The organism is Candidatus Poriferisocius sp. (assembly GCF_965204145.1).
GTDB lineage: Bacteria > Actinomycetota > Acidimicrobiia > Acidimicrobiales > Bin134 > Poriferisocius.
In genome coordinates, this window is sequence record NZ_OZ241977.1 from 288358 (window position 1) to 344789 (window position 56432).

Below are 56432 nucleotides of genomic sequence, written 5' to 3' on the forward strand. Positions count from 1 at the left end.
TGCGGCTTTCGAAGATCACCACTGCCTTCATCGCTGAATCCTCATGGCTTGACTTCTAGCAGCTACGCCTCCCAAGTGCCACGATGGTGAGATGGGCAAGTACGGGTACTACGTGATCGACGCCGACGGGCACGGGGGTGAGCCGCCCCAGTGGCGCCATGGGATCAGCGCTGAGTGGCGGCCCCAGATGGTGGAGTACGTGGCCAAGATGAAGGAGATCTACGGCGACCTGCCGGGGACCGGATCGCCGGTACACACCGAGGACGACCAGAACTACGGCGAATACGCTGCTGGCGAGCTGGATTTCGAGACGCCGCTTCAGCGGGAGGGCATGGCGGTGCCCGGTCCCCGGATGACCGACATGGACCTCGAGGGCATCGACGTGACCGTGATGTTCCCGCCGGGATCGGGCGAGGAGTGGGCGCTGGGCGATCCAGGCTTTGCCGACGAGCTGTGCCGGCTACTGAATGACGCCCGAGCCACTTATGCGTCCTACGACCCCGCCCGCTTGAAGCTGGTGGCCAAGCTGCCCCTGATCGACCCGGAGCGGGCCGCCGCCGAGCTGGATCGGTGCTTTACCCAGTATCCCGACGTGTTTGTGGGCATGGTTACCGCTCAGCACGTGTTGGATCGCAACCTGAACCACCCGGCCCTCGACGCAGTGTGGGAGGTGGCCGACAGCCATAGCGCCGCGGTGTGTGTACACGGCGGGGGCCAGGCCCCCGACCAAGTTCCGATCGTTTTGGACCGCTACAACACCCGGCTGGAAAAGCACGCCGTGACCCACCCATTCGGGGCCATGCTGGCCACGATGAACTTCACGGTGGGCGGGATACTGCACCGTTTCCCCAACATGCGGGTGGGCATCATGGAGGCCGGCTGCGGCTGGCTGCCGTTCTGGCTGGAGCGCCTGGATGAGGAGTACGAGCTGATGCCCGACCAGGCCCCCGTTCTGGACCGCAAGCCGTCGGAGTATTTCTTATCGGGACGGTGCTTCGTGGGCGTGGAGTCGACCGAGTCGGCCCTGCCCTACGTGATGGACCAGGTGGGCGACGACATCCTGTGCTACTCGTCGGACTACTGCCACTGGGACTGCGACTTCCCCCACTCGGTGAAGCTGCTGGTGGAGCGCGACGACCTCAGCGACGAGCGCAAGCGCAAGATCCTGACCGACAACCCGGCCAAGCTGTTCGGGATCCCCGTTCCTTCGTAGGTGGTACACACGCGTCCGGGCGGCGGGTCCTGTCGCTCTACGGCGGCCTGGCTGTCGGAGCAGCCAGGTCCGCCTCCGGCGCCACCCCCCGCCCTCGGTTTACTGTCCCATCGCTGAAGAAAATTTGTGGGGTCTGTTAAGGAATCTCGGCATGGAGCATTCGGTGGGTGAAATATATTGAAAATAGTTGTAAGCAAACTGTCACTACCGTCGGTATCTTGGTGGCATGTGCAGTCCTTCGGCACCTTCAACTGGCAGAGAACTGGACAACGACCAGACACCGGGTGGTGCCACTGGCAGCGGGGGGACCTTTACGGACGCAGCGCGAATATGTGACATCGATGAGCGAGCCGAGCCGTGGTTCGTCTCCTGCCGATGGCTGGGCGGCGCCGCCAATGCGTACTGCGGTTCAAAGCGGATGAACGATGTGGCGAGCCGCACACCGAAACCCTGGCGACGCAGGGACTGCAGCAAGCACTTTGCTGTGCGGGGGGCTCCGATCACCTACTGCAGCAATATCGCGCGGTCGAATTGGATGATCGCCATTTGCCTGTGCAGCATTCATTTGAAAGGCACGTCGCCCATAAGGATTCATAAGGGCTTGAGGTTCAGCCAGAAGTCTGCGTGGTGCATGGCCTTCCACATTCCGCGAGTGTGGTTGCTGACGTGTGATGGCCCCTTCGTCGGCATGGTCGATGCCGGAGACTGCTACTCGGGCGGCAAGGAGTCGAACCACCACAGGGCCCAGAAGCTGAACACCCGGCGCGGCACGGTTCGCAAAGTTGCGGGGACAGAAGCCAAGGGCACTACAGCCAGCGAAGTCCTCGTTGAGGTCATGGGTCACGCCGATGAGCGGTCGCTGACCAGCATTGTCTCCAGTGAAGCCCAGTCCGGCGCTACGGTGTTCACCAATGAGTGGCAGGCGTACAACCGGCTAAGGAAAATGGGCTATAAACACCGATCTGTGGCCCGTATCGCAGGCCAGCAGATGGACGGGATGGCCCGCCCAAGCGGTTTCGGGGCAGCTTGGGCGAGCATAGAGCGCTGGGACCAGCGTACATCCCCCAACATGTCGTCGGAGCATGTGAACCATTGCGTTAACAGGCTTAAAGGCAGGAACAACATTAGGGCGATGAAACTAGGGGGCCGTACTGCTAGGCAGATGGAGGACGAGCGACTCACTCATAGGGAACTGGTCGCGAACGAATTACGAGAGAAGAGTATGAGGGAGGCGGCAATATGATTGAGCAAGAAGTCAGGCTGAAGATAGACCAAATGCTGAGAAACAGCGGGTGGATAATCGACCCTGAACACGCGGAGAGGAACGTATACGTAGAAAATGCGTTAAAGCCAAAACTTACGCGACTCGCCGCAGAACGACTGGGCAACAAGAAACCGGATTATACCTTCTTTCATAGGGGCAGACCGATCGCGGTTCTTGAGGCCAAGAAGGAAGGGGCTACTTTAGATAAAGCCTTGGCTCAAGGGGTAGAATATGCCGAGAAGCTAGAAGCAAATATAGTTTTCGCTTTCAACGGGCGAAAGCTGCAATCTCTTCATATACCTACGCGTAACTCACTTTACTACAACGACATGGAAGTGTCATCTTTTCCACAGCCGGACAAGTTAGCACAATACCATGACGAGAATTCAAATAAGATTCGTAGTGCATCAGAGCAAGTAATCACCTCCAGAGATCAATTGATAAGTCTGATCTCGACTTGGAACGATCTTCTGAGAAGTTCGGGGATGAGAAGTGGTGTAGAGCGATTCACTGAATTTGCTAATATTCTGTTTCTGAAACTGCTGAGCGAAGCAGAGTCTGATGATGGATTATGGGGCAATCTTCTGAAGCAGGATGAGCACAGAATTGTCTCTTATGTCAACGGCTTTGTGATCAAGCAGCTGGAAGATCGGTACGGAAGTGAGGTTATTTCTGAAACAAAAATCGCCGATGGAAGGGTTTTGCGGCGAATCGTATTGGAACTGAACTCCCTAAGCCTATCAAGTGTTGATGAAGACGTGAAAGGCTTAGCATTCGAGCATTTCATCCAAAAGACAACCACTCAGAACGACCTTGGAGAGTACTTCACGCCCCGGCATATTGTCAGATTCATGGTAAAACTTGTTGATCCTGAATTCGGACATACAGTGTTTGATCCGTTCTGCGGCACTGGCGGATTTCTGGTTGAATCTTACAGACACCTCAGCCAGAAATCTGGCAGATCACCCACGAACACTGAGATATTGCAGACCAAGACCATCTTTGGCCAGGAAATCACCAGCAACGCGCGGATAGCCAAGATGAATATGATTTTGTTTGGGGACGGCCACTCTGGAGTGACACAAACCAACAGCATAACGAATTCTCCAGAAAGGGAATACAATGTAGTCCTATCCAACATCCCATTCTCGCAGAAACTTCCAGATGATGAGATACGCATGGTGGACAGCAGTGCTTTAGACGCTGACGAGGCTTGTCTTTTGCGATGCTTCAATTCTCTATCAGACGGAGGCAGTATGGCAGTGGTTATACCCGAAGGGCTTGTGGTTAAACAGGAATCATAGGGATCTCTGGATAAGACTATTTAGGGAATCAAGAGTTCGAGTCATTGCCAGTTTGCCGAGAGGCTGCTTCGCGCCGTACACCGAGGCAGCAACTAGAATGGTGTATTTGACAGACAAGAATATCTCCCATACTGACTGGTTCTATTATGCAGGTATAGTCAACGACGGGTACACAGATATTAGATTCGATACTTCTCCAGAGAAAATCGACGATCTGCAGAATCTTCTCTTCTTTTATTCAAACAATAGTGAACCTGTACAAATCCAAGACGAACTCAAGCGTCTAATTTCCGTTGTTGAAACTCGTGATTTGGACAACGTGTTTGCTGCGCTCACCAATTCGCTTTGGCACGCCCCCGAGGATACCGAATGTACTCTCCTGCGACACGTAGCGGTGTTAGAGAATGGAAAGTCGATAACAGAAAACGATGCTTCGCCAGGAAGTATCCCGGTGATCGCAGGTGGAAAGTCGAGTCCCTATACTCACAGCGAGTATACACACAAGGGCAACGTTTTTACCGTTAGTAAGAGCGGTGCATACTCTGGCTATGTCTGGTGGCATAGTGGCCCGATATGGGCATCTGACAGCATCGTAATACGTAGTAAAGATGAGTCTGAGTACTTAACTTCTTATCTGTACGCCTGTGTCAAGAGCCGTCAGAATGAGATCTATACTAGGCAACAGGGGACGGGCCAGCCACATATCTACCGGAATCACATAGAAGCAATTCCCATTCCTGCTATACCTATTGAAAATCAAAGGGAACTTGTTAGGGATTATTTGGATGCACTAGCAGAATATGAAGCGCAGAAGGAATTACTGGATACAGAGCATGAGAGACTTCTTAATGCGGTCAGAGTGACATAATATTGGATAGACTTATACACCTAATTAGACAGGGTATGGGTTTGTGACCAGGCGTTATGCTATTACTAGCGCGGGACCTATATACAGAACTAGACAAACCGTGAGTTAGGCCGCGATTTGGTAGTGGCCGGGCGTCCGAAGTCTCCGTAGTGTGGTCCACTCGTAGTAGGGCGCTCGGCCATTTCCGCGTGCTGGCTCGGATCGGATATTTGGAGTCTTCGGGCCGATCTCCGTATTACTGATAGGGACCACACAAATTTCCTATCCGGAGACTTGAAATGAACAGAAACCCACTGAAAATAAACTGTCACAGGTGCGTGGTAACGTGGCGTCCCATGAGCGAGTCACGAAAGCGCCACACAGAGCCGGGACGGGCCGACCGCGACGGCATCTCGTATATCGAGTTCTTCAAGCGGTTCCCCGATGACCTAGCCGCCGAGGCGTGGTTCGAGGAGCAGCGCTGGCCCAACGGCACGGCCTGTCCCAAGTGCGGGAGCATCGACGTGGCGAGGGTGAAGTCCCGCAGGCCCATGCCCTGGCGGTGCCGGGATTGCCGGGGCTACTTCTCGGTGCGCTACGGGACTGTCATGCAGTCATCCCGGCTCGGCCTCCAGGTGTGGCTCCTGGCCATCTACCTGCTCTCCACCGGGCTGAAGGGCACCAGCAGCCTCAAGCTGCGCCGGGACCTCGGCGTGACCCAGAAGACCGCCTGGTACCTGGCCCACCGGATCCGCGAGGCCATGAGGATCGAGGACTTCGACTTCTGCGGACCCATCGAGATCGATGAGGCGTACTTCGGCGGCAAGGAGAAGAACAAGCACCGCCACAAGCGCATGAAGGCCGCTGGCGGCACCGTCGGGAAGATGATCGTGCTGGGCATCAAGGACCGCTGCTCCAACCGCGTGTCGGTGAGGGTCATCCCCAACACGAAGGCGGTCACGTTCATGGCGATGGTTTCCGACCACGCCGCCCCCGGCACCGAGGTCTTCTCCGACGAGCACCGCAGCTACCTCCGCCTCCCCAAGCTGGGCTACAAGCACTCGTCGGTTCGGCACAAGGTCGGCCAGTACGTGGACGGCCTGGCCCACACCAACGGGATCGAGTCGCACTGGGCCAACATGAAGCGCGGCTACCACGGCACCTACCACCAGATGTCGTGGGAGCACCTCCAGCGGTACGCCGACGAGTTCTCCCACCGCCACAACGTCAGATCGATGGACACCGGGGACCAGATGGCCGACATGGTCGCTAGGATGGACCACAAGACCCTCCCCTACAAGGAGCTGATCGCCAATGGAACACGGGCCAGAAGAGCAGCCGACCGAGGATGAGCTGGGGGAGCTTGCCAAGGCCCTGTTCAAGCTCCCGCCCGATGCGGTGGATACGTCTGACCTCGAAGAACAGGGCGAGCCACCCCACTAAACTGTCTCTGTGAAAGCGAAATTTACGGGTCTGGAAGATCTGGAGTGCCAGCGGCGCGAGGAGGAAATCGCGACGTTCAGCGCTGTGGCATCCGATGAGCGGATACCCCTCCAGGATCGAGTCAACTCCCAATACCTGGCCGAGGTGCTGCGGGGGGAGAGGGATCCCGCCGACTTTGAAGTTCTACTTGGAGTAGGGGAACCCGCGTATAGCGCGTAGGTGATTCTCCAGGATCATCCTCTGGGTGTTGTCCCCCTCCTCGGCCATAGCCCGCTCAAGCAGCTTCCCCACGGCCTTGTACAGATAGTCCAGCCTCGTCTGCTCGTCAACCCTCATTACCATGTCTTCGCGTTCTTGCTCCATACCCGGTTGCTAACACGCTGAATTAGCCATAGGCAATTCTCACGGGAGGCCCCAGCACCGGCTCGCCCCACACTCAACCAGGGGGCTATAGTCGCCAACGTCGTGGAGTGCAGCGCCTTTGCGCGGCACAGCCGAAACAGAAGCGGAGGGTCCGCCTTGCGCGGTCCCCTTCGGTTCGGCTGTGCCTGCACTCCACGACAGAGGCAGATTCACCGACCGAAGGGGGCCACCCGAATGGGGCCGTTCCGTGTTCCCGCAGCCGTGGCGCTGCTGGTGACCGCAGCGCTCTCCCCCGGCTACGGCACAGCCGACGACGGATACCCCGACAGAGACGGGCTGATCCAGATGGTCGAGGATCGGGACGAGCTGATCCGCCAGCAGGAGGATCTGCTCAATTCCTACCGATGCCTGTTCGACGTGGACACCCATATAGTTCCGGGCGGGTGTGCCCCTGAGCCGACCCCTGCGGTGTTCCCCAACGACCACGTCCTCGACGGATGGGAGGCCGCATTCGTGACCTGCCACTGGGCACCCATCGGCACTGGGCGGGCTACGACGTGGCACCTGGTGATGCTGGCGACGGTCGCAGCGGATGAGCCGAGGCCGTGGGAGCGGTGGCACGGCCTCGATGTGGAGTGGAGTGCGCGCGGGGATGGGCACGAGGTGTCGGAGGGTCCCATCCCGCTATCGCTGGGCAGAAGCGACTTCCCCAACGGCGGACGTACCCTGGAGCTGTACTACGAGCTTCCCGTGTACGGCCACTACGAGAGCGAGAGCATCGCAGACGAGTACAGCGCCCACGAATCGGGCGGAGAGGTGCCCCTTGTGTGGTACCTGCTGGACGGCGGGGAGCGGATCCCGATTGACGAGCCGGATCTGGATGCCGAGTGGGAGTGCGGCCTGGTCTACGACAGCCTCCTGACGTATGAGCAATGGGGAGCGCGCTCCACTTTCATCAACGTGTGCGTGAACAACGACGGGCGGGATTCAGATGAGTGCCTGGCCGAGGCGCGCTCGGATAGCGGATCCCTGGACTGGAGCCGCTGGGACTACTCCAACATATGCGGGTATCAGAGGTGCTGAGAGGGGCTACGGAAGCCCTTTCTTTTGGGATGTCCGGGGCGACAGCCGTATCCTGATGTATGACCAATACGAATTACGGCCAAACGGTGTACGAACGGGATGACGGCAGGACTGGGGTCCGGCGGTTCGGGGCGGACAGAGACTCCAAGGTGTTTGACCGGCGCAACGATGCCATTGACTACGCCGTGAAGCGGCAGAACGAAGAGGGCGGGTCGCTCAACATCCTGGATGACGACAGCGGGCAGTTCGAGGCCCACTAGGCGACCTGGGGTTGTCTAGTTCTGTATATAGGTCCCACTAGCGCCACCGATTCTCTTGAAGGGAGAAAGACACAGTGAATTGGCTCGACTTCACCTTCTGGTGGATTGAATGGCCGTTGAAGGTGACTGTCACTGCGATCTTGGTGACTGCCATATTGCTGTTCTGGAACAACGTCTTGGCACTGGTGTTCCGAGGCACTGCCCTGACTAGGACTACATCGTTGCGGGAGGACGGCACGTACGAATACGTGCCGACTGACGGCATGGGGTATCGCCACGGGTGGCGGGGACAGTTCGGCCAAGGCGGAAAATTCCATCACCTGTTCAAGTGGTACGGATGGTTCTGGTTCAAGAGGGGGTGAATGAGGCCGCTGGTAACGTAGGGGGTATGAGCAACACGACCTTGGCCATGTACGCAACCATGATCTCCATCGCCCTTCCGGTCGTTATCGTGTTCGTCGTCGGCTTGATGCAACAGCATAGACGGCGATGGGACATAAGACGCCGCTTGCTATCTTGGCCCCGTGCCACACGGGATGTTGGGGATTACCGAGGGTCGCGGGTAGCTTGAAGACATGGGACCGGAGCGCGAAAATGCCGTGTTCGACATCTTGAAGATGATGGCTGGGATGCTGACCAACCTGGGCGAGCGCGGATGGAATCGCTGGAGGAGCGCGGCTCGGAACCGGCAGACGGATGATCCATGAAGAGCATCAAGCCGAAAGACATCATAGTAGGAGATGTGATCGGACACCGCGACAAAGAGATGGTGCTGAAGGTCAAGGAAATCGTTTCGGCGAGCGGGCGGACGACGTTCTACGGCACCGACATGGCGGACGGCACTAAGAGCGCCTATTCGTCCGACGACAGGTTGGTTCCCAGGCTTTCAAGATTCGTGCTGATCGAAAGGCGTTCCGACTGAAGTCAGAGATGGTCGCCACTTCGCCCGGTTGCGAGACCAACTCTGCGACCGGTTCGTGGCCGGAGTAGTCCGGAGTAGTACTGCATACCGGCCCACGGTCGCTCAAGCTCGACGACAGCAGCGCCGCTGCCCGTACCTGCTCCCTCTGGGTGCAAGTGGAGTGCCGGGGTCCGTACCTTTTCTCTTGCTACGTTCGGTAGTTCTTCTGAGCTCTCTCGATTAGTTGACTCAGGAGTTCTCTGTGTTCCGAGAGGTCTTCTGGCCGGATGCTCGGCCTATATCCGGTCCTATTCGTATAGGGCAGCGTGTCTAGGCCGGATTCTGCGATCAGGTTGGTCACTTCTTCAGATTGAGAAATGGTGGGGAAATCAAGGTTTACCTGTTTCCTGCGAGGATGCATCTTCACATAGTTCGTGGCAATTCCGCTCTTGTGCAGGCCGATGTAGTGCTTCCGGTATCCGAGTTCAACGCCAGGATCTAGCTCCTGGACCAGCTTGTGGATCTGATCGACGAGAGAGAGCATCTCTGATGAAGACCGTTCGATCCAGTATGACCGGTCAGTTGGCTCCCCAGCGTCCTCTTCATCGGTTCCCAGTGTTGAGTGGTCGAGGACTTTTGTGAATACAAGCGTCATCTCCTCTTCGGAAATCTGGAGCGCGCTCAATTGGATGGCAATGATGGGTATGAACCCGTTGAAAAGGCTGATGACGTTGAAGAACCTGCTAGTGATGTCCTCAGCTACAAGGACGGCGATGTGCTCGTACTGGGGATAGCGACGTCGTTCGGAATCCCAATACTCGATGGTTCGGATGATGTGAGTTTCATCTGTCGCGCCGAGCTGAAGCTCCACCTCGTAGCGGGTTGTGCCATCGGGGTCGGCTAGCAGCATGTCAAGTCGTCCAGAGCGCGGCTGTTGCCGTTCGACATCCCTGACAATGAGTTCTCCCAAATTCAGCAGCGAAGGGTTCTCTGCAATTTGCCTTTGGAGCCACTTCTCGTTCAGCGTCGGGTGGCCCTTCAGAGTGATCTGGGTGTGCGGCCTATAGCGCAAGCGATCCTTCGTTTCCGATTCCATGAGCGAGGAGGATATCTAGTCGCCGTGACAAAGCGCCTTAGTCGGTCCTCGGGCCGAACCAGTCGGGGAGGTCTAGTGGGGGGTGGGGGAGTTCGGTGATGCCGCGTTCTTCGAGGATGGCGGCGTGCTCGGCTTTGTCGGCGGGGGCGGGGCGGGAGTCGCCGAAGTAGATCTCCAGGATCTCGGCGCCCTCGTCGCTCACTTTGATGGGGCCGAATGTGGCCAGGTGGGGGAGCTTGATGAGGGTTCCGGCCCGGCACACTTCCTCGTCGAAGGTGACCTCGCCGTCGATGACGAATATGAAGTGGTCGCTGTTGTGGCCGTGGCGCTCCAGCACCAGGCCGGGGTCGTAGCGGGTGTGGTACACCGCTCGCTCCTGGGTGAGCTCCATCAGCTTCAGCCAGACCGAGACCCGGCGGCCGTCGGCGTGCTGCTGGCTCTTCACCTCGGCGAAGTCCATGTCTTCGGCGTGGATGTAGGACACCTGGGGTTGTTGTTCGCCCATTATCGGAACATCTTCAGCGACCGGCTGTCGGAAGTGTCCTCAGGCCGCTCGTCGGCTGCCGACTCGATCGGGTTCAGCTCATCGGGCGGGGTGAGGGCCAGGCTGATCGGGGAGTCCAGCTCGAAGGGGTCATGGAGTCCCAGCTCATCGCCGATGTCCCGCAGGGCGGGCAGCACCTCGGTGCCCATCAGCTCGATGCACCGCAGGGAGTCGTCGTGGTTGACATCTCCGTCGTTGCCCCACAGCATGAGGATCGACGGGCGGCAGGTCTCCAGCACCACCCGCAGTTCGGCGATCACCTCATCGGGGGTGCCGGCCACGATCTCCCGAGCGGCCAACTGTTGCTCAAACGGGGCGGCCCGAGAGCCTCGCACCTCGGCGTTGGCCATCTTGGCGTAGTCCAGCCGACGAGCCGACGACCCGTAGCCCGACGGGCTCACCCAGTAGGGGTGGCCGATGCCGGTGAACTCGCCCTGCATCCACATGAACTCCCGGGCGTTCTCGCGGGCCTTGTCGCCGTCCTTTTGCACATGGACCCTCAGCAAATAGCCCCGATTCTCCGGTCCAGGCTCATAGCCCACCGCTCGGGCCGCTTGGTCGTAGATCTCCCACAGCTCTCCGGTGAGGTGCAGGGGCGTGTTGAGCGAGATGTAGGGGTAGCGGTGCTGGGCGGCCCAGCGGATGGTCTCGGCGCTGAACACGCCGGGCACCCAGATGCGGGGATGGGGCTTTTGCAGCACCCGGGCCCAGGGGTTGACCACCCGGTACTGGAAGTGCTCGCCCTCCCAGGAGAACGGCCCGTCGTCGGTCATGGTCTTGACCAGCAGGTCGTGGGCCTCGTTGAACCGCTCCCGGTTGTAGGCCGGGTTGGCGTTGAGGCATACCGACTCCTGCCCTGCCCCCCGCACGATGCCCGAGATGAGGCGGCCCTTGGAGATCATGTCGATCATGGCGATCTCCTCGGCGAACATCAGCGGGCTGTCGTAGGTGGGCAGCGGATTGCCCAACTGCACGATCTTGGCGTTCTCGGTGATGGCGGCCAGGATGCTCGACATCACAGTGATGCGGGCCTGCATGCAGAACGGGGCGTTGTGGTGCTCGTTGACCATTATCCCGTCGAAGCCCACCTGATCGGCCAGCTTGTACTCCTCGATGCGCTCGTTGAACAGGCGGCTGCCCTCTACCGGGTCGTAGTACTTGTTGGAGAACATCACCGAGGTGAAGCCCTCCTTCAGCCCCTCGTCGGCCGGGTAGGCGCTCATGGGCTGCTCGGTGAAATACGACAGGAACATCAGCTATTTCCTCCAGTGATTTGTGCAGTACCGACTGAAGATCCGGTGTCTCCAGTGATGATGGCGGCGAGCGATCCGGTGTCTCCAGTGATGATGGCGGCGAGCGATTCGGGGGCTTCCAGATCGACGGCGTGGCCGCAGTCGGGAACGATCTCCAGACGGGCGTCGGGCAGAGCCTCGACGTAGGCGTGGGCGCACTCCAGGGGGACCACGGCATCGTTGTCGCCCCACACCACCAGGGCGGGGACGGTGACGCCTCCCAGCAGGGGCCGCAGGCGGCGGTTGTACATGTAGGGCTTCCACCCCACCCGGGTGGTCATCTCCCGGTTCATGTCCCACACCAAAAGGGTGTCGTCGCCGAGCGGATGCTCGTCGGGGTTGTCGCCGTTGCTGTGGAAGATGGACTCGAAGGCCTCGGTACTGGAGAAGGCGGCCTCCACATAGTTGGAGTGCGACACCAAGAACTGGTCGTAGATGCGGCCATTTTCGGGCAGCAGCCCCGCTGCTCCCACCAGGACGAGCCGTTTGAGCAGCTCCGGCGCCATGGTGGCCAGCTCAGCCGCCACCCATCCCCCGAAACCGCAGCCCACCAACTCGACTGGCCCGAGGTCCTTGGCCCGCAGCCACTGGCCCACCAACAAGGCCAGGTCCCGGGGATGGCGGGCCCAATCGGGCCGATCTGATCCCTCCGGCCCGCCATAGCCCGGCAAATCCAGCGCATGAACGGTGTAGTGGGCAGCCAGGGCCTCGTGAACGGGCATCCACCCGGGGTTGCCGAACGAGTGGTGCAGCATCACCAGCGGATCCCCCGACCCCCCGGTGTACTCCCGCATCCCCAGCCCGGCGACAGTGGTCGTCACGGTTTGCATCGCCATGACGCTATACCGCTCGCGCCATCAGCCGCCGGGGTTGGCGGGGAGGTGGTCGAATTCTCCGGTGGGGCGGGTGCGGGTGTACTCCTCGACGATGGGGCGAAGTTGGGTGGGACTGGCGCCGTGGAGGATGACGCCGTCGCAGCCGAGGTCGAACTGGCCCCGGATCTTCTCGACGCACTGGGCGGGGGTGCCGGTGGCGGCGGGGGCGAGCCACTCATCAGGGATGAGGGTGGCGATGTGCTCGAGCTGCTCGGTGGTGGCCACCTGATCGATGGCGCCTTGGAAGTTGGCCACCAGCTCGTCGGCGAGGAACCGCTCCAGTGCGGCCTGGTCCCAGTTGTTGGTGCGGGCCATCAGCTCGGGGTAGCCCTGGAGGTAGGTGGCCATGCGGCCCACCGTCTTCTTGAGCCGGATGTTCTCGGGCAAGTGGTCGCCGATGGTGGCAAAGCAACTCCACACCTTGACCGAGGCCGGATCTCGACCTGATTCTTCGGCTGACCGCTTGACGGCGCCCACCACTCGGGCAGTGGTCTCGTCGGTGAAGAACGTGTGCAGCATCACCGCGTCGAAGCAGCGTCCGCCCAAGGCCAGGGAGTTGGGGCCGAAGGCGGTCAGGGCCATGGGGATGTGCTCGCTGCTGGCCCCCATGAGGGTCAGCACCGGGTAGTTGCCGATCGGGCCTTCGTGGTTGAAGATGGCCTCGCCTTGCCAGAGACGGCGCATGACGCCCACGAAGTCCTCCATCTGGGCAGTGGTGATGGGAGGCAGGCCGAAGGCTTGGGAGAGGCGGTCGACCCCCCGGCCGAGCCCCAGGCAGAAGCGCCCGCCGGTCAGCTTGTGCATGGTCATGGCGTAGGCCGCGGTCACCACCGGATGGCGGGTGTGGTGGTTAGTGGCCGCGGTGGCGATCCCCATGCTCTCAGCGGCCACCCCTACCGCACCGGAAAGGGTGGCCGCCTCTTTGATGTTGAACCGCTCGCTGATGAATACATTGCCAATGCCCAACTTCTCAGCTTGGCGGACTTCGTCGATCAACTCCCGGGGAGACTCGGGTGCCCCGGCCAGGGTGTAGAAGCCAAGCTCGTTCATCTGGGCCATTTGGGGCTCTCCTCTTGGTTTTGCGGGCGGGTTGCAGGTTAGGCCAAGCCGTTGGTTGAAGCCTTAGCCGGAATGTGTCACCGGGGGTTCCTAGGATGGCGGGCCTATGGAGATTGCCCTCGTCATCGTTGTTGTGGTTCTTGTGGCTGCCCTCGCCCTCGTCGTGGTGCGGGGGCGCCAGTCAGGCAGTGTGGCCGGGGCTGACGACCAGAGAACTCGGGCGGCTCAGCTGGAGGTCCAGCTTGAAGAGAGGGACCGGCAGCTAAGTGAGGTATTGGGCGAGCGCGACGCGGCTCGGGCCGAGAGGGATGAGGTGCGCGGTGAGCGGGAGGCTGCTCTCCGGGAACTGGCCCAGGTGAAAGCTGACCATGAGGCTCGAATCGAAGTGCTGACCGAGGCTCAAAAGCAGTTGGAGACTCAGTTCAAGGGCATCGCCGATGATGTGACCAAGGCCAACAGTGAAGCGTTTCTCAAACAGGCCAAAGCGCAATTCGAAGATCAGAAGAAGTTGGGTGAAGCCGACTTGAAGCAACGCCAGCAGGCCATCGACGAGTTGGTGAAGCCGGTCAAAGAGAACCTGGCGAAGTTCGAGCAGCAGGTCGTCGCCATGGAGAAAGACCGCAAAGGGGCCTACGACGTGCTGCGGAACCAGGTTGGCCAATTGCGGGACACGGCTCAGGGTCTCAGCGAGGCCCTGCGGTCCCCGCAGATGCGAGGGCAGTGGGGGGAGCAACAGCTCCGCAACATCCTGGAATTGTCTGGGTTGAGCGAGCGCATCGATTTCGTCGAGCAGGACACCATCGAGTTAGGCGAAGGCCGGGGAAGACCCGATGCGGTGGTCCACATTCCGGGCGGTCTGGAGGTGGTCATTGATGCCAAGACTCCGTTGAGCTCCTACCTCGACGCGCACCACTCCGATGATGAACAGCGCCAGAGCGAGTTGTTGAACAGCCACGCCAACACGCTTCTGGGCCACGCCAAGACTTTGGGCGACCGGGACTATGCCGCGGCCGTCGATGGGTCGCCCGACTTCGTGGTGATGTTCGTGCCCGCTGAGCCCATTCTGGACGCAGCCATGGACGTGAAGCCCACGCTGTGGGAAGACGCCTGGCAAAAACATCGGGTGCTCATTGCCACTCCTGGCTTGTTGCTGGCTTTCCTCCGGACTGTGGCGGTGGCATGGCAGCAGCAGGATCTTCAGGAAAACGCCCAGAAGATCGCCGACGGGGCGGCCGACCTGTACGACAGCTTGAGGATTTACGCCGGCCATGTTGATGGTGTGGGCAAGGGGCTGAGCCGAGCAGTTGACGCCTACAACAGGAGCATTGGCTCGCTGGAAGGCCGGGTGCTTCCTCGAGCCCGCAAATTTGAAGACTGGGGCGTGGTCGTTGGCGGCAAGCAAATCGAGTCAGCCACCTCAGTAGAGGCGATCGCTCGGCCCGTCGCAGCTCAAGAGTTGGTTGAGGCCACAGCCGAGCCGGCCGCACCGGAACTGACGGAGGCGGAGGGCGACTGAGTGGTTGCTAGCCGCCAGTGAGCAGGCGTGGGGGAATGAGCCACTCCAGTTCGCCGGAGTTGTCGATGTTGAGATTTACACGGGCGATAGCGCCGGTGGGCATGCGCAGTTCGGCCCCCGTCATGTACTCCAGGGTGCTGGACATTGTCGGCTCATGCCCGACCAGCATGAGCACCGGAACCTGCCGGCGACAAGCCAGGGCGACCATGTGATCGACCGAGCCGTAGTAGAGCTCGTCGGCGGTCTCGATCGGACAGGTCCAGTTGCCGGCCGTCACCGCCAGTTCAAGGGTTTGACGGGCCCGAGTCGCCGGTGAGCACAAGACCAAATTAGGAACATGGCCGGCCTCGGCGAGAAAGGTGCCGACGGCGGCTGCTGCCCGGCGGCCCCGTTCGGACAGCGGCCGGTCGAGGTCTTCGGCCCACTCGGCATCCCAATCGGATTTGGCGTGCCTCAAGAAGATGACCGCTGACATGCCGCAATACGCTACGCGTGTGGAGCAGTCGGTGTACGACGCAGTGGGCGGACAGCCGTTCTTCGACCAGCTGGTGGACCGCTTCTACGACGGGGTGGCCGATGACCCGGTGCTCCGGCCCTTGTATCCCGAGGATCTGGGCCCCTCCCGGCATCGACTGGCCGGGTTCTTGGCCCAGTATTGGGGCGGGCCCCCGGACTACAGCGCCGAGCGAGGCCATCCTCGGCTGCGAATGCGCCACGCGCCGTTTGAGATCGGCGGTGCCGAGCGGGATGCCTGGATGGGCCATATGCGGGTGTCGCTGGCTGCGGCAGAACTGCCCGAGGAAATCCGCACCGCCATGCTGGACTACTTCGAGTCGGCCGCCACCCACCTCATCAACAAGCAGCCGCCCGAGCCGCCTTCTGACTCTCGGAGGCTCCCTCTCAGCTAGCTGACGGCGCCATCGCGACCTGGTCGGCGATGACCGGTGATGGCCGGCTCACCGTTTCCAAGTCGATGCTGTACAGCTCGGCCACGTTGGACAGGGTGAGTTTGCGGCGGTCGGCCTCGCCCACCCCCGCCTCGTCGAACTCCTGGGTGGTGAACTCCCGAGATCGGGGCCAGGTGGCCGCTCCGTGGGGGTAGTCGCTGGACCACATGAAGTGGTCGCTGCCGGTGAACCGCAGGTTGTTCAATCCGATGGGGTCTTCGATGTAGGTGAGGTACACGTTGCGGCGGAAGTACTCCGACGGCTTCATGGTCAGCGTGTCGTCGATCCGGCTCCAAGCGCCGCTGTAGGTCAGGTCGAGCCGCTGCTCCAGCCGGGCGGCGTAGTCGATGCCCCCTTCGGCGGCCACGATCCGCAGGTCGGGATGGCGTTCGAACACCCCAGCAGCGATCAGCTCGGCTGTGGTGTGGGCCAGCTCATCGCGCGCCGCGATCCCGAAGTAGTAGGTGCCCTCCACAGTCACGCCGTATTGGTTGATGGCCTTGGTTTGGTGGCCGCCGAAGATGTGGATGGAGACGGGCATCGACCGCTCGGCGGCAGTGGCCCACAGCGTCTCGTAGCGGTCGGAGAAGAAGCTGTACTCCCGGGTGGCCGGGGGGGAGCTCCAGATGATGGCACCCCGCAGCCCCATGTCACCGCAGCGATTCAGCTCGGCCACCCCCACCTCGACATCCCAGGTGGGGACCATGGCGATACCGATGATCCGGTCGGGGTCGACAGCGCAGAACTCGGCCAGCCAGTCGTTGTACACCTGGATGCAGGCCAGTTGGAGCTCGACATCATCGTATTGCAGAAGCGACAAGCCGGCGGTGGGGTAGACGACGTCGGCCACGGTGTCGTCTACCCACATGTCGGCCAGACGGGTTACCGGATCGTGCCCGCCGGTTGCCCCGACCCAGGCATCGGGATCCTCGGCCAAGAGGGCGTCCACTTCGCCCTGCGTTATCCCGGCATTGCGCGACAGAGTCAGATTCACTCCCCGGCCCATCTCCGGTGCCTCGAAGTACCAGTAGTGGTTGCCAGGATCTTGCACTGCCCGGGGGGCTCGCTCCCTCAGCCGTCGAGGCAACCGCTCCAGCCATAGGTCGCCCGGTTCGACCACATGGGAATCCGATGAAATCAGCACGTCGGCAACAGTACCGGCTCGGGGGTTGCGGTTGCCTCAGGAGGGAGAAAGGTGGGAGGTGGCTCCTCGGCCCAGCACCCGCAGGAACACGCCGGAGCGGGGCTTGGGGGAGAAGAAGCTCGACTTGGGGGGCATGAGGCCGCTTTCATCGGCCACCGCCATCAGCTCCCGCACCGTCATGGGGTGCAGCGCGAATCCCACCCGGTTCTCGGTATCGCACCGTCGGGCGAGCTCGTCGAAGCCGAGTGAGGCGGGAAGGTACTCCACTGCGCCGGGCAGGCCGAGCTCGTCGGCACCGAGCACAGGGTTGAGGATGGATCGCCGCAGCCGCTCTACATCCAAGCCGTTCACCGCGCCGTTGCCCGCAGCCGGGGGCAGCTCCACCTGGTGCCACGAACCCCCCAGGTACAGCCCGGCCATTCCTCTTTCCTGGGGACGGGCCTGCATTGAAGAGAAGGCCGGTGTCACCTTCGTCACGTCATCCAGTGCGGCCAGGCAGTCTTCAGGACTGCGGGCGTGCTGGTCGACGGCGAGTCGATGGAAGGCCTGCACATGGAGCTGATCGTCGGGGAACACCACGGCCAATGTTCGAGCCAGAACCGGGTTGTTGGGCTCGGCTGCGCTGGCTCGCACTGCGGCGGCTGAGCGGTGGTGGCCGTCGGTGACGTACAACACCTGGTTGTCGAAGGCCGCGGCCAGCGACTCTGTGTAGTCGTCGGGAACCGTCCACACCTGATGACGAACTGCGGTGGATCCGAACTCCAGGTCAGCGGGCGCGGCGGCGGTGATATCGAACAGCTGGTTGTAGAGCTCCGCGGTCGATCGAACGGCCATGGCCACCGGACTTGAAGTGGCGCCCACGCCTTGAAGATGGGTGGTGAGGAGGTCAGCCCGCTCGTCGTGCACGTTCTCGTGTATGCGAATTCGACCGTCGTCAAAGCCCTGAACCGGCACGGTGCACACCACACCGGTCTGCATGCCCTGCTTGTGGGTCAGGCGGTAGAGATAGAACGCCGGTCGCCCGGTGGGTACGAATGCCTTGGCGTTGAGCAACCGGGTGAGGGCGGCGGCGCCTTGCGTCACCAGCTCTTCATGTGAGAGGTCGGTGTTGTCGAAGAGATCCTCACGGCTTCTGGTGACGTTCATGTAGCTATAGGGATTCGATGCCACCAGGGCTTGGCGCTGTAGCGGTGACAGATTGTCGTAAGCCCGGCTGATTACCCGTTCAGCCCAATCGGGATGCACCACCCAGCCAGAAAAGGGCGCGACCAGCGACTCGCTCACCGCCTGATCGGCACCGGTGGGGCGTGCGCTGGTCACTGGGCCTCTGCCGAGTGAGTGTCGAGCACCGAGGCGCAGATCACATGCTCAATGGATCCGAGGGCGTCAAGCAGCTCGCCGTCAATGGCTCCGGCCACTTCGATGATGGCAACCGCCGCCTCAGAGCCGGAGAAAATCCGGTTCTGCATGTTGGCCACGTTCACGTGGCGACGGCTCAGCTCTTGCAACACGCAGGCCAGCACGCCGACCCGGTCGTGGTGGCGGATGCTCAGCGTGGCGGTGCGCTTGGGCACCCGCTCCAGGTTGACGCAGTCCAGCACCACGCCGCTGCGGTAGGCCTCGATCACTTCGGCGGTGCCCTCGGCCACCGACATCTGGGCCTGTGCGGTGGAGGCTCCGATGTGGTGGGTGGCGGTCACCTTGGGATGGCGGGCCAACTTGGAGCTGAACTGGCCGACTCCCCCCGACGGCTCGTCGGCGAATACGTCGAGGCCGGCCTGTAGATCGGTGGAGTCCAACGCGGCCAGCAGGGCGGCTTCGTCCACCACCTCTCCCCGGCTGGTATTGATGAGCACCGCGTCGGGCTTCATCGCCGCCAAGAAGTCGGCATCCACCATGCCGATGGTGTCTTCGCCGCCCGGCACGTGCAGCGACACGATGTCGCTGGCGGCCAGCAGCGCGGCTCGGTCGGGCACTTCCTCCACTCCGATGTCGGTCAACCGTCGATGCGCGTCACGGGTGCGGTCGTCCCGGTGCTCGGTAATCACCCGCAGGCCGCAAGCGCTGGCCCGCTGGGCAACTTCGAGGCCGATGGCACCCATGCCGATGATGCCCAGGGTGGAGCCGAACAGTCCTCGGGCATTGCTGTACGTCTGCTTGTTCCAGTCCCCGGCCCGGAGATCGGCGGTGGCGGGGGCGATGTGGCGGTCGATGGCGAACATCAGCCCGATGGTCAGCTCAGCCACGGCGATGGCGTTGCGGCCGGGCACGTTGCACACAAAGATGCCCAACTCGGCGGCCCGGTCGGCGTCGATGGTGTTGGTTCCCGCCCCGGCTCGCACGACGAGTCCCAGCTGGTCGGCCGCGTCCAAAGCAGCCGCGGTGACCCTGGTGCTGCGCACCACCAGCACGTCAAACCCGGAAATGTGCCCAGGCAGGCTCTCGGCGTTCAGCGAGGGGTCGACCACGCAATCGTCGCCCCCGGCCCGCAGCCGCTCGATGGCGCTTTCGGCCAAGCTGTCAGCAAAGAGGATTCGCATCACTCGGACTCCGTGATTGCTCTGCAGGCGGTCGGACGCGGCCCAAGCCGGCACCCAACCCTGTACCGCATAGCGGAACTGTTCCGTTCTACGATACACGGGTTCACTGGGCGGTGCCCCGCGAAATTGTGGAAACCACCAGCACATTCCTTCACGTGGCGTTCATTGTCAAAGATGCCAGCAATGGTGGTCGGGCCGGTATTTTCGGCGGCGTGGCAGACGGGCGCAGTCGGGGAGCGGTGCCCCGGCCAGGACGGATTGGACGAACAGCCAAGATGGCCGGGTTGGGCGCCCGTAGCGGCAGCCGGTGGGCGATGGCCAGGGCCCGCCAGGTATTCGCCGACGCACAACGAGCCGAAGCCCTCGACGCCGAGCGGGAGCTGCGAACGGCGGCTGATGTGGTGGAAGTGCTGGGGAATATGAAGGGCGCGCTGATGAAGATCGGCCAAATGGCCAGCTACTTGGATGTGGGCCTGCCCGAGCCCACCCGGGCTTCATTGGCCCAGCTCCAAGCCAACGCGCCGCCCATGAGCCCGGCCCTGGCCGAATCGGTGGTCGCAACCGAACTGGGTGCCCCGCCGAACGAGCTGTTCGAGGAGTGGGATCCGATGCCCATCGCCGCAGCGTCCATCGGCCAGGTTCACCGGGCCATCACCCCCGACGGCCGGGCGTGCGCGGTCAAAGTCCAGTATCCCGGCGTGGCGGAGGCCATCGCGGCTGATCTGGGGTCGGCCCGGACGGTGTTCAGAGCGCTCGCGGTGCTGTTTCCCGGCCTCGATCCCGCCCCCATCGTGGAAGAGCTGCGCCAGCGGCTCACCGAGGAGCTCGATTACGAGCACGAGGCAACCAACCAGCGGCTGTTCTCCGACCACTACCGGGGACATCCCTACATTGCCATTCCCGAGGTGTACGACGACTTGAGCTCCGCCCGGGTGCTCACCACCGGATTGGCCACCGGCGCGACCTTCGAGGAGGCGCTGGGCTGGCCCCAGGAGCAGCGCAACCGGGTGGCCGAGACCATCTACCGCTTCTCGTTCGGGTCGATATACCGCCTGTGGGCGTTCAACGGCGACCCCCACCCCGGCAACTACCTCTTCGGCCCCGACGGCTCGGTCACCTTCTTGGACTTCGGGCTGGTGAAGCGGTTCACCCCCGAAGAGACGGCTCAGTTCGAGCGGATGCTCACCGCCATGGTGATCGACCGCGACATCCCCCGGTTCCGTGCCGAGCAGGTGGCTGCCGGACTCCTACCGGCCGAGGCCCCCTTCAGCGACGACGAGATCGAGGCGTTCTTCACCCACTTCTACGAGTTCGTGCTCACCGACGAGACCCGGACCTTCACCCCGGAGTATGCCGCCGCAGGAGTCAGGGCCATCTTCAATGCCACCGGCGAGCACGCCGAGCTGAAGAAAGTGCTCAACGTGCCGCCCTCGCTGGTGGTGCTCCAGCGCATCAACCTCGGGCTGATCTCGCTGTTCGCCCAACTCGGGGCCACCGCCAACTGGCGGCGCATCGCCGAGGAGCTGTGGCCGTTCACCGACCGGCCCCCGTCTACCCCCATGGGCGAAGATGCCCAGGCTTGGCGTCGGTCGCTTGAGCAGTAGCAGGTAGGTAACCCGGCAGGTCTCTGGCCTACGCTTCCCGCCCATGAGCATTTTGGGCAATGAAGTGAGACGGGTGGAAGACCCCCGGATGCTGACCGACGGGGGCACCTATGTGGCCGACATCCCTCTTGAGGGGGCGGCCCATGTGGTGTTCGTCCGCTCGCCCGTCGCCCACGCCCGTCTGCTTTCGGTGGAAACCGGCGAGGCGCAAACCATGCCCGGTGTAGTCGACGTGGTCACCGGCGACGACCTAGAGTTGGCCGCCCAGCCGCCGATGATGGGCGACGCCGCCATGTCCCGCACCCTGCTGGCCACCGGCAAGGTGCGATTCGTGGGCGAGCCCATCGCCGCGGTGGTGGCCGAGACCGTCGCCCAGGCCACTGATGCGGCCGAGGCGGTGTGGGCCGACTACGACCCGCTGCCCGCGGTGGTCGATGCCGAGAGCGCCGCCGATGCGCCGAAGCTGTTCGATGACGCCGAGTCCAACGTGGCCATCGCCCTGCCCCCCACGGCGGAGTTGGACTTCGGCGAGTGCGAGGTGGTGATCACCCACCGCATCGTCAACTCCAAGATCTACGCCAGCCCCATCGAGGGCCGGGTGGCGGCTGCCGCGTGGGGCGACGACGGGCGCCTCACCTGCTGGTCGAGCACCCAGGGATCCCACACCGCGCAAGGGGGCATTGCCGGCGCGCTGGGCTTGGAACCATCGCAGGTGCGGGTGATCATCCCCGATGTGGGGGGAGGTTTTGGCACCAAGGCCAGCCCCGGTCCCGAGGAATGCCTGCTGGGGTGGCTGGCCCGCCGGGTGGGCCGCCCGGTGCGGTGGTCTGAGACCCGCACCGAGAGCCTCCAGTCGCTGGGCCACAGTCGGGCCCAATTCCAGACCGTCACCCTGGGAGGCACTGCCGACGGCCGCCTCACCCACTATCGGCTGGACATGCTGGCTGACGCCGGGGCGTATCCCGGTGTCGGCGCCCTGCTGCCTACCTTCACCGGACTGATGGCGCCGGGCAACTACGACATCGAGAACGTGGGCTGGTCGGCCACCGCAGTAGTGACCAACACCGCCCCGGTCCAGGCATTCCGTGGAGCCGGCCGACCGGAGGCCACCGCGGCCATCGAACGGGCGGTGGACATCTTCGCCGCCGAGATCGGCATGGATCCGGCAGAAGTGCGGCGCCGGAACTACCTGGCTCCCGACGCCTTCCCGCTTACCACTCCCACCGGAGCGGCCTACGACTCCGGCGACTATCGGGCTTCGCTGGAGGCCGCTCTGGAGGCGGCCGACTATCAAGGGCTGCGGGCTGACCAAGCTGCCCGGCGGGAACAGGGCGACTTACGGCTGCTGGGCATCGGGCTGTCCACCTACGTGGAGGTGACCTCGCCGATGGGTCCCGTCTGCACGGAGACCGGGAGCCTGGAGTTGCGGCCCGACGGCACGGTGCTGGCCCGCACTGGAGCAACACCCTTTGGCCAGGGTCATGTGACCACCCTGGCGATGGTGGTGGCCGACACCCTGGGCATCGACATGGACCGGATCGAGATCATCCACGGCGACACCGACGAGATTCCCTCCAGCGACATCACCGGCGGCTCTCGCACCGCCCAGATCGCTGGCTCGGCCCTGTTCGACGCCTCTGAGAAGCTGATCGAGGTGGCCCGCCCGCTCGCCGCCGAGTTGCTGGAGGCGGCGGCGGCCGACGTGGTGCTGGACTCTGAGACCGGTCAATTCCACGTGATCGGTACTCCGGCCCGGTCGGCGAACTGGGCCGATGTGGCCGCGGCAGCCACCGAGAGGCTGTTCGTGGAGAACGACTTCGAACAGCACGGTCCCACTTTCCCCTTCGGTACCCACGTGGCCGTGGTCGAGGTGGACACCGGCACCGGAGAGGTGAGATTGGAGCGGCTGGTGGCGGTGGACGACGCCGGAAACCTTCTCAATCCGCTGTTGGCCCACGGCCAAATCCACGGCGGGCTGGCCGCCGGCGCGGCCCAAGCTTTGATCGAAGAGGTCCGCTACGACCCCGACGGCAACCTGCTCACCTCCAACTTCGCCGACTACCCGGTGATCACCACCACCGAACTGCCTAGCTTCGAGGTCCACGAGTCGGTCACCCCCACCCCGCTCAATCCGCTGGGGGCCAAAGGAATCGGCGAGTCGGGCACCGTGGGCTCCACCCCCGCGGTGCAGAACGCGGTAGTCGATGCCCTATCCCACCTCGGCATCCGCCACCTCGATATGCCCGCCTCCCCCGAAAAGGTCTGGTCGGCCATAGCTTCTTCACTCAGCTAGCGCTTCACCTACGCTGTCGGGCCATGAAGTTCGGGATCGGTTTCGCCAACATTCTCCACTGGACCACCGCACAGGGAGCGGTGGAGTTCGGCCAGGCGGCCGAGGCCGCCGGGTTCGACTCGGTTTGGACGGTGGAGCATGTGGTGTACCCCGACGAGTACGCCTCGCAATACCCCTACGACCCGTCGGGCAAGATGGCGATGACCCCCGACTCCCCATTGCCCGACCCGCTCATCTGGCTGACGTGGGTGGCTTCAGCCACGACCAATCTGCGTCTGGGCACGGGCATCTTGATCCTGCCCCAGCGCAATCCGGTGGTGCTGGCCAAGTCCCTGGGCACCCTGGACTCCATGTCGGGTGGTCGGGCCATCCTCGGAGTGGGAGTGGGCTGGCTCAAAGAAGAATTCGAAGCGCTGGGCATCCCCTGGGAGCGCCGGGGCCAGCGCACCGACGACTACATCGGGGCTATGCGGGCGCTGTGGGACAGCGACAGCACTTCGTTCGACAGCGATCATGCCTCGTTCTCCGGGGTGAGCGTGAACCCCAAGCCCGCCAACGGCCGGGTGCCCATCGTGATCGGCGGCCACTCGCGGGCCGCGGCCCGCCGAGCGGGGCGGTTGGGCGACGGTTTCTGGCCCGGGCCCCGAGAAGGGGTGTCCATGGCCGAGCTCATCGACGAGATGCGCCAAACCGCGGCCTCGGCCGGCCGAGATCCGGAGAGCATCGAGATCACCGTGGGCTTGCCCAATACGCCAATGGACGACCCTGCCGGGCTCATACAGGAGGTGGCCGATCTGGGAGGCGACCGCCTCATCGTTCCCTCGTTCCTGTTCTTTGCCGACACTGCTGAGACGATGGCCGCTTTCGGCCAGCAACTGAAGGATGCAGACCAATGAGCCAAATCGAGCAATGGCACGGCGCCGCCGTCGAGCGGACCGGGCTGGACGACTTCGGCCGCGACGACTATCTCGAGGGTCTGACCGTGCTGGAGGAGTCGCTGGAGGCCGAGGCGGCCATGACCGACATCGGCCGTTTCGCCATCGGCGAGATCATCACCGGGGCCCTGATGGGACGCCTCAAGGCCGAAGCCGGGCTGAAGGCTCGACCGGAGGCGGCCGACGTCAATGTCGAACGGCCCTTGGTGATCATTGGCTTGCCCCGCACCGGCACTACCGCCTTGCACCAGCTGATGGCGGCCAGCCCCCACTTCCAGGGGTTGGAGCTGTGGCTGGCCGAGATGCCCCAGCCCCGGCCACCCCGCGACCAATGGGAGCAGATCGACGACTACGTCAGCTGCAAGGCCAAGATGGACGCCATGGCCGAGATGAACCCGGACCAGTCCACCATTCACTTCCAATCAGCCGAGCTCGTCGACGAGTGCTGGAACTTGTTCCGCCATTCGTTTGCCAGCGTGACGTTCGAGTGTCTGTTCCGCATCCCCACCTATTCCGCCTGGTGGGCGAACTGCGACATGGGCCCGGCCTACGCTCACCACCGCCGCAGCATCGGGCTGATCGGCGTCGATGAGCCCGAAACCTGCTGGCTGCTGAAGGATCCCAGCCACTTGTTCGCCCCCGAGGCTCTGTTTGCCACCTACCCCGACGCCAACGTTGTGATGACCCACCGCGACCCGTTGAAGGCAGTGGCTTCGGTGTGCAGCCTCACCGCGGTGAGCCGCCAGGGGTTCGAAGAGCATCCCGACAACATCGTTCACGGCGCGGAGCAGACCGAGCTGTGGGCGCGGGGCATAGAGCGGTTGCTGGCCGCCCGAGCCGGGCGAGAGGACCGGTTCTACGACCTGCACTTCGCCGATTTCCAGACCGACCCGCTGGGCAGCGTGGCCACCATCTGCGATCGGTTCGGCTACCAGTTCGACGCTGCCGCCGAGCAGGCCGTGGCCCAGTGGGCCGCCGACCACCCGAAGGGCGAGCACGGTGTCCACGACTACAGCCCCGAGCAGTACGGGCTGCGGGCCGAGGTCGTCCACGAGCGCTACGCCGACTACATCGAGGCTTGCGGAGTGACAGTGGAATGAGCGAAATCGATCTGGCCAAGACGTGGGACGAGTTCTGCGACATGCTGCGCGATGCCGGGCACCAGGCGCTGGCCGCCGCTCCCGACGACGATTTCGACCGGGCCGAGGGGTTGCGCTACGTCACTCGGCTGGCCACCAATTTTCTGAAGGCCAACCTGGAGGAGGCCGATCCCGCCCGGGCCATCCTCAACCAGTCGGGGGTCAAGATCGGCTTGGACAACCCCGACTACGCCTACGGGGGTGCTCGCTTGTCGCCCCGCTACGACTACCGGCTGCGAGGCCGCCTCAACGACGCCCACTCCATTCGCATGGGGGCATTCAGCGGCGGCCTTGGCACCCCCGAGGGACTCATCCGCGACAGCTATTTGACCACTGAAGACCTTTCCCTGGATGCCGACGGCTGCTTCGAGGTGGCCATCAGCGCCGAGCCCCAGCCCGGGCCGTGGCTGGCCATGAAGGAAGGCACCAACTCTTTGACCATCCGCCAGACCCTGTTGGACCGGCCCAACCAGATGCCAGCGGAGCTGACCTTGGAGCGGACCGACGCCGGTGGCCCTCCCCAGCCGGTGGACCCCGAGCGGTTGGCCGGGGCGCTGGGCCGGGCCGGTTTCACCGTGCTCGCCGTGGTGGACCAATTCCTGAAGTGGACAGCCAGCTTCGCCGCCCACCCTCACGAGGTCCGCCCCATTGACCCCGAGCTGCTGGCGATGGCCCAGGGCGACCCCGACACGTCGTACAACTACGGCTACTTCGACTTGGGCCCCGACGTGGCTTGGATTATCGAGTTCGAGCCTCCCGAATGCGAGTACTGGAACATCCAGATCGGCAACCACTGGCTGGAATCACTGGACTTCGAGTACTACCCGACCAGCTTGAACCACCACACCGCCGCGGTCGAAGACGACGGCACGGTGCGAGTGGTGGTTGCCCGGCGCGATCCCGGCCACCCCAACTGGCTGGACACCGCGGGCCACGCCCGGGGTGGACTGGCCCTGCGCTGGGTAGGCGCCGACGTCGAGCCTGAGGTCCGCTGCCGAGTCGAAGAAATCTAGATCTCGTGGCTGGGTCGCCCGGGGCCTTCGACGGGGTTGCCGCTCATGTCGGCGTTCAACTCAGCCTTGGCCATCAGGTCGGCCACCACCGGGTGCAAGGTGGTGGGGTCTTGGGACTCGAGGGGCACGTTGGGACCTAATGCCCAGCCTTCGGCAATCCCCAGCCGACCATTGCCGACCACCCAAACCCGGCCGGTCACGTTGTCGGCCTCAGGGCTGCACAGCCAGGTGACGATGGGGGCGATCCATGTGGGCGACATGGTCTCTTGGACCTCTTCTGAAATGTCGGCGCCGCCCATCAACGGGGCGGTCAGCCTGGTCAGGGCGCTTGGGGCGATGCAGTTCACGGTGATGCCGTAGCGAACCAGCTCCATCGCCGAGATCACCGTGAAGGCGGCGATGCCCGCTTTGGCCGCGCCGTAGTTGGTCTGGCCCACATTGCCGAAGATGCCCGACGGAGATGCCGTGTTGATGATCCGGGCTTGGAAGCTTTGCCCGGCTTTGGTCTGCTCCCGCCACCAGGCGGCGGCGTGGTGGACCGGGGCGAAGGTGCCCTTGAGGTGTACTTGCACCACTGCGTCCCAGTCGGACTCGCTCATGGAGAACACCATGCGATCGCGCAGGATGCCGGCGTTGTTGATGAGTATGTCCAGCGTGCCGAAGGTGTCGATGGCCTGGTGGATCATGTCCCGGGCGGCGTCGAAGTCGCTCACATCGGCGCCGTTGACCACTGCCTCGCCGCCCATGGCCCGGATCTCCTCGACCACCTCGCCCGCGGGCCCGGCGTCACCGCCGCGGCCATCGGGGTCGGCGCCCAAGTCGTTGACCACCACCTTGGCGCCGTGGTTGGCCAGCATTAGGGCATATTCCCGCCCGATGCCCCGTCCTGCGCCGGTGATGACCGCAACCCGTCCTTCGCAAAGCCTGCTCATGATGTCGAACCCCTCGTGCTGTCGAGCCCTCCGTCCGTTCGAAAGAGCTTCGCTGACGAACTATAGAAGGGCATCAGCCAGGGTTCGCCATTGGGCCAAGGGCAGTTCGCCGCGGGGGGTGAGCACCTGCACGGCGACGTGATCGGCACCGGCGTCGTGGTGGGCCTGAATACGGGCTTGGATGGTGTCCAAGTCGCCCCAGGCCACGATGGCGTCCACCAGCCGGTCGGACTGCTCGGCCACGTCCTCCTCGGTGAATCCCAGCCGGTAGAGGTTGTTCACGTAGTTGGGAAGCCCCAGGTACAGGCCCATGTTCTCCCTGGCCAGCGCCCGAGCCGCATCGGCATCGGTCTCCAGGCACACCTTCTGCTCAGGGGCCAGCAGGGCGTCGGGACCCATGATCTCTCGGGCTAGGGCGGTGTGCTCGGGGGGCACGAAGTAGGGGTGGGCGCCGGCGGTGCGCTCGGCGGCCAGGGCCAGCATCTTGGGCCCGAGCGCGGCCAGCACGGTGGGGGGAGTCTCTTCGGGACCAGCCGCCATGTACATGGCGGCTTCCATTTCATCGAGGTACTCCACCATGAAGGAGTAAGGCTTGGAGTAGTCCAGCTTGCGAATGCCCTCGATGAACGGGCCGTGGCTCACGCCAATGCCCAGGAGGAACCGGTTGTCGAACGCCTCGGCCACCGTCTTTTGGGCGGCTGCGGTGGTCATGGGGTGGCGGGCATGGATCTGCACGATGCCGGTGGCGATCTTCAGTGTGCTGGTGGCCCCCAGCATCACCGATGCCGACACGAAGGGATCGCGGCCCACGGCCTCGGGGATCCACACCGTGGGCCAGCCCATCTCCTCGAGTTCGGCGACGACCTCTCGTACCCGGCTCGAGGGCTGCTGGTCCAAAACGCCTTGCCACAAACCGATTCTTCCGATGTCCATTTTGAACTCCGCCTCCCTGAGCGTCACACAAGTGTCTTGGGTGGGATGGTAACGCTGGCCTGCCAGGCGGTCGCATCGGCAGGACTACGCTTCTGGCCGTGTCAACTTACGAGACCTTGATATATGAGGAGTCCGACGGGGTGGCGGTGCTTACACTGAACCGCCCAGAGCGGCTCAACGCCATGGACAATACGGCGTGCGATGAGCTTCGGGCGGCGTGGGCCCATCTTCGCTACAACGACGATGTGCGGTGCGTGATCCTCACTGCCGCCGGCGAGCGAGCGTTCAGCACTGGAGTGGACATCACCGGATCGTGGAAGCAGCCCGCCTCGCCGTTCATGGTGGACGACCCCATTTCCACCGTCGGCCCCAAGTCCAACGACTACTGGCGCCCGGTAATCGCCGCGGTCAATGGCATGGCTGCGGGGGGAGCGTTTTATTTGCTGGGTGAGGTGGAGTTCATCATCGCCTCCGACAACGCCACCTTCTTCGACCCCCACGTGAGCCACGGCATGCCCGCGGTGAACGAGCCCATGTTCATGCTTCAGCGGATGCCGCTGGGCGAGGTCATGCGCATGTCGCTGCTCGGGCGTCACGAGCGCATGTCGGCGCAGCGGGCCTTTCAGATCGGGCTGGTGCAAGAGGTGGTGCCGCTGGACGAGCTGATGGACACGGCCCGCTGGTGCGCCGAGGCCATTGTGTCGGCCCCCGAGCGGCTGGCCGTCGAAGCCACCATGAAGGGCCTGTGGACCGCCCAATACACCACGCTGGCCAACGCCATGAACAGCGGGGTGGCCTTCTTGAGCCTGGCCGGGGCCGAAGAGGAGATCACCGAGAAGGCCCGGGGCATCAAGGAGCAAACCCGCATCGAGCCTCGTATCCGATGAGCCCGTCTGTCGGCATGGCCTCCGGCGCGCTGGCCGGGCTTCGGGTGGTGGACCACACCGAGATGCGCGGCGCGCTTTGCGGACGGATCCTGGGTGATCTGGGGGCCGATGTGATCCGGGTGCCGCCGGTTCCCGATCCCGACGACTTGGCCCACGCCCACCGCAACGCCAACAAGGCAGCCGGGGACCTCGCCGAATTGGAAGCGTTGATGTCAGCCGCCGACCTGCTCATCGACAACACCGGACTCGATCTTGAAGAGGTGGCCGATCGCAATCCCTCTCTCGTGGTCGTGGCGCTCACCGACATGGGACTTACCGGACCCCGGTCAGACTGGAAGCTGGAGCCGCTGCCGGCATTCGCCTCGTCTGGTGGTCACTTCTTGTCGGGGTTTCGGGAGAAGTCGCCGTGCTGGCATCCCGGCTATCTGGCTCATGACTGCGCCTCGGTGTTCGGGGCGCTTGGCGGGCTGGCCGCGGTGATGGATCGCCGCCGCCACGGCCAGGGCCAAGTGGTGGAGATCAGCGTGCAGGAGGCGGCCCTTTCCGGGCTCAACCCCTGGTCGGTGCTCATTCCCGACTATGTTCGCCACTTTCCCGAACTGCCCGATGAGGGCCGCCGCAACGCCGATGGGAACTACTGGATCTTTCCGGCCCGTGACGGGTGGGTGCGCACGGTGATCGGCACCCCCTACCAGTGGACCGGTTTCGTGGAAGTGCTGGGCAACCCCAACGCATTGACCGGCCCGGAGTGGGCCGACGGGGTGTTCCGGGGAAGGAATCGGGATGTGATCCACGTTGTGGCCGACGAGATCACGTCGCAACGAGACCGAACCGATCTGTTCGAGCACGGTCTGGCTGCGGGCACCACCATTGGCGTGATCCAGTCGCCCAGCGAGTTCGTTGCCCATCCCCAAGTGGCTGGACGGGGGTTCTTCCGCTACGACGTGGACGGCTCTGAAGGGTTGGCGATGCCTGATGCCCCCTGGAAGCTGTCGGGCACCCCGGCCGGGGTGCGCAAATCGGCACCACGGGAAAAGGACAAGCGAGTCCAGTTCAATGCCCGTCCCGCCGACAATCCGTGGGCACCAGGCCCCTCCAACGGCCCAGCTGACAACGGCCAATTGCTGGCCGGGGTGCGGGTGGTGGAGTTCGGCATGGCCGCAGTGGTGCCCGAGGGCACCTGGATGCTCTCGGAGTTGGGGGCCGATGTCATCAAGGTCGAATCGGTGGTCCACCCCGACTCGTTGCGCTTCGCGGGGCGGGGCGACCTCAACAAGGCCTTCCCGTTCAACGCCGAAAGCCGGGGACGGCGCTCGGTGGGCCTGGACATGACCACCGAACGAGGCCGTGAACTGGCCTTGGAGCTGTTCATGGCCGCCGATGTGGTGGCCGAGAATCTGCGAGGCGGGTCGCTGGACAAGCTCGGGCTGGGGTGGGACGACATGTCCTCCAAGCGGCCCGATCTGGTGTACGTGTGCTCGCAGGGCTATGGCCGAGGTGGCCCGATGGGCAAGATGCCGGCCTACGGGCCGCTCAATGCCAGCTTTGCCGGAGCCCACTGGCTGTGGAACCACGCCGATGTGCCGTTTCCGTGCGGCACCACGCTGAACCACCCCGACCACATCGCGGGCAAGCTGTTGGCGGTGGCAGTGCTAGCCGCCCTCGACCACAAGCAGCGCACCGGCCAGGGCCAGCTCATCGATATGGCGCAGACCGAAGCCGCCGCCTATCTCATTGGCGAGGTGTACATGGGCGCGGTCGCCGACGGTGCCGACCCCGAGCCTAAGGGCAACCGCTCCGATACGGTCGCTCCCCACGATGTGTACCGAGCGGGCGGTGACGACGACTGGGTGGCGTTGGCCTGCCATGACGACGAGTCGTGGCAGCGGTGCTGTGAGGTGATCGGCGTGGAGAACCGCTGGCCCACAAACGCCGACCGCCTGGCCGAAATGGCCGCGGTGGACGCCGCCGTGGCGGCCTGGATGGCCGAAGGCCTGGCCGACGAACGAGCTGAGCGGTTGCAGGTCGCCGGGGTGTCGGCCATGTCGGTAATGGGGCCCTACGACCACCTGGGCGACCAGCATCTAGCCATTCGCGGCGCCCTCGATGTGCTGGAGCACCCCGTGGTGGGCAAAGAGACCCATGTGGGCAACCCCATCCGCTTCAGCCTGACCGCCACCCGTACGGCAGGCCCGTCGCCGTTGCTCGGCGCCGACACCGTCGAGGTGCTGGGCGAGGTCCTGGGCATCTCCCCCGACGAAGTCGAAGCCCTGGCCGAAGCCGGCGTCTGCCGCTGAGTTCGATCCATCAAGCAAAGGAGCAGGAATGAGAGTGCTGGTTATGGGCGGGAGCCAGTTCAACGGGTACGCCCTGGTCATGGAGCTGGTGAAATGCGGCCATGAGGTGACCGTGCTCAATCGGGGGCGCACCGCGGTGGACTTTCCCCGGTCGGTGCGCCGACTGGTGGCCGACCGCACTGATCACGATCAAGTGCGGGCGGTACTCGGCGGCGAGGCCTTCGACGCCGTTCAGGACATGAGTGCCTATCACCCCGCCGATGTGGAGTTGATGATCAAGGTGTTCGAAGGGCGAGTCGGCCACTACATCTTCGCTTCCTCCACTGTCATCTACGCCCCGACCGACATCCTGCCCATCACCGAGAACCACCCTGATGACCGCGGCCCCAACCAGAACGAGTACGGGTTGCACAAGCTGCTGTGCGAGGACATCCTGATCGACGCCTGGCGCAGCCGGGGGTTCCCGGCCACCATCGTGCCGTTCTCGATGGTGTTCGGCCCCCGCAACATCCTCGCCGACCGTGAGCAGCGGATGATCCTGCGGCTGCTGCGGGGCCGCCCGGTGCTGATCCCCGGCGACGGCACCACGGTGGGCCAGGTGGGACATGTGGACGACCAGGCCCGAGCGCTGCGGATGATGATGCTCCAGCCCCAGACCTTCGGGAAGCGCTACAACCTCACCGGTGGGACGTACCAGTCAGATGTGGGCTATGTGGACACGTTCGCCGAGGTGTTGGGCGCCGATGCCGACAAGGTGTTCATCCCCGCTTCAGTGATGGACGACCTGTGGGACGGTGCCCTGGTGTTCGAGGAGGGAAAGGCCTCGCCGGTGAACATCGACATTCGCAGCTCCGACACCGCGAGAGCCGATGCTGACAACACCCGGCGGAGGTTCAAACTGGCTCAACTGGTGCAGCGGCTGGCCCCCAACCTGCACCGCTGGAACCGCAGCGTGGTGTTCTCCGTCGACCGGCTGCGGGCCGACATCGGCTGGGAGCCCGAGTACACCCTGGCCGGCATGGTCGACCATGTGCATCGCTGGATGGTGGTCGAGGGTCTCGACCGGAGCCTCGACTTGGACTTCACGTTCGAAGATCAGATCGCGGCCCATGTGCAAAGGGGGGCGTGACGGTTCGGCCAGGACGGCCGCTATTGCTGCACCCTCTCAACGGTCAAGGCGTAGCCGTTGCCCCGCTGGCCAGTCCTCTCGTCGACATGGATGGCATAGTCGCCTGCCTCGGGAGCGGTAAACCGAAGTTGGGCATTGACCGAAAAGCCCAAACCGGTGCGCGGGTTGGTGTCGTCGCTCATGACCGTTTCGCCGGTCTCGCGGTTCCTCACCGTGATCGTGGTGTCAGCGAGAACCGAATCGGTGTTGATTTCAATGACTTCGCCTTCCTCAAGACTGATCTTGAACCAATCGCTGTCGAACGGATAGTCGAATAGCCCATAGAAGACCTCGGAATCCCCCTCAGCCAGCAGGGTTGTGCCATCGAATTCATCCGTGTAGGGATGCAGTCGAATGGTGCTGGTCAGGTCGAACGAGAATTCACCGTCCGATCTGCTGAGAATGCGGACAAAGTGTTTGCCGCTTCGGAGGACTTCGAAGGTCGTCTCCTCGGCTCCCGTGGTGTTTCCGTTCTGGGAGGCAAGCGTTTTCACGGGATCAGAGACGATGATCGCTCCATCGCTCCGGCCGCTGATCTGGATCGTCACTTTCGTGCCCGCGGCGGCATTGAAGGTGAAGGCCGGGCTGTCCACCCCCTGTGTCCCTCTGACCTTGTGCTCGAAGTCTCCGAACTTCCTCGGCGCCCGGCGATCGGTGCCCTCTTCGGGAGGCGTATAGCTGTTGATCAACCTCTCGACGATCAGCGCATCGTCGGCCGCCGATGTCGACAATGAGAAGCCGGCCTCGCTGAACCTCCAGGTGGAGATGCCGACTACCACACCTTGAGAGTTGAGCAAAGCGCCGCCGCTTTGACCTCTGGCGATGGCGGCGTCGGACTGGAGCACGGTGAGGTTGTAGGTGGTCCATTGGCGCAGGCGAGACAAGATGCCCTGGGTGATGGTGGGTTGTGGGAACAGCTCAGGCTCAGACGGGTAGCCCACCAAGAAGAGGTCGCTTCCTAGAGGCAGGTCATCGTCGGCCGCGACCCTCAACGGCTGGAATGGGACATCTACCGGCCCGAGCACGGCGAGGTCGGCCATGAAGTCTGATCCCAATACCGGCACGTCTCGAAGCTCGGTGCCGTCGGGGAACACCACCCAGGCCTTGTCATCGGGCCACACCACATGGTGGTTGGTCACGATGTAGCCGCCTTCGATCAAGAATCCGCTGCCTAACTTCGATGAAGTCTCGATGAGTGCAATCGAGGGAGAAACCAGCGCATAGACCTCAGCGGGCGACAATTCAACCCCATCCGCTGGCGGCGTCGGTCGAGCAGGCTGATCGGGGATGGGTCCACCGGAGCAGCCTCCGGGCACGATAGAAGTGTCGATGTTGAATTGGCAGCGGTAGGTGTTGAGCAGTGCCTCCTGGTTGGCGATCAGCTGGTCGCGCCGGGCGAGTTCCGCAAAATTCGGCGTACCGGTGAATGGCTGGGGTTCGGCCGGGGGTTGCGCGGGTGAGCCGTCGACACAGCCTCCGGGGACGACATCGGTATCGACGTCGAATTGGCAGCGGTAGGTGTTGAGCAGTGCCTCCTGGTTGGCAATCAGCTGGTCGCGCTGGGTGATCTCGGCCCGGCTGACGAATTGCGCACTGGCGGTTTCGGCAATCGACAGCACCGCGATGAACACCGAGATGGCGACCGCGAGGCGAAGAGCCATGCGCTGCCGGCTGGTCGCAGATTGCACTACTTGAATGGGATCGGTTGTCGTCATAGCACCTTTTTCGCATTCAGTTCCCGCTGTCTACCCCTTGTTCGCCAGATTGAGAGTTTGACGAATGCGCCAAGAGATTATCCCCACGGCGAGCACGCAAAGGCCAACGACCACGGAGGCCCCAGGAAGGGTGACGGCCAGGGTGACACAGCCGGCGAAGCCGAGGCCGCTCACCGCTCGGGGCCAGCGGCGCTGGGCGGCCGGCAGGGTCCACGCGGCGGCGTTGGTCACGGCGTAGTAGAACAGCACGCAGAACGAGCTGAAGCCAAGCACGCTGCGCAGGTCGGTCAGCGCCACCAGCACGATCACCACCGCGGCCACCGCGATCTCGGCGTAGTGGGGCACCTTGAAGGTCGGGTGGACCTTGTCCAGCAGCCGGGGCAGGTCTCCCTCGGAGGCCATGGCGAACGTGGTGCGGCCCACCCCGGCGATCAGTGCCATCAGCGCCCCGGCGGAGGCAATGGCCGCGCCCACCCGCACCACAGGAGTAAGTCCGCTCCACGATCCGGCGTCGGTGGCCGCGGCCAGTGGAGCGGCCGCATCAGCCAAGACGTCGGGGCCGACGGCCCACAGGGCCGTGGCGGACACCGCGGCGTACACCACCAGGGTGATGCCCAGCGCGGTGGGGATGGCCCGGGGGATGGTGCGAGCCGGATCTTTGATCTCCTCGCCGAGGGTGGCGATGCGGGCGTAGCCGGCGAAAGCGAAGAACAGCAGTCCGGCGGCTTCCAGGATCCCGGCCGCGCCGCCAGCGCCCCAGTCGGCCAAGTTGTCGGTTTCGGTGGTGCCACCGCCCACCGCGGCGGCCACCACCATCCCAAGGGCGATCAGCACCAAGGTGACAGTGATCCGAGTGGCCGTTGCGGTGCGGGTGATGCCCCGGAAGTTGATGGCGGTCACCACCACAATGGCACCAATGCCTGCCGCGCGGGGGGCTTCGGGAAAGGCATAGGCCCCGAATGCCAGCGCGGAAACCGACAGAGTGGCCGATTTGCCGATCACGAACCCCCACCCGGCGCTGAAGCCGGTCAAGTGCCCCAGGCGCTTGCGGCCGTAGACATAGGTGCCTCCCGAGGCGGGGTAGAGGGCGGCCAGCTGGGCTGAGGAGGTGGCATTGCAGAACGCCACCACGCCGGCCACCGCCAGCCCGATCATCAGCCCTGACCCGGCCGCGGCGGCGGCTGGCCCGATGGCGGCGAAGACGCTGGCTCCGATCATCGACCCCAGCCCCATGACGATCGCATCCCCAGTACCCAGCCGCCGGGCTAGCCGAGTGGGTGGATTGCTCACCATCCGGCAGGATAGGGGACATGGCTGAAGATCAAGTGACCTATCACGCAGACGGACCGGTGGCATCGATCACCCTCAACCGGCCAGACGTGTTCAACGCCCTGACCGACGACATGTTCGATCAGATCGTGGCCTTCGTCCGCCAGGCCGAGGCCGATGACGACGTGAAATGCATCGTGCTGGCCGGCGAGGGGCGGGGGTTCACCGCTGGTTTCGACCTGTCCAGCCCCGACGACTTCTACGGCGGGGCCGAGACCAAGGGCGGACGGTTCGCCATCGCCGGTTTGCGCCGCCGGGCGTGGGTTATGCGCGATCTGCTGTATTCGGCCAAGCCCATCGTGGCCCGGGTCCACGGGCCGTGCATCGGTGCCGGGCTGTATTTGGTGCTGGTGTGCGATTTCGCGGTGGTGACCGACGACGCCGTGTTCGGGCTGCCCGAGGAGCGGTTCGGCTCGGCGGGCACGTCGTGGCTGTATCCCATGCTGGCCTCCCAGATCGGGCTGAAGCGGGCCAACGAGCTAGTGGTGACCGGGCGGAAGCTCGACGCCGCCGAGGCCGAGCGGCTGGGCCTGGTCAACCGGGTGGTGCCCTCCGACGAGTTGGACGAGGCGGTGGCCCAGCTCACCGGGGCACTGGCCAGCCTCCCCCGCGACGGCATCGCCACCGGGCGCACCGTGGCCCACCTGGCCTACGACATGCTGGGCATCGGCCAGGCTTTCACCCCCCACTACGGCGTCCACCCCCTATTCGTGATGGGCACCCGCCGAAGCCCCGACGAGTTCGACTTCCATGAGACGTCTCGGGAGAAGGGCATGAAAGGCGCGCTGGCCGAGCGCGACGAGCGCTTCGGCGGGGACTACTGGGGTTGGTAGGCATTGGCTGCTGACCGACGACTACTGGGGCTGGTAGGCGACCGTGGGCATCATGGTGGCCTTGGGCTGGTAGGGCACCGACGGGTCGAAGTAGGGGCGGTCGCCGTCCACGGTGCAGCGGCGAATCTCGCGGATCTCGGGATAGTGGTCGGAAACCCCTCGGTGATTGGTTGACCTCTCGTCCCAGATGGCCAGATCGCCCTCGGTCCACGACCAACGGCAGTGGAATCGAGGTTGATTGATGTGGCGGGCCAGAAAGTCGAGCAGGGCCGTGCTCTCGGCTTCGGTCAGCCCGACCACGTACTGCTGGAAGTTGGTGGCCACGTATAGCGCCCGCCGTCCGGTCTCGGGGTGGGTCCTCACCAGCGGGTGGTTGACTCCGGGATAGGCCTCTCGCAACAGGGGCACCAAGTCCCAGCTTCCCGACTTCTCAGCCATGTTCGTGCAGAACTGCGGGTAGTTGGAATGGTGGAGTTCCAGTCCGTCGATCATGGCCCGCATCGGCTCCGACAGGGCGTCGTAGGCCGACGTGATGCTGCACCACATGGTGTCGCCCCCATAGGGGGGTGCGACCACGGATTGGAGCAGAGCAATCTTGGGGGGTACTTCGATCCAGGTCACGTCGGTGTGCCAGTTGTCGGTGGTGGGCAGGCTCTCGGCGTCGTCTCGGATGACCGAGGTACCTGGCTCGGTCACCCCCATCACGGCTTGAAGCGGGAAGATGCTGGGTTGGCCCCACAGTGAGGCCAACTCCAGTTGGTCTTCGGCGCTCATGGGCACATTGCGGAAGATGATGACCTCATGGCGGAGCAGCGCCTCGTGAATCTCGGCGAACTGTTGGTCGGTCAGGCCGTCGCGGGGGTCCACCCCGGAGATCACTGCACCCAGTGACCCACCGATCCGGTCAACCTGGATGGTCTCGTAGGACTCCTCGGCGTCGAGACTTGGGGTGAGGGTCATGCTCATAGGGCTATTGTGCCATCTCGTCCGCACGCAAGCCGATGAGGAGGCACCTGATGCGCACGATCTTGGACGGGCTGAACTTCTCCGAAGGCCCTCGGTGGCACGACGGCGCCCTGTGGTTCTCCGACATGCACGCCCATCGGGTGGTGCGCACCGATCTCGACGGCAACGCCGAGACGATGGCCGTGGTGGACTGGGACGACCCGTCGGGGCTGGGCTGGCTGCCCGACGGCCGGCTGCTGGTGGTGGCCATGGCCTCCCAAAAGCTGCTGCGCCAGGAGCCCGACGGGCCGATGGTCGAACACGCCGACCTGTCGCCGCTGGCGATCGGCGACATCAACGACATGATCGTGCGCTCCGACGGCACCGCCTACATCGGTGACATGGGGCAGAGGATCCACGCCGGCGGCGAGCGGCGCACTGCACAGACCCTCAGAGTGGCCCCCGATGGGTCGGTGAGCGTGGGCGCTGACGGCATGGAGGCCCCCAATGGCCACATCTTGACCCCTGACGAGGAGACGCTGATCGTGGCCGAGAGCGCGGCCTTCCGGCTCACCGCGTTCGATGTGGCCCCCGACGGCACTCTGTCCAACCGGAGGGTCTACGCCGAGCTGGTTCCCGAATCCGACCGGGCCCCAGTGGCCCCGCCCGACGGCATCTGCCTGGATGCCGAGGGCGCGGTGTGGGTAGCCGATCCCCTGGGCTTGCGGGTATTCCGAGTGCTGCCCGGCGGCGAGGTGACCGACTCCTACGACATGGCTCCCAAGGTGCCGGTGGCCTGCGTGCTGGGCGGCGACGACCGCGGCACACTCCTCATCTGCGCCGCCGACGACTGGAAGAGAGAAGTGGTCACCGCGGCGAAAACCGGCGCTATCTACGCCACCGAAGCCGCCGTCCCCGGCGTGGGCAAGCCCTGAGCGGCTGGAGTCATTCGTGGCTGCCCTTGGCGGGTCTACCAGTCCAATGCCCTGATTAGTAAGACGTTGATGAGGCCGTGAGCGGAGAAGTTCAATAGCCAGCGCAGATGCTTCTGTTGACGGGCTTCGGGATAGTCCGACAGCTCCCCCCAGCCCTTACGCTGGCACCACTTCTCGAAGCCCACATAGACAGCGCCGAACACGACTACAAGGACCAGCGAGGCGACGAGCAAGCCCAATCCGCCGGGCCAAACAGCGAGCACTATGGCCGCGGTGATGTCCGCGGCAGTGATCGACCGGAAGAATCGGGAGCGTCGCAGGTAAAGGATCGTCGGAGTGATGCTGAGAGACTAGATGTCCGCAGGCGAGACCTAGTGGACACGCCGCTGCTACCTGGTGAAACTACGTCACCGGGCTGCCGTCCCTGGCGTGGGCAAGCCCCGAGGCGTTAGCTCTCGCAGGTTCAGAAAGACGCCGGTATCGGGGTCGAGGGTGACGAGCACAACCGCGGGCTCGCCTTCCAATGACTCCGCGGTGGCACCGGAGTAGGCGACCACCGAGGGGGTCTCGCGGATTACCTGATGGCGATGAATGTGGCCGAGGGCGACGTAGTCCCAGTCGACGGTGTCGAGGTGGCTGGGGTAGATGGGCGACGAGCGGTAAGACGGCGATTCGTCGGGCATGACTAGGCCGTGGCCCATGGCTACACACCAGCCGTTTTCCGGGCGGGCCGGAAGCCCTTCGAGGGGGTGGAAGCCGGGATGGTGGTCGTCCATCGATTTGCCCCAGACAGTGAGGTCCAGTTCGGGGAGGTGAGTGGTGGTTCCCTCGAGGGAATCGAGGACCGTGACTGGGAGATCCTGAATGTGGGGGCCAAACCGGTGAAGCACCGACGTCTCCGGGTGGGCGTCGTGGTTGCCGGCGATCATCACCACCGGACACGAGAGCCGCGCGAGTTGATCGGCGGCCCAACTCAGCACATCGTCGCCCACCCGGTTGTGGTCGAACAGGTCGCCGGAGATGATCACCGCGTCCACGGCTTCGGCGATGGCCAGATCGATGGCGGCGGCAAACGCGGCCTCTTGTCGTCGGGCCGGGGAAGTTCCCAAATGGCAGTCCGAGGTGTGCAGCATCGACAGGGCTCGACTTCGGGGGTAGGTCTTTTCGGTCACGATCCTCGGCTCAACTCGTCGGCGTAGGCTCGACCATAATTCCCCACGGGAGGGAAAGACCATGAGTGAAGGAGCCACCGACGGCAAGGTTGCGCTGGTCACCGGCGCCAGCAAGGGGGGAACGGGGACCGCGATCGCGGTGCGACTGGCTGCCGAGGGTGCCCGAGTGGCCATCACCGCACGCGACGAACAGGGCTTGGCCGCCACCAAAGAGCGCATTGAGGCGTTCGGCGGGGAGTGCCTGGTGATTCCGTCCGACCTCAGCGACCCGTCCGGGGCCCGCACCGAGCTGGTGCCCAAGACTGAAGAGGCATTCGGGCCGATCGACATCCTGGTGAACAACGCCGCCTTCGGCGGGTACTACCCGTTTGAGGAGGTCACACCCAAGCAGCTTGAGCTGAGCCTGCAAGTCAACCTGTGGGCGCCGTGGGAGCTGATGTCGTCGGTGGTCAGAGGGATGCGCGAACGGGGGAGCGGTGCGATCCTGAACCTCACCACCTTCTCCGCCGAGTTGCCACCCGGTCCGCCGTTCCCGTCGAGCAAGCCCTCAAAGGCCGGATTCGTATATGGGGCGCCGAAAGCGGCCTTGAACAAGCTGACGGTGTCGGCGGCCAGCGAGTGCGAGGGCCAGGGGATTTCCGTCAACGCCCTCACCCCGCAAGCGGCCATTGCCACCCCGGCGCTGGTGGAGGGCGGCTGGATAGACGAGGAGATGTTCGAACCCCTTGAGACGATGGCCGAAGCCGCTGTGGCCCTGGTCGCTGGCGATCCCGACGTGCTGACCGGTCGCATCGCCTTCAGCCTGCAACTGCTGGTGGAACTCAACCGGCCGGTGCGCGATCTGATGGGCGAGTCGCTGGTGGAGGGCTGGCAGCCGGACGATATCCCTGCGGTCATCGCCCGACAAGAGGCCAACCTCGCCCGGCGGGGCTGGCCCGATGGCTACACCTTTGGGCGGGTCCACAGTCCCCGCCCATGAGCGACGAGCTGATCATTCGGATCGTCACTGATCTGGAGGTGTACGCCGACCCCTATCCATTGCTGCGGCAGCTGCGGGAGACGGCGCCGGTTCACAAGCTGGGCTTCGCCGATTATTGGGTGCTCACCCGGTACGAGGATTGCCGGAAGGCGCTTCGGGATCCCCGAATGGGCAACGCCGAACCTGGCGACGAGGTTCCGACACTCACTGCGGAGAGAGTGCGAACTCCCAACGAAGAGCGAACCTTCTTGTTCTTGAACCCTCCCGATCACACTCGACTGCGTTCGCTGGTGAGCCGAGCCTTCACACCCCGACGGGTCGAAGGTCTGCGGATGGCGGTGGAGGAGATGACCGGCGAACTTATGGATTCGCTGGCTGCTTCCGGCGGGGGAGACCTGATCGATCAGCTGGCCTTTCCCTTGCCAGCCAATGTCATTAGCGAGTTAGTTGGGGTTCCCCGGGCCGACCGCGATTGGCTGCGACCGTTGGTGTCCGATCTGGCCGGCTCCCTCGAGCCGAACCAAAGCCAGGAAGACCGGGAGCGGGCCGAGGCCTCCGGGGTCAAGGTGGCGGCCTACTTCGATGAGCTGATCGACCAGCGGAGGGCCGATCCCCGTGACGACCTGCTCTCCGCGCTGATTGCGGCCAGCGACGGAGAGGACCGGCTCACCCAGCGAGAGATTGGGCTCACCTTGTCGCTGATCTATGCCGCGGGCTTCGAAACCACCACCAACCTGATCGGGAACATGGTCCACACTCTCATCCGGCATCCCGGTGAGTTGGCCCGGCTGCGGGCCGATCGGTCACTGGTGCCCGGCGCGGTGGACGAGGTGCTTCGCTTTCAGCCTCCCGTGCAGGTGGACGCCCGGTACACCTTTGAAGACGTGGAGATCGGGGGGCATTCCATCGCGAAGGGAAGCATGGTGCTGATGCTTCTGGGGGCGGCCAACCGCGACCCCGACGTGATCGACGATCCCGACCGGTTCGATGTCGGCCGCCAAGAGACACCGCTGCTGTCGTTCGGATCAGGCATCCACTACTGCCTGGGTGCTTCACTGGCCCGCCTCGAAGGCCAGGTAGTGCTGGCCAGCCTGCTGGATCGCTTCGAAACCTGGACTCCCTTGGAGGACGATCCCCCTTGGAAAGACAGGCTCACCCTGCGAGGGCTGGCCCGCTTACCAGTAGCTCTGGCCTAACCGAAGGTCAGAAGACGATCGGCACCGAGGCGTAGCCCTGTTGGAACGAACCCGGCAGGCGGACCACCTCGTCGGCGGGCACCTCGAACTCGGGGATACGGGCCAAGGTCTCTTCGATAATCACCCGACCCTCCAAACGGGCCAGATGGGCGCCGATGCAGTAGTGCAAACCATGGCCGAAGCCGAGTTGGCGAGTCGGGCGGCGGTGAAGGTCGAAGCTCTCAGAGTCGGTGCCGAACTCCCGCTCATCCCGGTTGGCCGACTGGTACAGCAAGAACACCCGGTCGCCAGGGGCCATCTCCTGGCCACCGATCTCGGTTGGCCGGCACACCGTTCGGCCCAAGTGCTGGATGGGAACTTCCAGACGCAGCATCTCTTCAAATGCGCCCCCGCTGAGTGATGGGTCTTGGGCCAGAGCGGACCGTTGGTCGTCGTCGGTGGCCAAGTGGATGAAACCGCCGCCCATCACCTTGGGGGTGGTCTCCACTCCACCGGTGAACAAGGTGGACAGTTGAATGGCCGCGTCCTGATTGTCGAAGGGGTGGCCAGCCACGTCCACCCCCAGCAGGGCTTCGATGTACTCGGGACAATCTCCAGCCCGCTGTTCGGCCACGAAGCCGCACAAGTATTCGTGGATCTTGGCCCGGGCCGCAGGAGCGCGGTCGTCGTAGCGCATGGTCTGATTGGCGTATTCCACCAGCTTCTCCCCATCGGCAAAGGGGAATCCCAGCACCAGCGAGGTCCCGGCCACCGACACCGGCGAGGCCAGCTCGGTGACAATGTCGAGCCGCCCCCGCTCCAACCCAGCTTCTACGCAATCAGCTGCCACCCGGCGCAGCTCGGCCTCCAGTTCGGCCACCGGCCGTTGGCGCAGTGGGGGATAGAGGATCTTGCGGATCTGAGTGTGGGCCGGCGGGTCCATCTGAGAGAAGCTGAGGAACGGCCCGGCTGGCAACGGACCCAGCTTGGTCGGGGCGGGTTGAAGCACCTGCTCACGAAGGAACACCGGCCCCTCGGCGATGGTGAAGGAGTCCCGGTCGCAGCTCACCTCCCACACTTCGGCGAAGCGGGGCAGCGCCCATCCGTGATACTGCTCCAGCCGATGCACCCCGCCCGCCGCCCGCAACTCCCGGTAGATGGGCAGCGGATCAGTGGCCACCTCTGAAGAGAACGGGTCGTAGTCGTTCATTGTGATAGAGACTGCCTTATGGGACTGAGTGACCGCACGCCGCCGACTGCTGAAGAGTACGCCGCCTATCGGGAGCGGTTCTGCAACTGGGGCCGGTGGGGGGACGACGACGAGTTGGGCACCCTCAACCACATCACTCCTGAGGCCCGCCGAGCAGCCGCTGAGCTGGTGCAAACCGGGGAGGCGGTGTCGATGAGCCGCCCCATCGACACCCACGCCGGGCCGGCCAACCCCTATCCGGCCCACCACTTCGTGGGCGCGGGGGACTCCGGGGCGATGGCCGACTACTTCGGCATGTTCATCCACGGCTTCGTGCAGACCCACATCGACGCCCTGTGCCACCTGCCGGTGGACGGCGGTGGCAAGTTCTGGAACGGCAAGGAGTTCGCCAAGCCCCCCATGCCCGCTGAGCACAGCGGCACCATCGACTTTTGGCGCGACGGCATCGTGACTCGGGGCGTGTTGTACGACGTCCCCCGGTTCCGGGGCACCGACTACGTGGCCCCCGGCGAGCCGGTCCACGGCTGGGAGCTGGCCGACGTGGCTGCGGCCCAGGGGATCGAACCCCGTCCCGGCGACGCTGTCTGCATCCGCAGCGGCATGGATGTGTATTTCGACAAGACCGGCACCTCTCAAGGGATGGGGTCCAACGCCGGGGTTCATGCCTCGGCCATCGAGTTCTTCTACGAGACGGAGGCCTCCTGTCTGACCTGGGACTTCCAAGACGCCCCTCAAGAAGACCAGGGCATCCCCAACCCGATGCCCATCCGCATCGCCCTGCACGTCCACCACATCCTGTTGCCCTACATGGGCATGCCCATCATCGACAACGCCGACTTCGAGGCCGTGGCCGCCCGCTGCGCCGATCTGGGCCGCTGGGAATTCCAGTACGTGTGCGCTCCGCTGGTGCTGCGCTACGGCACCGGCTCGCCGGTGAACCCCCTGGCAATTCTGTAAGCCAGCACAACGGCTCCGCTGAAACTAGCCAATTGCATGCGCTACGGCGCTGGTGGAGAGATATGGCCAATAAGTGGCCATATTCTGGCCACTTCTTTTCGAGCAGGGTAGGGTGGGCATATGGATCCAGTGCCCACCCGGCGTATTGCCGCTACCGAGTTCAAGAACCGGAGTCTGGGTTTGCTCAAAGAGGTCGCGGAGACCGGCGAGCCCCTGACGGTGACCAGCCACGGGCACCCCATCGTCCACATCACCCCTGCGAACGAGAAGCCGCTGGGAATCCTGGGGTGCGCCCCGGAATGGCGGGGGTTGATGGACGACCCCGAGTACTCCCCCTATAGCGAGGAGGAGTGGGCGCAGTTCGCCGCAGACCGGACGACGGCCGTTTAGCGCCGAGCCTGCCTGTGATCCTGCTCGACACCCATGTCCTGATCTGGGTGGCTTCTCGGAATACGGCAAAGCTCGACGCGGAGAGGCTGGAGGCGTTGGACGAGGCCATCAGGGAAGGCTCGGCGGCCGTGTCGTCGGTGACGTTCTGGGAACTGGAGCATGCCCGGCGGGACCCCGCCAATAGCGTGGCGTCCTCTTGGTCCACGCGAGAGGCGCGTCAGCGGTTGCTGGCGCGAGGCCTGATTGACGTGCCGCCTACTGCGGAGGTGTTCATCGCCTCGGTGGAACTGGGAGACACTGGTTTCCACGGCGATCCGATGGACCGCATCATCGCAGCCACCGCCATTGACCGCGGTTGGCCACTGGCCACATTCGACAGGCGCATCATCGCTTGGGCGAACCGAACAGAACGCTTGCGCCTGCACTCCTCATAAACCCCGACAAGCCCGTCCCCCGTCTACCGCCCCACCCTGGTGCTCCACCGGCGACGTCACCGCGGCCCTCGCCACCAACGCCAACGGCGTCGGAGAGTGGTCGGTCATCCGCCAAGGCACCCCCCAGAGCGAAAACCGACCTGGGGTGCTGGGAATTCCAATATGTTTGCGCCCCGCTGGTGCTACGCTACGGCACCGGTTCGCCGGTGAATCCGCTGGCAATCATGTAAAGCGGGATTGTCCTCAGGGGGTGTGGCCTTGGGGTGTATCTATCGGCATTCAATGACCTTGCAGCAATGGAGCGGCCAATGGGCGGGAAGGCTGAGCATGGCGACCGTGCTCAAGTAGTCATTGTCGGTGGCGGCATCGTCGGCTGTTCTATTGCGTACCACCTCGCCCGTCGGGGGGTGACCGACGTATTGCTCATCGAGCAGGGGCAGCTCACCAGCGGCACAACCTGGCACGCGGCGGGGTTGGTCAGCCAGCTCAAGTCGAACCACAGCCTCACCCGGCTGGCCACCTACTCGGCCCAGTTGTTTGAGGAGCTCGAAGCCGAAACCGGCCAGGCCACCGGCTACCGCGCGCCGGGGTCCATTTCGGTGGCGGCCGACAACGAGCGGTGGGAGGAGCTACTGCGGGGCATGTCGATGGCTCGCACAGTGGGGGTGGACATCCGCGAGATCGAGCTCGATGAAGCTCGTGAGATGTGTCCGCTGCTCAACATCGACGACCTGGTGGGCACGCTGTTCATCCCCCGAGACGGGATCACCTCCCCGGTGGACACCACCATGGCCTTGGCCAAAGGGGCCCGGGCCCGAGGGGCTCGCATCGTACAAGGCACCGCGGTGACCGGGGTGGTGGTGGAAGACGGCCGGGCAGTCGGAGTGGACACCGAGGCCGGCCGAGTAGAGGCCGAGACCGTGGTGCTGGCCGCCGGAATCTGGACCCGGCAACTCGCCGCCACCGCGGGGGTGAGCGTTCCGGTGCAGGCCTGCGAGCACTTCTACATCGTCACCGAGCCCATCGATGGAGTGCAGCCCAACATGCCCACGGTGCGCGACCCGTCCAACTACACCTACTTCAAAGAGGAGACCGGCAAGGTGATGGCTGGTTTCTTTGAGCCTCGGGGCAAAGTCTGGAATCTCGATGGCATCCCTCGAGACCTCCAGTTCAAGACCCTGCCGGAAGACTGGGATCATGTCGGGCCGATTTTCGAGCGGGCTATCCACCGCATGCCGGTGCTGGGGGAGGCGGGCTTGCAGCTGTTCTTCAACGGCCCTGAGGCGTTCACCCCCGACGGGGTGTACTACCTGGGGGAGTCGCCCGAGGTGGACCGCTGTTTTGTGGCTGCGGGGTTCAACTCGGTGGGCATCCAATCGGCGGGCGGGGTGGGCTGGGTGCTGGCCGACTGGATCGTCGACGACCACCCGCCCATGGACCTCTCGGTGGTGGACATCCGCCGCTCATTCGGGTTCCAGTGCGAACCTGCCTACCTCGACGCCCGCATCCCCGAAAGCCTGGGGCTGCTCTATGCCATGCACTGGCCGTTTCGCCAGTACGAGACCGCCCGAGACATCCGCCGCTCGCCGCTGCACGAGCGCATCGACGCCGCCGGGGCGGTGTTCGGCGAGGTCGGCGGGTGGGAGCGGCCCAACTGGTACGCCGCCCCCGGTCAAGAACGCGAATACCGCTATAGCTGGGGTCCGCAGAACTGGTTCGAGGCCAGCGGGGACGAGTGCGCAGCGGTTCGCAACGCGGTGGGCCTGTTCGACCAGACCTCGTTCGCCAAATTCACCGTGGAGGGCCCCGATTCCATGGCCCTGCTCAACTGGGTGTGCGCCAACGAGGTGGACGTTCCGGTGGGTCGGGCGGTGTACACCCAGTGGCTCAACGACTGCGGCGGCATCGAGGCCGACCTCACCGTGACCCGCCGGGGCGAGAACTCCTATTGGGTGGTCACCTCGGCGGCTACCGCCACCCGCGACTGGGCCTGGCTGCGGCGGGCTGCTCGGGGCCGAGACGTGGTGATCGAAGACGTCACCGACCACTACGGGGTGCTCGGCGTCATGGGGCCAAATTCCCGGGCCGTGCTCAGCCAGCTCTGCGACGCCGATCTCGGCAACGACGGCTTCCCGTTCGGCACGGCCCAGGATCTCTGCATCGCCGGGGCGGAGACGTTGGCGCTGCGCATGACCTATGTGGGCGAGCTGGGCTGGGAGCTCTACGTGCCCAACGAACAGGCCGTGGCCCTGCACGACGCGGTGGTAGAAGCGGGATCGTCCTTGGGATTGCGCCATGCCGGCTACCACGCCATGAACACGCTGCGCATGGAGGCGGCCTACTGCCACTGGGGCCACGACATCACCGACGAGGACACTCCCCTGGAGGCAGGACTGGGATTCGCGGTGGCCTGGGACAAGGTCGGCGGGTTCCGAGGCCGGGACGCGCTGGCCGCCCAGCGGGAGGGGCCCCGCACCAAGCGCCTCATCAAGCTCCGGCTGGAAGACCCCGACTGGCTGCTGTACCACGATGAGCCCATCTACCGCGACGGCCAGATGGTGGGCCGCACCAGCAGCGGCATGTGGAGCTACACCGAGAAGCGGGCGCTGGCCCTGGGCTACGTGGAATGCGCCGACGGCGTCACCAAAGACTGGGTGGAATCTGGGCGCTTCGAGATCGAGGTGGCCGGAACGCCCATCGCCGCCACCGGCTCTATTCGTTCGTTCTACGATCCCCGCAAAGAGCGGGTTCGGCTCTGATTGACAAGGAGCGGCCTACGGTGCGCGACGAAACCCAGGTTGTGATTATCGGCGGCGGCGCCATGGGCGCGGGCCTCTTCTACCACTTGGCCCACGAGGGCTGGACGGACATCGTGATGGTGGAGAAGGGGGAGCTGTCATCGGGCTCCACTTGGCATGCCGCCGGACTCATTCCCCATTTCATCGGCAGCCTGAACATGGCCAAATGCCATGCGGTGGCCCCCGACCTCTACGCCAAGATCGAAGAGGAGACCGGGCTGGCCAGCGGCTGGCACGGCACCGGCGCCATCCGCCTGGCGCTCGACCGCCATCAGGTGGACTGGTTCCGCTACGTCAGCGGGGTGCTCGATCTGGTCGGGATCGAGAACCACCTGATCGAGCCCTCCGAGATTCTCGACCACTGGCCGTTCATGGACGTGTCCGACGTGCTGATGGGCTGCTGGACGCCCAACGACGGCTGGACCGACCCGTCCAGCGTCACTGCGGCCATGGTCAAGGGCGCCCGCCAGTTGGGCGGGGAGCTTTACCGCCACACGCTGGTCACCGCCATGAACCAGCTTCCCGACCACCGCTGGGAAGTGGTCTGCGACGTCAAGGGCGAGACCCACCGCATCATTGCCGAGCACGTGGTGAACGCGGCTGGGTGCTACGCCCCCCAGCTCGGTGCCATGGTGGGCCTCGACGTGCCCATTGTGTCGGTGATCCACCAGTACCTCATCACCGAGCCGATGGCGGAGATGAAGGAGCTGGGCGATTTCGACCCGCCGGTGATCCGCGATCCCCGAGCCTCGGCCTACTACCGGCGGGAGATCGACTCGCTGCTGGTGGGTCCCTACGAGAGGGAAAACGCCCAGACCTACGGGTTGGAGGGGATCGACTGGGACAAGCACTTCTATCTGACCCCGCCGGACCTCGACCAACTCATGCCCTGGCTGATCGAGGCCGGCAAGCGGATTCCCGCCTTCGCCGACACCGGGATCAAGACGGTGGTCAGCGGGCCGATCACCCACACCCCCGACTCCGGCTACCTCATGGGCCCGGCGCCCGGCCTGCGCAACTACTGGCTGTGCGCGGGGGCGTCCATCGGCATCACCCAGGGGCCGGGGGCGGGCAAGTACCTGGCGCAGTGGATGGTGCACGGCCAGACCGAGATCAACGTGGCGGAGATGGACCCGAGGCGGTTCGGCGACCACTGCGGGCCGACCGGGCGCTACGCCATCGAGAAGGCCATCGACGAGTTCCACGAGATGTACGCCACCCGCCTCCCTGGCGAGCAGCGCTTCGCCGGCCGGCCCCAGAAGACCGACCCCATCTACGGCCGGCTCGACGCCCGGCAGGCCCAGTGGATGGAGATCTTCGGCTGGGAGCGCCCGCAATACTTCGGCGAGCCTGAGGCCCACACCTTCCGGCACTCTAACGCCTTCGACATCGTGGGCGCCGAGTGCCGGGCCACCCGGGAGCGGGCCGGCATCGCCGACCTCACCGCCTTCTCGAAGTTCGAGGTGACCGGGGCCGACGCCGGGGCGCTGCTCGACCGCCTCACCGCCAACCGGATGCCGGCCAAAGACGGGGGGATGCGGCTCACCCACTTTCTGACCGAGTTGGGCGGCATCGAGACCGAGATGACCATCACCCGGCTGGCCCCCGACCGGTTCTACCTGAACTCGGCCGTCGTCGGGCAATTCCACGACCGCGACTGGCTTACCCACCATGTGCAACCCGGCGAGGACGTGACCGTCACTGACAGAACTGACGACATGGGCATCCTGGCCGTGTCCGGCCCGCTGTCTCGCCAGATCCTGGCCTTGCTCACCGACGCCGAGTTGGAGGCCCCGGGGTTCCGCTGGCTCACCGGTCAAGAAATCGAAGTAGCCGGGGTTCGGTGTCTGGCCCTGCGGGTGTCGTATGTGGGCGAGCTGGGCTGGGAGCTGCACCACTCTCAAGAGCACACCGCCGAGCTGTACGACGCCCTGGTGGAGGCGGGCGAGCCATTGGGCATGGTCCACTACGGCGCCTACGCCATGAACACCATGCGGATCGAGAAGGCCTACAAGGCGATGGGATTCGAGCTGACCACCGAGATCACCCCGGTAGAGGCCGACTTGGGCCGGTTCGTGGACTGGTCGGGCGAATTCCAGGGCAAGAAGGCCTCCGAGGAGCGGCTGGCCATGGGCGACGACATCGAGATGATCCTCGTCTACTGCGAGGTGGACACCACCGACAACGACTGCCGGGGCAACGAGCCGGTGTACGACGGCGACGAGCTCATCGGGCTGACCACATCGGGCACCTGGGGCCACACCGTGGGGCGCGGCCTGGCCTTCGCCTACGTGAAACCCCAGTACAGAGCATCAGGTACTCGCTTCGAGGTGCAACTCATGAGCGACCGCCGTCCGGCGATGGTGTTGGACGGCCCGGCCTACGACCCCGACAACGAGAAACCGAGGGCTTGATATGGCGCGACGAGCAGGAGGCAGGGCGGCCCGGGTGGCCATGCGGGAGGCGCCGCCCGAAGCCGATGCCCGGGCAGTGTGGCCGGGGATGGCCGGCGGGGCCTACAAGCCCCTGTCCGAAGGCCAGTGCGACGATGTGTTCGAGGCGGCCCTCGGTTTGTTGGCCGACCTGGGCATGGGCCAGGCCACCCCGGAGATCATTGAGGCGGTTACCGCCAACGGGGGCCGGATGGACGACCACGATCGCCTGCGGTTCCCGCCCGACCTCGTCAAGCGGATAGTTGACGGGGCGTGCAAGGAGTTCACCCTGTACGGCTTCGACCCCGACCGAGGAGTGGAGATCGGCGGCAACCGGGTTCATTTCTGCACCAGCGGGGCCGCGGTGATGATGCTCGACCACGACACCAAGCGCTTCCGTCACAGCACGCTGGCCGATCTCTACGACGTGGCCCGGATCGTCGACACCCTCGACAACATCCACGTGTTCGTGCGGACGCTGGTGGCCCGCGACATGGAGACCTCCCGGGAGTTGGACATCAACACCGCCTACGCCATCCTGGCCGGCACCACCAAGCCCCTGGGCACGGCCATGTTCCAACCCGACCACGTTCATGAGTGCATTGACCTGTTCGACATGGCGCTGGGTGCTGAGGGGGAGTTCGCCCGGCGGCCCTTCAGCATCGGCAACAACACCTTCGTGGTGCCGCCCCTGCGCTTTGCCGAAGACTCGGCCCTGTGCCTGATGGAACAGGCCCGACGGGGCATGCCGATCAACCTGCTTTCGGCGGGGCAGGCCGGGGCCACCTCGCCGGCCGCGCTGGCCGGATCGCTGGTCCAAGCCCTCGCCGAATGCCTGGCCGGGTTGACCGCAGTGAACCTGGTGGTGCCCGGCCATCCCTGTGTGATGGGCATGTGGCCGTTCGTGTCCGATCTGCGCACCGGGGCGATGAGCGGGGGCAGCGGCGAGGAGGCGATCATCAACGCGGCGGGCGCCCAAGTGGTGAACTACCTCGGTTTGCCGTCGGGGGTGGCCGCGGGCATGGCCGACTCCAAGCTGCCCGACAACCAGGCCGGTGCCGAGAAGGCCAACGCCATCACCCTGGCCGCCAACGCCGGGGCCAACATGATCAACGAGTCGGCCGGGATGCTGGCCAGCATCATGGCCTGCTCGCTGGAGGCGCTGGTGATCGACAACGACATGCTGGGGTCCATCAACCGCACGGTACGGGGCATCGAGATCACCCCCGAGACCCTGTCCACCCAGGTAATTGCCGATGTAGTACACGGCGAGGGCCACTTCCTCGGCCACTCCCAAACCCTCTCGCTCATGCAGACCGAGTACGTGTACCCCCAAATCGGCGACCGCCTCAGCCCCGACGACTGGGTTGACGCTGGCGCCCGGCTCATGGACGACGTGGCCCACGACTACGTCACCGAAGTGCTCAACCGCCCCAAACCCGACCACATCACCCCCGAAGCTGACGCTCTAATCCGAGAAACCTTCCCCATCCACCTCGCCCCCATCCGCTGACGAAGCGCGCTGTCGGGCGAGGCTGCTCTAGTCTCGGAACATGGCCTGGGATTTTTCTACTGATCCGGAGTTTCAAGACCACCTCGAGTGGCTCACGGAGCTCATGCACACCGAGATCGAGCCGCTGGACCACTACTTCCGGGGGCGGTCGCCGTTCGACAAGTCTGATGAGGAGGTGCAGACACATCTGCGCCGCATCCAGCAGAAGGTCAAGGACCGGGGGCTGTGGGCCTGCCACCTCAAGCCGGAGATGGGGGGCATGGGGTTCGGTCAGGTGCAATTGGCGCTGATGAACGAGATCTTGGGCCGCTCCACGTTCGGCCCCTCGGCCTTCGGCAGTCAGGCCCCCGACTCCGGCAACGCCGAGATCTTGGCTCACTACGCCAACGACGAGCAGAAGGAGAAGTACCTCAAGCCGCTGCTGGCCGGGGAGATCTCCACCTGCTACTCCATGACCGAGCCCCAGGGCGGGTCCGATCCCAACCACTTCACCTGCACCGCCCACCGCGACGGCGACGAGTGGGTGATCAACGGCGAGAAGTGGTTCGCCTCCAACTACCCGCGGGCCGAGTTCTTAATCGTCATGCTCATCACCAACCCCGACGTTTCGGTGTATCGAGGCTCTTCCATGATGCTGGTGCCCCACGATGCCCCCGGCTTGGAGCTGGTCCGCAACGTGGGGGTGGGCGGAGAGCGCCGGGGCCACGGCGGCCACAGCTACCTGCGGTTCAACGAGTGCCGCGTCCCGATCGAGAATCTCATGGGCGAGGAGGGGGCCGGGTTCAAGATCGCCCAGACCCGACTGGGCGGGGGCCGAGTACACCACGCCATGCGCTCGGTGGGCACGGCCAAAAAGGCCTTCGACATGATGTGCGAGCGGGCCCTCAGCCGGGAGACCAAGGGCTCGCTGTTGGCCGAGAAGCAGGCGGTGCAGCACATGATCGCCGACTCGTGGGTCCAGATCGAGCAGTTCCGCTTGCAGGTGCTGCACGCCGCCTGGCAGATCGACCAGTCGGACACCTCCAAGGCCCGGCTCTACATCGCCGGGGTGAAGGTGGCCACCCCCCGGGTGCTGATGGACGTGGTGTTCCGCTCCATGCAGATCCACGGCTCGCTGGGCATGTCCAACGAGACGCCGCTGGCCAACATGTGGATGATGGCCCCCACCTTCGGGGTGGCCGACGGCCCCACCGAGGTCCACAAGGACACCATCGCCAAGCAGGTGCTCAAGGACTATCGCCCCTCCGAGGGCCTGTTCCCCACCGAGCACCTACCGGCCAAGATCGAATGGGCACAACAAGTGATGGCCGAGCGCATCGAAGAGGAGTTGCTGAACGCCTGAGCCCAGGCTGTTCAGGCCGGCTTAGCGGGAGAGCAGGTCGGCTACTCGCCAGGAGTTGGCCATGATGGACAGTACGGGGTTGACGCCGCCGTTGGTGACGTGGAGGGAGGAGTCGGCCACGTAGGTCCGCTCGCAGCCCCACACTTTGCCGCTGGGGTCGACGGCCCCGCCCGCGGGAGTGTCCGACATGCGGGCTGTGCCGGCTTGGTGCTGGCCGCCGGACAGGATTTGGAATCCCATGGAGCCGCCGGTCACATCGCGGGCCCCGGTGGCAGTGATCCACTCTTTGGCCCGGTCTCCCAAGAACTCCGCGGTGCGCAGGTCCTCCTCATGTTGCACGCCAAAGAAGCGGGCTACGGGCAGGCCCCACCGGTCCCGGACTTCAGCCGACAAGTCCAGCCCGGCTGAGCGGGTGGGGATTTCCTGGATCGGGCCCATGATCATGATGGTGCGGCGGTAGGTGTCTCGGAGGGCCTGACGGGCCGAGGCGCCCGTCGGCCGCCCATACTCGTCGACTTCGCCAGCGGCCTCGGCCGCTTGCTGGTGCTCGGGTCGGAACCACGAGCCCATCACCCAGTGCTGCGCCGGCGACACGGCGTACTCATCAGCGATCATGCCGCCGCCGATGATCCCGTCGTTTTGGTGGCAGTGCTCCCGGGTGGCCATGGCCAGACCAGGGCCGACGCCGTCGCTAAGCGGCTCGTCGGTGTCAACGTGGCCATGGGCCAACACGTAGGTATGGCCCTGGAGGCACCGGCCCACCCAGTCGTTGCCCAGCCCGCTCAGCATCAGCAACCGGGCGGTCTCCACCGCACCGGCGGCCAACACGATCCGGTCGGCCCGCACCGTGCGCTGGCCTTGCTCAGAGCGCAGCTCCACCTCGCCTCGGCCATCGTCGATCCGGGCCGCCAGGGTGTCGCTCAGGATGTGGGCACCAGCCGCGGTGGCTCGGGGGAGCAGGGTGTTATGGACGCCGTTCTTGGCGTCCACCGGGCAGGGATGGCCGACACACTGGCTGCAACCCGCGCACGCGGGCCTCCCTCCGTAGGGCCGAGAGTTGACCAGCAGGGGAACGGGCGCAGTGGCCCAGCCCAGGCGAGCTGCGGCCTCGCCCAGCATCTCGCCCCCTCGGTCGGGCGGGAACGGGGGAAGCGGGTAGCCGCGGGACCGGGGACCGTCGCCAACATGGCCGGGCGCTCCGGCGACGCCCACCTCCCATTCCACTAGGTCGTAGTAGGGCTCGAGATCGTCGTAGGTGATCGGCCAGTCGGCCAAGGCCGACCCCTCGGGGACGCCGTATTCGCTGGCCATGCGGAACGTCTCCGGCGCGAATCGCCACCCTTGGCAGCCATACAGCCGGGGCCCGCCGCCCAGCACAACGGCGTTGTTGTGGTAGCGGAAATCATGGGGCTCAAGGGCCTGCTCGCCATCCCAATCCTTGACGGCTCGGGGATTTCCGACCGGCGTTACGCCCTCGCCGAACCCGAAGACTGCGGTGCGATGGTTGCGCACCGGGTCCCAGCCGATTTCTGTGGACTTGAGGGGGCGCCCTCGCTCCACCACCAGCACCGAGCACCCGGCCTCAGCCAGCACATGGGCAGCCACGCCGCCACCGGCCCCGCTGCCAATCACCACTGCGTCGTAGCGATCCTGCACCTCGTCCCAGCCGATCACCGGCGGCACGGTGTCGACCAAATCGGGTTCGCCGAGGGGGAACCGCTGGTAGCCCAACTCTTCCCAGCACCCGGATTCGGGATCGGTCAGCCAGCGCAGCGTTTCTTGGTCCATCCGATCAGCCTTCGCTCACGGTGAGGCGGCAGGCAGCGGGGTCGAGGCCGTCGGCGGTGAAGGTGAGGTTGATGGTGCCTGGGCCGGTTGGCCGGATCACGGCGAGGGCTTGGCCGTCGTAGGTCGTGCAGATGTTCGATCCAAAGGGCTCGGTGGACTGGTGATCGGCGCTGGCGAAGCCCTGGACCACTCCGGGGCCCTCCACAGTCACTGCTATCGGCCGATTCGCCACCGGGTTCATGATTCCGTCGGCATCAGTCAGGCGAACGGAGACGTAGGCCAAGTCGGCGTCGCCCGCGGTGATCTCGGGCCGGTCGGCCTCAACCGCAAGGTGCAGCGGACCGGAGGCGGTTCGCAGCGCAGTTCGGGCCGCTTCTTCACCGTTGCTGTAAGCGATGGCCACGAGTTCGCCCGGCTCGTAGGCGACCGCGAACTTGGTGTGGAATTCGTCGGTGGGCTGGCGGCCGAGAGACTTGCCGTTGAGCACCAACTCCACCTCGTCGTCGGCCGAGTACACCTCGACGTCCACCGTGGTTCCCTCGTATCCGTCCCACGACCAGCTGTCGACGGTGTCGCTCCACGACCACGGGCCGGAGTAGGCGACCTGCTTGTGGGCGTTCTCCGGCCGTTGCACCGCGATGAAGGGCTCTCGGCGAAGACCGAAGACGATCTCCCGGTAGTAGGAGGCCGGACGCCGGACCCCGGTGGTGTGGATGTCGCCGGTGTGGGCGACGAGCCAGGGAAATGGTGCGACCACGCCGGGAACTCCTCGGTCCACCGGATCTTCGTCGTCGTAGCCGACTCGGCCGATGCCTACTTCGCCCAGATAGTCCCAGCCGGTCCAGGTGAAGTCCCCGATCAGATGGGGATGGGCGCATATGACCGGCCAGTCTCGGCCCAGGTCGGTCACATTGGTCTCCGAGCCGACGATCACCCGATTGGGGTACAGCTCGTGATCGAGGAGATAGCGGTTGGAGACGTAGTTGTAGCCCACAACATCTAGCGAGGCCGACACCTCCTCGATGCCCTCGGCGATGATCGGATCCCGCATGACCTGGTCCTTCACCATGGCCCACATGGCCATCTGGGTGTTCACCCCTTGCGATTCGGCCTCTTCGGTGGGTGACGGCTCGACCTCTTCGGTTGAATCCGGTGATTCCACAAACCCGAGGATCTCGGGGATCTTGGCAATCAGGCCTCGGATGGCCAGCATCGGCTGCACCCCGGTGGTGACGTAGCGGTGGGGGTCGAGCGAGCGGACGTGCTCGGCGATGTCGCGTGCTCGGGCGGCCCCGAGCGGCGAGCCGACCTCGGGGATCTCGTTGCCGGTGGAGTAGAGCACCACGCTGGGATGGTTGCGGTCCTTGCGCACCAGGGTGGCGACGTCGCTTCGCCATCGCTCCTCAAACCGCAGGGCGAAGTCGTGATTGACTTTGTTCTCGGTCCACATGTCCCACGTCTCGTCCATCACGATCACACCGAGGCGGTCGCAGGCGTCGAGCATGGCCCGGCTCATCGGGTTGTGGGCGCTGCGCAGGGCGTTGAACCCGGCGGCTTTCAGCAGCTCTACTCGGCGTTCCTCAGCCCGGCTGA

Annotated in this window: 52 protein-coding genes (2 of these 52 only partly in view); 31 read left to right on the forward strand and 21 right to left on the reverse strand. The window is 64.5% G+C overall.

Annotated elements, in window-relative coordinates:
* On the reverse strand, positions 1 to 31 hold the beginning of the coding sequence (locus tag ACOGI7_RS01260) for a flavodoxin family protein (RefSeq protein WP_419850119.1). The gene continues 428 nt to the left of window position 1, outside the view; 31 of the gene's 459 nt are visible here — the first part of the coding sequence; it begins with the start codon at positions 29 to 31; its stop codon lies beyond the left edge, outside the window.
* Positions 32 to 91: 60 nt separating this feature from the next.
* On the opposite strand from ACOGI7_RS01260, the gene ACOGI7_RS01265 reads away from it, so the two are divergent.
* The 5 genes from ACOGI7_RS01265 to ACOGI7_RS01285 all read left to right on the forward strand — a co-directional run bounded on the left by ACOGI7_RS01265 (position 92) and on the right by ACOGI7_RS01285 (position 5980).
* Positions 92 to 1213: an amidohydrolase family protein gene (locus ACOGI7_RS01265; protein ID WP_419850120.1), complete on the forward strand. Its 1122-nt coding sequence runs from the start codon at positions 92 to 94 to the stop codon at positions 1211 to 1213.
* Between the two features lie 688 nt (positions 1214 to 1901).
* The gene (locus tag ACOGI7_RS01270; protein ID WP_419850121.1) at positions 1902 to 2456 is read left to right on the forward strand and encodes a transposase; all 555 of its coding nucleotides are present in this window, start codon (positions 1902 to 1904) and stop codon (positions 2454 to 2456) included.
* Positions 2453 to 3781, forward strand: coding sequence for an N-6 DNA methylase (locus tag ACOGI7_RS01275; protein ID WP_419850122.1), 1329 nt, complete (start codon positions 2453 to 2455; stop codon positions 3779 to 3781). The genes ACOGI7_RS01270 and ACOGI7_RS01275 overlap by 4 nt, the downstream gene beginning before the upstream one ends.
* A gap of 106 nt (positions 3782 to 3887) precedes the next feature.
* Positions 3888 to 4649, forward strand: coding sequence for a restriction endonuclease subunit S (locus ACOGI7_RS01280; protein ID WP_419850123.1), 762 nt, complete (start codon positions 3888 to 3890; stop codon positions 4647 to 4649).
* A 335-nt stretch (positions 4650 to 4984) separates the two neighbouring features.
* Positions 4985 to 5980 (forward strand): IS1595 family transposase, encoded by a 996-nt coding sequence (locus ACOGI7_RS01285; RefSeq protein ID WP_419850124.1) that lies wholly within the window; start codon positions 4985 to 4987, stop codon positions 5978 to 5980.
* Positions 5981 to 6254: 274 nt separating this feature from the next.
* Here the strand turns inward: ACOGI7_RS01285 and ACOGI7_RS01290 are convergent, their stop codons facing one another.
* Positions 6255 to 6434, reverse strand: coding sequence for a hypothetical protein (locus tag ACOGI7_RS01290; protein ID WP_419850125.1), 180 nt, complete (start codon positions 6432 to 6434; stop codon positions 6255 to 6257).
* A gap of 234 nt (positions 6435 to 6668) precedes the next feature.
* On the opposite strand from ACOGI7_RS01290, the gene ACOGI7_RS01295 reads away from it, so the two are divergent.
* The 5 genes from ACOGI7_RS01295 to ACOGI7_RS01315 all read left to right on the forward strand — a co-directional run bounded on the left by ACOGI7_RS01295 (position 6669) and on the right by ACOGI7_RS01315 (position 8699).
* Positions 6669 to 7517 (forward strand): hypothetical protein, encoded by an 849-nt coding sequence (locus ACOGI7_RS01295; RefSeq protein ID WP_419850126.1) that lies wholly within the window; start codon positions 6669 to 6671, stop codon positions 7515 to 7517.
* A 59-nt stretch (positions 7518 to 7576) separates the two neighbouring features.
* The gene (locus ACOGI7_RS01300; protein WP_419850127.1) at positions 7577 to 7777 is read left to right on the forward strand and encodes a DUF2188 domain-containing protein; all 201 of its coding nucleotides are present in this window, start codon (positions 7577 to 7579) and stop codon (positions 7775 to 7777) included.
* 74 nt (positions 7778 to 7851) lie between these two features.
* On the forward strand, positions 7852 to 8139 hold the full coding sequence (locus ACOGI7_RS01305; RefSeq protein WP_419850128.1) for a hypothetical protein: 288 nt from the start codon (positions 7852 to 7854) through the stop codon (positions 8137 to 8139).
* A 213-nt stretch (positions 8140 to 8352) separates the two neighbouring features.
* Positions 8353 to 8484, forward strand: a complete 132-nt coding sequence (locus ACOGI7_RS01310; protein ID WP_419850129.1) for a hypothetical protein — start codon at positions 8353 to 8355, stop codon at positions 8482 to 8484.
* The gene (locus ACOGI7_RS01315; protein ID WP_419850130.1) at positions 8481 to 8699 is read left to right on the forward strand and encodes a hypothetical protein; all 219 of its coding nucleotides are present in this window, start codon (positions 8481 to 8483) and stop codon (positions 8697 to 8699) included. Before ACOGI7_RS01310 ends, ACOGI7_RS01315 begins: the two co-directional genes overlap by 4 nt.
* A gap of 187 nt (positions 8700 to 8886) precedes the next feature.
* On the opposite strand, the gene ACOGI7_RS01320 is transcribed toward ACOGI7_RS01315, so the two are convergent.
* The 5 genes from ACOGI7_RS01320 to ACOGI7_RS01340 are packed head-to-tail and all read right to left on the reverse strand — an operon-like array spanning position 8887 to position 13544.
* Positions 8887 to 9774 (reverse strand): hypothetical protein, encoded by an 888-nt coding sequence (locus ACOGI7_RS01320; protein WP_419850131.1) that lies wholly within the window; start codon positions 9772 to 9774, stop codon positions 8887 to 8889.
* 37 nt (positions 9775 to 9811) lie between these two features.
* Positions 9812 to 10279, reverse strand: a complete 468-nt coding sequence (locus tag ACOGI7_RS01325; protein WP_419850132.1) for a cupin domain-containing protein — start codon at positions 10277 to 10279, stop codon at positions 9812 to 9814.
* On the reverse strand, positions 10279 to 11571 hold the full coding sequence (locus ACOGI7_RS01330) for an LLM class flavin-dependent oxidoreductase (RefSeq protein ID WP_419850133.1): 1293 nt from the start codon (positions 11569 to 11571) through the stop codon (positions 10279 to 10281). Before ACOGI7_RS01330 ends, ACOGI7_RS01325 begins: the two co-directional genes overlap by 1 nt.
* Positions 11571 to 12440 carry an alpha/beta fold hydrolase gene (locus ACOGI7_RS01335; RefSeq protein ID WP_419850134.1) on the reverse strand — a complete coding sequence of 290 codons (870 nt, stop codon included), beginning with the start codon at positions 12438 to 12440 and terminating at the stop codon, positions 11571 to 11573. Before ACOGI7_RS01335 ends, ACOGI7_RS01330 begins: the two co-directional genes overlap by 1 nt.
* Before the next feature lie 27 nt (positions 12441 to 12467).
* Complete coding sequence (locus ACOGI7_RS01340) at positions 12468 to 13544, reverse strand: TIGR03857 family LLM class F420-dependent oxidoreductase (RefSeq protein WP_419850135.1); 1077 nt, start codon at positions 13542 to 13544, stop codon at positions 12468 to 12470.
* A 106-nt stretch (positions 13545 to 13650) separates the two neighbouring features.
* Between ACOGI7_RS01340 and rmuC the strand changes: the two genes are divergently transcribed.
* Entirely contained in the window at positions 13651 to 15060 is a 1410-nt protein-coding gene (rmuC, locus tag ACOGI7_RS01345; RefSeq protein WP_419850136.1) for a DNA recombination protein RmuC, read from the forward strand.
* Between the two features lie 7 nt (positions 15061 to 15067).
* Here the strand turns inward: rmuC and ACOGI7_RS01350 are convergent, their stop codons facing one another.
* A complete protein-coding gene (locus tag ACOGI7_RS01350) occupies positions 15068 to 15535 on the reverse strand; it encodes a SixA phosphatase family protein (RefSeq protein ID WP_419850137.1) in 468 nt (155 codons plus the stop codon).
* Positions 15536 to 15554: 19 nt separating this feature from the next.
* On the opposite strand from ACOGI7_RS01350, the gene ACOGI7_RS01355 reads away from it, so the two are divergent.
* Positions 15555 to 15968 carry a globin gene (locus ACOGI7_RS01355; RefSeq protein WP_419850138.1) on the forward strand — a complete coding sequence of 138 codons (414 nt, stop codon included), beginning with the start codon at positions 15555 to 15557 and terminating at the stop codon, positions 15966 to 15968.
* Here the strand turns inward: ACOGI7_RS01355 and ACOGI7_RS01360 are convergent.
* Genes ACOGI7_RS01360 through ACOGI7_RS01370 form a run of 3 tightly spaced genes read right to left on the reverse strand, consistent with a single transcriptional unit; the run spans position 15961 to position 19691 of the window.
* Positions 15961 to 17151, reverse strand: coding sequence for an amidohydrolase family protein (locus ACOGI7_RS01360; RefSeq protein WP_419850139.1), 1191 nt, complete (start codon positions 17149 to 17151; stop codon positions 15961 to 15963). The two genes, ACOGI7_RS01355 and ACOGI7_RS01360, sit on opposite strands and share 8 nt — an antisense overlap.
* Positions 17152 to 17187: 36 nt before the next feature.
* On the reverse strand, positions 17188 to 18471 hold the full coding sequence (locus ACOGI7_RS01365) for a DUF1015 family protein (RefSeq protein WP_419850140.1): 1284 nt from the start codon (positions 18469 to 18471) through the stop codon (positions 17188 to 17190).
* A complete protein-coding gene (locus ACOGI7_RS01370; protein ID WP_419850141.1) occupies positions 18468 to 19691 on the reverse strand; it encodes an NAD(P)-dependent oxidoreductase in 1224 nt (407 codons plus the stop codon). Before ACOGI7_RS01370 ends, ACOGI7_RS01365 begins: the two co-directional genes overlap by 4 nt.
* A 212-nt stretch (positions 19692 to 19903) precedes the next feature.
* Between ACOGI7_RS01370 and ACOGI7_RS01375 the strand changes: the two genes are divergently transcribed.
* The 5 genes from ACOGI7_RS01375 to ACOGI7_RS01395 are packed head-to-tail and all read left to right on the forward strand — an operon-like array spanning position 19904 to position 26675.
* A complete protein-coding gene (locus tag ACOGI7_RS01375) occupies positions 19904 to 21295 on the forward strand; it encodes an ABC1 kinase family protein (protein ID WP_419850142.1) in 1392 nt (463 codons plus the stop codon).
* 43 nt (positions 21296 to 21338) lie between these two features.
* A complete protein-coding gene (locus ACOGI7_RS01380; RefSeq protein WP_419850143.1) occupies positions 21339 to 23588 on the forward strand; it encodes a xanthine dehydrogenase family protein molybdopterin-binding subunit in 2250 nt (749 codons plus the stop codon).
* A 23-nt stretch (positions 23589 to 23611) separates the two neighbouring features.
* Positions 23612 to 24484: an LLM class F420-dependent oxidoreductase gene (locus tag ACOGI7_RS01385; RefSeq protein WP_419850144.1), complete on the forward strand. Its 873-nt coding sequence runs from the start codon at positions 23612 to 23614 to the stop codon at positions 24482 to 24484.
* The gene (locus tag ACOGI7_RS01390; protein WP_419850145.1) at positions 24481 to 25623 is read left to right on the forward strand and encodes a sulfotransferase family protein; all 1143 of its coding nucleotides are present in this window, start codon (positions 24481 to 24483) and stop codon (positions 25621 to 25623) included. The genes ACOGI7_RS01385 and ACOGI7_RS01390 overlap by 4 nt, the downstream gene beginning before the upstream one ends.
* On the forward strand, positions 25620 to 26675 hold the full coding sequence (locus ACOGI7_RS01395) for a DUF1214 domain-containing protein (RefSeq protein ID WP_419850146.1): 1056 nt from the start codon (positions 25620 to 25622) through the stop codon (positions 26673 to 26675). Before ACOGI7_RS01390 ends, ACOGI7_RS01395 begins: the two co-directional genes overlap by 4 nt.
* On the opposite strand, the gene ACOGI7_RS01400 is transcribed toward ACOGI7_RS01395, so the two are convergent.
* Both ACOGI7_RS01400 and ACOGI7_RS01405 read right to left on the reverse strand, forming a co-directional pair.
* Positions 26672 to 27607, reverse strand: coding sequence for an SDR family oxidoreductase (locus ACOGI7_RS01400; protein WP_419850147.1), 936 nt, complete (start codon positions 27605 to 27607; stop codon positions 26672 to 26674). The two genes, ACOGI7_RS01395 and ACOGI7_RS01400, sit on opposite strands and share 4 nt — an antisense overlap.
* A 60-nt stretch (positions 27608 to 27667) precedes the next feature.
* Positions 27668 to 28540 carry an LLM class F420-dependent oxidoreductase gene (locus ACOGI7_RS01405; protein ID WP_419850148.1) on the reverse strand — a complete coding sequence of 291 codons (873 nt, stop codon included), beginning with the start codon at positions 28538 to 28540 and terminating at the stop codon, positions 27668 to 27670.
* 98 nt (positions 28541 to 28638) lie between these two features.
* Here ACOGI7_RS01405 and ACOGI7_RS01410 point away from each other — a divergent pair, with 98 nt between their 5' ends.
* Genes ACOGI7_RS01410 through ACOGI7_RS01420 form a run of 3 tightly spaced genes read left to right on the forward strand, consistent with a single transcriptional unit; the run spans position 28639 to position 32853 of the window.
* Positions 28639 to 29427, forward strand: coding sequence for an enoyl-CoA hydratase/isomerase family protein (locus ACOGI7_RS01410; protein ID WP_419850149.1), 789 nt, complete (start codon positions 28639 to 28641; stop codon positions 29425 to 29427).
* On the forward strand, positions 29424 to 31724 hold the full coding sequence (locus ACOGI7_RS01415) for a CoA transferase (RefSeq protein ID WP_419850150.1): 2301 nt from the start codon (positions 29424 to 29426) through the stop codon (positions 31722 to 31724). Before ACOGI7_RS01410 ends, ACOGI7_RS01415 begins: the two co-directional genes overlap by 4 nt.
* Before the next feature lie 28 nt (positions 31725 to 31752).
* Positions 31753 to 32853, forward strand: coding sequence for an NAD-dependent epimerase/dehydratase family protein (locus tag ACOGI7_RS01420; protein ID WP_419850151.1), 1101 nt, complete (start codon positions 31753 to 31755; stop codon positions 32851 to 32853).
* Between the two features lie 20 nt (positions 32854 to 32873).
* On the opposite strand, the gene ACOGI7_RS01425 is transcribed toward ACOGI7_RS01420, so the two are convergent.
* On the reverse strand, positions 32874 to 34553 hold the full coding sequence (locus tag ACOGI7_RS01425) for a trypsin-like peptidase domain-containing protein (protein ID WP_419850152.1): 1680 nt from the start codon (positions 34551 to 34553) through the stop codon (positions 32874 to 32876).
* A gap of 84 nt (positions 34554 to 34637) precedes the next feature.
* Complete coding sequence (locus ACOGI7_RS01430; RefSeq protein WP_419850153.1) at positions 34638 to 35900, reverse strand: APC family permease; 1263 nt, start codon at positions 35898 to 35900, stop codon at positions 34638 to 34640.
* A gap of 17 nt (positions 35901 to 35917) precedes the next feature.
* On the opposite strand from ACOGI7_RS01430, the gene ACOGI7_RS01435 reads away from it, so the two are divergent.
* Positions 35918 to 36769 (forward strand): enoyl-CoA hydratase/isomerase family protein, encoded by an 852-nt coding sequence (locus ACOGI7_RS01435; RefSeq protein ID WP_419850154.1) that lies wholly within the window; start codon positions 35918 to 35920, stop codon positions 36767 to 36769.
* Positions 36770 to 36790: 21 nt separating this feature from the next.
* Here ACOGI7_RS01435 and ACOGI7_RS01440 read toward each other — a convergent pair whose 3' ends face one another.
* Complete coding sequence (locus tag ACOGI7_RS01440) at positions 36791 to 37735, reverse strand: TauD/TfdA dioxygenase family protein (protein ID WP_419850155.1); 945 nt, start codon at positions 37733 to 37735, stop codon at positions 36791 to 36793.
* Positions 37736 to 37785: 50 nt separating this feature from the next.
* Between ACOGI7_RS01440 and ACOGI7_RS01445 the strand changes: the two genes are divergently transcribed.
* A complete protein-coding gene (locus tag ACOGI7_RS01445; RefSeq protein WP_419850156.1) occupies positions 37786 to 38649 on the forward strand; it encodes an SMP-30/gluconolactonase/LRE family protein in 864 nt (287 codons plus the stop codon).
* A gap of 35 nt (positions 38650 to 38684) precedes the next feature.
* Here the strand turns inward: ACOGI7_RS01445 and ACOGI7_RS01450 are convergent, their stop codons facing one another.
* Together ACOGI7_RS01450 and ACOGI7_RS01455 are read right to left on the reverse strand one after the other, a co-directional pair.
* On the reverse strand, positions 38685 to 38912 hold the full coding sequence (locus tag ACOGI7_RS01450) for a hypothetical protein (RefSeq protein WP_419850157.1): 228 nt from the start codon (positions 38910 to 38912) through the stop codon (positions 38685 to 38687).
* Positions 38913 to 39056: 144 nt separating this feature from the next.
* Positions 39057 to 39821 (reverse strand): metallophosphoesterase family protein, encoded by a 765-nt coding sequence (locus ACOGI7_RS01455; protein WP_419850158.1) that lies wholly within the window; start codon positions 39819 to 39821, stop codon positions 39057 to 39059.
* A gap of 61 nt (positions 39822 to 39882) precedes the next feature.
* Between ACOGI7_RS01455 and ACOGI7_RS01460 the strand changes: the two genes are divergently transcribed.
* Both ACOGI7_RS01460 and ACOGI7_RS01465 read left to right on the forward strand, forming a co-directional pair.
* Positions 39883 to 40800 carry an SDR family NAD(P)-dependent oxidoreductase gene (locus tag ACOGI7_RS01460; protein WP_419850159.1) on the forward strand — a complete coding sequence of 306 codons (918 nt, stop codon included), beginning with the start codon at positions 39883 to 39885 and terminating at the stop codon, positions 40798 to 40800.
* Complete coding sequence (locus ACOGI7_RS01465) at positions 40797 to 41996, forward strand: cytochrome P450 (RefSeq protein ID WP_419850160.1); 1200 nt, start codon at positions 40797 to 40799, stop codon at positions 41994 to 41996. Before ACOGI7_RS01460 ends, ACOGI7_RS01465 begins: the two co-directional genes overlap by 4 nt.
* Positions 41997 to 42003: 7 nt before the next feature.
* Here the strand turns inward: ACOGI7_RS01465 and ACOGI7_RS01470 are convergent, their stop codons facing one another.
* Complete coding sequence (locus tag ACOGI7_RS01470) at positions 42004 to 43185, reverse strand: cytochrome P450 (RefSeq protein ID WP_419850161.1); 1182 nt, start codon at positions 43183 to 43185, stop codon at positions 42004 to 42006.
* 18 nt (positions 43186 to 43203) lie between these two features.
* On the opposite strand from ACOGI7_RS01470, the gene ACOGI7_RS01475 reads away from it, so the two are divergent.
* The 7 genes from ACOGI7_RS01475 (at position 43204) to ACOGI7_RS01505 (ending at position 53051) form a co-directional block, all read left to right on the forward strand.
* A complete protein-coding gene (locus ACOGI7_RS01475) occupies positions 43204 to 44142 on the forward strand; it encodes a cyclase family protein (RefSeq protein WP_419850162.1) in 939 nt (312 codons plus the stop codon).
* 120 nt (positions 44143 to 44262) lie between these two features.
* Complete coding sequence (locus ACOGI7_RS01480) at positions 44263 to 44532, forward strand: type II toxin-antitoxin system Phd/YefM family antitoxin (RefSeq protein ID WP_419845569.1); 270 nt, start codon at positions 44263 to 44265, stop codon at positions 44530 to 44532.
* Between the two features lie 14 nt (positions 44533 to 44546).
* A complete protein-coding gene (locus ACOGI7_RS01485) occupies positions 44547 to 44966 on the forward strand; it encodes a type II toxin-antitoxin system VapC family toxin (RefSeq protein WP_419850163.1) in 420 nt (139 codons plus the stop codon).
* Positions 44967 to 45274: 308 nt separating this feature from the next.
* Complete coding sequence (locus ACOGI7_RS01490) at positions 45275 to 47725, forward strand: GcvT family protein (RefSeq protein ID WP_419850164.1); 2451 nt, start codon at positions 45275 to 45277, stop codon at positions 47723 to 47725.
* A gap of 20 nt (positions 47726 to 47745) precedes the next feature.
* Positions 47746 to 50178 (forward strand): FAD-dependent oxidoreductase, encoded by a 2433-nt coding sequence (locus tag ACOGI7_RS01495; protein WP_419850165.1) that lies wholly within the window; start codon positions 47746 to 47748, stop codon positions 50176 to 50178.
* Position 50179: 1 nt separating this feature from the next.
* Entirely contained in the window at positions 50180 to 51709 is a 1530-nt protein-coding gene (locus ACOGI7_RS01500) for a trimethylamine methyltransferase family protein (protein ID WP_419850166.1), read from the forward strand.
* 40 nt (positions 51710 to 51749) lie between these two features.
* A complete protein-coding gene (locus ACOGI7_RS01505) occupies positions 51750 to 53051 on the forward strand; it encodes an acyl-CoA dehydrogenase family protein (protein ID WP_419850167.1) in 1302 nt (433 codons plus the stop codon).
* A gap of 21 nt (positions 53052 to 53072) precedes the next feature.
* Here the strand turns inward: ACOGI7_RS01505 and ACOGI7_RS01510 are convergent, their stop codons facing one another.
* Together ACOGI7_RS01510 and ACOGI7_RS01515 are read right to left on the reverse strand one after the other, a co-directional pair.
* Positions 53073 to 54839, reverse strand: a complete 1767-nt coding sequence (locus ACOGI7_RS01510; RefSeq protein WP_419850168.1) for a GMC oxidoreductase — start codon at positions 54837 to 54839, stop codon at positions 53073 to 53075.
* A 4-nt stretch (positions 54840 to 54843) separates the two neighbouring features.
* A protein-coding gene (locus ACOGI7_RS01515; RefSeq protein WP_419850169.1) for a glycoside hydrolase family 2 TIM barrel-domain containing protein crosses the window boundary here: on the reverse strand, positions 54844 to 56432 show its 3' portion. 904 nt of this gene lie beyond the right edge of the window; 1589 of the gene's 2493 nt are visible here — the last part of the coding sequence; its start codon lies beyond the right edge, outside the window; the stop codon is at positions 54844 to 54846.

What these genes read in the sequence shown, in the direction of transcription:
- ACOGI7_RS01265 (WP_419850120.1), top strand. Translation starts at nt 92, where the DNA reads ATGGGCAAGTACGGGTACTACGTGATCGACGCCGACGGGCACGGGGGT.
- ACOGI7_RS01270 (WP_419850121.1), top strand. Translation starts at nt 1,902, where the DNA reads ATGGTCGATGCCGGAGACTGCTACTCGGGCGGCAAGGAGTCGAACCAC.
- ACOGI7_RS01275 (WP_419850122.1), top strand. Translation starts at nt 2,453, where the DNA reads ATGATTGAGCAAGAAGTCAGGCTGAAGATAGACCAAATGCTGAGAAAC.
- ACOGI7_RS01285 (WP_419850124.1), top strand. Translation starts at nt 4,985, where the DNA reads ATGAGCGAGTCACGAAAGCGCCACACAGAGCCGGGACGGGCCGACCGC.
- ACOGI7_RS01290 (WP_419850125.1), bottom strand. Translation starts at nt 6,434, where the DNA reads ATGGAGCAAGAACGCGAAGACATGGTAATGAGGGTTGACGAGCAGACG.
- ACOGI7_RS01295 (WP_419850126.1), top strand. Translation starts at nt 6,669, where the DNA reads ATGGGGCCGTTCCGTGTTCCCGCAGCCGTGGCGCTGCTGGTGACCGCA.
- ACOGI7_RS01300 (WP_419850127.1), top strand. Translation starts at nt 7,577, where the DNA reads ATGACCAATACGAATTACGGCCAAACGGTGTACGAACGGGATGACGGC.
- ACOGI7_RS01310 (WP_419850129.1), top strand. Translation starts at nt 8,353, where the DNA reads ATGGGACCGGAGCGCGAAAATGCCGTGTTCGACATCTTGAAGATGATG.
- ACOGI7_RS01315 (WP_419850130.1), top strand. Translation starts at nt 8,481, where the DNA reads ATGAAGAGCATCAAGCCGAAAGACATCATAGTAGGAGATGTGATCGGA.
- ACOGI7_RS01320 (WP_419850131.1), bottom strand. Translation starts at nt 9,774, where the DNA reads ATGGAATCGGAAACGAAGGATCGCTTGCGCTATAGGCCGCACACCCAG.
- ACOGI7_RS01325 (WP_419850132.1), bottom strand. Translation starts at nt 10,279, where the DNA reads ATGGGCGAACAACAACCCCAGGTGTCCTACATCCACGCCGAAGACATG.
- ACOGI7_RS01330 (WP_419850133.1), bottom strand. Translation starts at nt 11,571, where the DNA reads ATGTTCCTGTCGTATTTCACCGAGCAGCCCATGAGCGCCTACCCGGCC.
- ACOGI7_RS01335 (WP_419850134.1), bottom strand. Translation starts at nt 12,440, where the DNA reads ATGCAAACCGTGACGACCACTGTCGCCGGGCTGGGGATGCGGGAGTAC.
- ACOGI7_RS01340 (WP_419850135.1), bottom strand. Translation starts at nt 13,544, where the DNA reads ATGGCCCAGATGAACGAGCTTGGCTTCTACACCCTGGCCGGGGCACCC.
- rmuC (WP_419850136.1), top strand. Translation starts at nt 13,651, where the DNA reads ATGGAGATTGCCCTCGTCATCGTTGTTGTGGTTCTTGTGGCTGCCCTC.
- ACOGI7_RS01350 (WP_419850137.1), bottom strand. Translation starts at nt 15,535, where the DNA reads ATGTCAGCGGTCATCTTCTTGAGGCACGCCAAATCCGATTGGGATGCC.
- ACOGI7_RS01370 (WP_419850141.1), bottom strand. Translation starts at nt 19,691, where the DNA reads ATGCGAATCCTCTTTGCTGACAGCTTGGCCGAAAGCGCCATCGAGCGG.
- ACOGI7_RS01380 (WP_419850143.1), top strand. Translation starts at nt 21,339, where the DNA reads ATGAGCATTTTGGGCAATGAAGTGAGACGGGTGGAAGACCCCCGGATG.
- ACOGI7_RS01385 (WP_419850144.1), top strand. Translation starts at nt 23,612, where the DNA reads ATGAAGTTCGGGATCGGTTTCGCCAACATTCTCCACTGGACCACCGCA.
- ACOGI7_RS01390 (WP_419850145.1), top strand. Translation starts at nt 24,481, where the DNA reads ATGAGCCAAATCGAGCAATGGCACGGCGCCGCCGTCGAGCGGACCGGG.
- ACOGI7_RS01395 (WP_419850146.1), top strand. Translation starts at nt 25,620, where the DNA reads ATGAGCGAAATCGATCTGGCCAAGACGTGGGACGAGTTCTGCGACATG.
- ACOGI7_RS01400 (WP_419850147.1), bottom strand. Translation starts at nt 27,607, where the DNA reads ATGAGCAGGCTTTGCGAAGGACGGGTTGCGGTCATCACCGGCGCAGGA.
- ACOGI7_RS01405 (WP_419850148.1), bottom strand. Translation starts at nt 28,540, where the DNA reads ATGGACATCGGAAGAATCGGTTTGTGGCAAGGCGTTTTGGACCAGCAG.
- ACOGI7_RS01415 (WP_419850150.1), top strand. Translation starts at nt 29,424, where the DNA reads ATGAGCCCGTCTGTCGGCATGGCCTCCGGCGCGCTGGCCGGGCTTCGG.
- ACOGI7_RS01420 (WP_419850151.1), top strand. Translation starts at nt 31,753, where the DNA reads ATGAGAGTGCTGGTTATGGGCGGGAGCCAGTTCAACGGGTACGCCCTG.
- ACOGI7_RS01425 (WP_419850152.1), bottom strand. Translation starts at nt 34,553, where the DNA reads ATGGCTCTTCGCCTCGCGGTCGCCATCTCGGTGTTCATCGCGGTGCTG.
- ACOGI7_RS01430 (WP_419850153.1), bottom strand. Translation starts at nt 35,900, where the DNA reads ATGGTGAGCAATCCACCCACTCGGCTAGCCCGGCGGCTGGGTACTGGG.
- ACOGI7_RS01435 (WP_419850154.1), top strand. Translation starts at nt 35,918, where the DNA reads ATGGCTGAAGATCAAGTGACCTATCACGCAGACGGACCGGTGGCATCG.
- ACOGI7_RS01440 (WP_419850155.1), bottom strand. Translation starts at nt 37,735, where the DNA reads ATGAGCATGACCCTCACCCCAAGTCTCGACGCCGAGGAGTCCTACGAG.
- ACOGI7_RS01445 (WP_419850156.1), top strand. Translation starts at nt 37,786, where the DNA reads ATGCGCACGATCTTGGACGGGCTGAACTTCTCCGAAGGCCCTCGGTGG.
- ACOGI7_RS01460 (WP_419850159.1), top strand. Translation starts at nt 39,883, where the DNA reads ATGAGTGAAGGAGCCACCGACGGCAAGGTTGCGCTGGTCACCGGCGCC.
- ACOGI7_RS01465 (WP_419850160.1), top strand. Translation starts at nt 40,797, where the DNA reads ATGAGCGACGAGCTGATCATTCGGATCGTCACTGATCTGGAGGTGTAC.
- ACOGI7_RS01470 (WP_419850161.1), bottom strand. Translation starts at nt 43,185, where the DNA reads ATGAACGACTACGACCCGTTCTCTTCAGAGGTGGCCACTGATCCGCTG.
- ACOGI7_RS01475 (WP_419850162.1), top strand. Translation starts at nt 43,204, where the DNA reads ATGGGACTGAGTGACCGCACGCCGCCGACTGCTGAAGAGTACGCCGCC.
- ACOGI7_RS01480 (WP_419845569.1), top strand. Translation starts at nt 44,263, where the DNA reads ATGGATCCAGTGCCCACCCGGCGTATTGCCGCTACCGAGTTCAAGAAC.
- ACOGI7_RS01490 (WP_419850164.1), top strand. Translation starts at nt 45,275, where the DNA reads ATGGGCGGGAAGGCTGAGCATGGCGACCGTGCTCAAGTAGTCATTGTC.
- ACOGI7_RS01500 (WP_419850166.1), top strand. Translation starts at nt 50,180, where the DNA reads ATGGCGCGACGAGCAGGAGGCAGGGCGGCCCGGGTGGCCATGCGGGAG.
- ACOGI7_RS01505 (WP_419850167.1), top strand. Translation starts at nt 51,750, where the DNA reads ATGGCCTGGGATTTTTCTACTGATCCGGAGTTTCAAGACCACCTCGAG.
- ACOGI7_RS01510 (WP_419850168.1), bottom strand. Translation starts at nt 54,839, where the DNA reads ATGGACCAAGAAACGCTGCGCTGGCTGACCGATCCCGAATCCGGGTGC.